The organism is Salibacter halophilus (assembly GCF_008806325.1).
Lineage (GTDB): Bacteria > Bacteroidota > Bacteroidia > Flavobacteriales_G > Salibacteraceae > Salibacter > Salibacter halophilus.
The window spans coordinates 1-44,653 of record NZ_WACR01000014.1; the positions used below are offsets into that span (position 1 = coordinate 1).

General features: G+C 40.0%; 33 protein-coding genes. 21 read left to right on the forward strand and 12 right to left on the reverse strand.

From position 1 onward, the window contains the following. Nucleotides 1-97: 97 nt before the first annotated feature. From F3059_RS13325 to F3059_RS13335, 3 genes are all read left to right on the forward strand, one after another. The gene (locus F3059_RS13325) at nt 98-1,843 is read left to right on the forward strand and encodes a GEVED domain-containing protein (RefSeq protein WP_151170113.1); all 1,746 of its coding nucleotides are present in this window, start codon (nt 98-100) and stop codon (nt 1,841-1,843) included. Nucleotides 1,844-2,005: 162 nt separating this feature from the next. Beyond that, nucleotides 2,006-3,730, forward strand: a complete 1,725-nt coding sequence (locus F3059_RS13330) for a T9SS type A sorting domain-containing protein (RefSeq protein WP_151170115.1) — start codon at nt 2,006-2,008, stop codon at nt 3,728-3,730. Between the two features lie 292 nt (nt 3,731-4,022). Continuing rightward, on the forward strand, nt 4,023-5,651 hold the full coding sequence (locus F3059_RS13335) for a T9SS type A sorting domain-containing protein (RefSeq protein WP_170265187.1): 1,629 nt from the start codon (nt 4,023-4,025) through the stop codon (nt 5,649-5,651). 66 nt (nt 5,652-5,717) lie between these two features. Here the strand turns inward: F3059_RS13335 and F3059_RS13340 are convergent, their stop codons facing one another. After that, nucleotides 5,718-6,710 carry a Gfo/Idh/MocA family protein gene (locus F3059_RS13340; RefSeq protein ID WP_151170119.1) on the reverse strand — a complete coding sequence of 331 codons (993 nt, stop codon included), beginning with the start codon at nt 6,708-6,710 and terminating at the stop codon, nt 5,718-5,720. A 101-nt stretch (nt 6,711-6,811) separates the two neighbouring features. Here F3059_RS13340 and F3059_RS13345 point away from each other — a divergent pair, with 101 nt between their 5' ends. The 7 genes from F3059_RS13345 (at nt 6,812) to F3059_RS13375 (ending at nt 17,317) form a co-directional block, all read left to right on the forward strand. Next, entirely contained in the window at nt 6,812-7,477 is a 666-nt protein-coding gene (locus F3059_RS13345; RefSeq protein WP_151170121.1) for a protein-L-isoaspartate(D-aspartate) O-methyltransferase, read from the forward strand. A gap of 65 nt (nt 7,478-7,542) precedes the next feature. Continuing rightward, nucleotides 7,543-8,316 carry an outer membrane beta-barrel protein gene (locus F3059_RS13350; RefSeq protein WP_151170123.1) on the forward strand — a complete coding sequence of 258 codons (774 nt, stop codon included), beginning with the start codon at nt 7,543-7,545 and terminating at the stop codon, nt 8,314-8,316. Nucleotides 8,317-8,357: 41 nt separating this feature from the next. After that, nucleotides 8,358-8,714 carry a phage holin family protein gene (locus F3059_RS13355; RefSeq protein ID WP_151170125.1) on the forward strand — a complete coding sequence of 119 codons (357 nt, stop codon included), beginning with the start codon at nt 8,358-8,360 and terminating at the stop codon, nt 8,712-8,714. Beyond that, complete coding sequence (locus tag F3059_RS13360) at nt 8,714-9,616, forward strand: histone deacetylase family protein (RefSeq protein ID WP_151170127.1); 903 nt, start codon at nt 8,714-8,716, stop codon at nt 9,614-9,616. The genes F3059_RS13355 and F3059_RS13360 overlap by 1 nt, the downstream gene beginning before the upstream one ends. A 192-nt stretch (nt 9,617-9,808) precedes the next feature. Beyond that, on the forward strand, nt 9,809-12,259 hold the full coding sequence (locus tag F3059_RS13365; RefSeq protein ID WP_151170130.1) for a T9SS type A sorting domain-containing protein: 2,451 nt from the start codon (nt 9,809-9,811) through the stop codon (nt 12,257-12,259). After that, a complete protein-coding gene (locus tag F3059_RS13370; RefSeq protein ID WP_151170132.1) occupies nt 12,256-14,796 on the forward strand; it encodes a T9SS type A sorting domain-containing protein in 2,541 nt (846 codons plus the stop codon). The genes F3059_RS13365 and F3059_RS13370 overlap by 4 nt, the downstream gene beginning before the upstream one ends. A 1-nt stretch (nt 14,797) precedes the next feature. Next, nucleotides 14,798-17,317: a T9SS type A sorting domain-containing protein gene (locus F3059_RS13375; RefSeq protein WP_151170133.1), complete on the forward strand. Its 2,520-nt coding sequence runs from the start codon at nt 14,798-14,800 to the stop codon at nt 17,315-17,317. Nucleotides 17,318-17,327: 10 nt separating this feature from the next. Here the strand turns inward: F3059_RS13375 and rfaD are convergent, their stop codons facing one another. After that, complete coding sequence (gene rfaD / locus F3059_RS13380; RefSeq protein WP_151170135.1) at nt 17,328-18,293, reverse strand: ADP-glyceromanno-heptose 6-epimerase; 966 nt, start codon at nt 18,291-18,293, stop codon at nt 17,328-17,330. A 165-nt stretch (nt 18,294-18,458) separates the two neighbouring features. On the opposite strand from rfaD, the gene fabD reads away from it, so the two are divergent. The 3 genes from fabD to F3059_RS13395 all read left to right on the forward strand — a co-directional run bounded on the left by fabD (nt 18,459) and on the right by F3059_RS13395 (nt 21,470). Next, nucleotides 18,459-19,340 carry an ACP S-malonyltransferase gene (gene fabD / locus F3059_RS13385; RefSeq protein ID WP_151170137.1) on the forward strand — a complete coding sequence of 294 codons (882 nt, stop codon included), beginning with the start codon at nt 18,459-18,461 and terminating at the stop codon, nt 19,338-19,340. A gap of 103 nt (nt 19,341-19,443) precedes the next feature. Further along, complete coding sequence (gene hisC / locus F3059_RS13390; protein WP_223274622.1) at nt 19,444-20,541, forward strand: histidinol-phosphate transaminase; 1,098 nt, start codon at nt 19,444-19,446, stop codon at nt 20,539-20,541. Between the two features lie 11 nt (nt 20,542-20,552). Beyond that, nucleotides 20,553-21,470: a 1-aminocyclopropane-1-carboxylate deaminase/D-cysteine desulfhydrase gene (locus F3059_RS13395; protein ID WP_170265188.1), complete on the forward strand. Its 918-nt coding sequence runs from the start codon at nt 20,553-20,555 to the stop codon at nt 21,468-21,470. Nucleotides 21,471-21,522: 52 nt separating this feature from the next. Here the strand turns inward: F3059_RS13395 and ahcY are convergent, their stop codons facing one another. Then, on the reverse strand, nt 21,523-22,821 hold the full coding sequence (gene ahcY / locus F3059_RS13400; protein WP_151170143.1) for an adenosylhomocysteinase: 1,299 nt from the start codon (nt 22,819-22,821) through the stop codon (nt 21,523-21,525). A 48-nt stretch (nt 22,822-22,869) separates the two neighbouring features. Between ahcY and F3059_RS13405 the strand changes: the two genes are divergently transcribed. Next, the gene (locus F3059_RS13405) at nt 22,870-23,496 is read left to right on the forward strand and encodes a 4'-phosphopantetheinyl transferase family protein (RefSeq protein ID WP_151170145.1); all 627 of its coding nucleotides are present in this window, start codon (nt 22,870-22,872) and stop codon (nt 23,494-23,496) included. Nucleotides 23,497-23,505: 9 nt separating this feature from the next. Next, nucleotides 23,506-24,240 carry a geranylgeranylglyceryl/heptaprenylglyceryl phosphate synthase gene (locus tag F3059_RS13410; protein ID WP_151170147.1) on the forward strand — a complete coding sequence of 245 codons (735 nt, stop codon included), beginning with the start codon at nt 23,506-23,508 and terminating at the stop codon, nt 24,238-24,240. Here the strand turns inward: F3059_RS13410 and F3059_RS13415 are convergent. The 5 genes from F3059_RS13415 to F3059_RS13435 all read right to left on the reverse strand — a co-directional run bounded on the left by F3059_RS13415 (nt 24,215) and on the right by F3059_RS13435 (nt 30,416). Then, nucleotides 24,215-25,222, reverse strand: coding sequence for an NAD-dependent epimerase/dehydratase family protein (locus F3059_RS13415; RefSeq protein WP_151170149.1), 1,008 nt, complete (start codon nt 25,220-25,222; stop codon nt 24,215-24,217). The two genes, F3059_RS13410 and F3059_RS13415, sit on opposite strands and share 26 nt — an antisense overlap. Nucleotides 25,223-25,231: 9 nt before the next feature. Next, entirely contained in the window at nt 25,232-25,957 is a 726-nt protein-coding gene (locus F3059_RS13420; RefSeq protein ID WP_151170151.1) for a CPBP family intramembrane glutamic endopeptidase, read from the reverse strand. A 3-nt stretch (nt 25,958-25,960) separates the two neighbouring features. Continuing rightward, complete coding sequence (locus F3059_RS13425) at nt 25,961-28,009, reverse strand: sensor histidine kinase (protein WP_151170153.1); 2,049 nt, start codon at nt 28,007-28,009, stop codon at nt 25,961-25,963. 131 nt (nt 28,010-28,140) lie between these two features. Continuing rightward, on the reverse strand, nt 28,141-30,156 hold the full coding sequence (locus F3059_RS13430; protein WP_151170155.1) for a urocanate hydratase: 2,016 nt from the start codon (nt 30,154-30,156) through the stop codon (nt 28,141-28,143). A gap of 77 nt (nt 30,157-30,233) precedes the next feature. Further along, nucleotides 30,234-30,416, reverse strand: coding sequence for a DUF5522 domain-containing protein (locus tag F3059_RS13435; RefSeq protein WP_151170176.1), 183 nt, complete (start codon nt 30,414-30,416; stop codon nt 30,234-30,236). A gap of 526 nt (nt 30,417-30,942) precedes the next feature. Here F3059_RS13435 and uvrB point away from each other — a divergent pair. From uvrB to F3059_RS13460, 5 genes are all read left to right on the forward strand, one after another. Continuing rightward, a complete protein-coding gene (gene uvrB, locus F3059_RS13440) occupies nt 30,943-32,985 on the forward strand; it encodes an excinuclease ABC subunit UvrB (RefSeq protein WP_151170157.1) in 2,043 nt (680 codons plus the stop codon). A gap of 102 nt (nt 32,986-33,087) precedes the next feature. Continuing rightward, on the forward strand, nt 33,088-33,927 hold the full coding sequence (locus tag F3059_RS13445; RefSeq protein ID WP_151170159.1) for a PASTA domain-containing protein: 840 nt from the start codon (nt 33,088-33,090) through the stop codon (nt 33,925-33,927). Next, nucleotides 33,924-36,092: a T9SS type A sorting domain-containing protein gene (locus tag F3059_RS13450; protein WP_151170161.1), complete on the forward strand. Its 2,169-nt coding sequence runs from the start codon at nt 33,924-33,926 to the stop codon at nt 36,090-36,092. Before F3059_RS13445 ends, F3059_RS13450 begins: the two co-directional genes overlap by 4 nt. Next, a complete protein-coding gene (locus F3059_RS13455) occupies nt 36,092-37,117 on the forward strand; it encodes an RluA family pseudouridine synthase (protein WP_151170163.1) in 1,026 nt (341 codons plus the stop codon). The genes F3059_RS13450 and F3059_RS13455 overlap by 1 nt, the downstream gene beginning before the upstream one ends. Nucleotides 37,118-37,127: 10 nt before the next feature. Beyond that, nucleotides 37,128-37,454 carry a hypothetical protein gene (locus tag F3059_RS13460; protein WP_170265189.1) on the forward strand — a complete coding sequence of 109 codons (327 nt, stop codon included), beginning with the start codon at nt 37,128-37,130 and terminating at the stop codon, nt 37,452-37,454. A 320-nt stretch (nt 37,455-37,774) separates the two neighbouring features. On the opposite strand, the gene F3059_RS13465 is transcribed toward F3059_RS13460, so the two are convergent. Further along, nucleotides 37,775-38,113, reverse strand: a complete 339-nt coding sequence (locus F3059_RS13465) for a MerR family transcriptional regulator (RefSeq protein WP_151170167.1) — start codon at nt 38,111-38,113, stop codon at nt 37,775-37,777. Then, entirely contained in the window at nt 38,113-39,084 is a 972-nt protein-coding gene (locus tag F3059_RS13470; protein WP_151170168.1) for a M23 family metallopeptidase, read from the reverse strand. Before F3059_RS13470 ends, F3059_RS13465 begins: the two co-directional genes overlap by 1 nt. Before the next feature lie 83 nt (nt 39,085-39,167). On the opposite strand from F3059_RS13470, the gene alaS reads away from it, so the two are divergent. Beyond that, nucleotides 39,168-41,780, forward strand: coding sequence for an alanine--tRNA ligase (gene alaS / locus F3059_RS13475; protein WP_151170170.1), 2,613 nt, complete (start codon nt 39,168-39,170; stop codon nt 41,778-41,780). A 30-nt stretch (nt 41,781-41,810) separates the two neighbouring features. Here alaS and F3059_RS13480 read toward each other — a convergent pair whose 3' ends face one another. Continuing rightward, nucleotides 41,811-43,229: a sugar transferase gene (locus F3059_RS13480; protein ID WP_151170172.1), complete on the reverse strand. Its 1,419-nt coding sequence runs from the start codon at nt 43,227-43,229 to the stop codon at nt 41,811-41,813. Next, complete coding sequence (locus F3059_RS13485; RefSeq protein WP_151170174.1) at nt 43,229-44,113, reverse strand: hypothetical protein; 885 nt, start codon at nt 44,111-44,113, stop codon at nt 43,229-43,231. Before F3059_RS13485 ends, F3059_RS13480 begins: the two co-directional genes overlap by 1 nt. Nucleotides 44,114-44,653: the final 540 nt, after the last annotated feature.

A 44,653-nucleotide genomic window follows, 5' to 3' on the forward strand; every position in this document is an offset into this window, starting at 1 on the left:
TTCAAGACTAGTAGTGAAGTAATTAAGAGGAGTGGATTGTCCACTCCTTTAGTATAAACTTCACACTGATATTTGATACAAACAAAACTTTATTATCATGAATAAACTAATATCAAAAATAATAGCATTGGCTTTTGTGCTCTTTGCATTTCAAGCTAATGCTCAGTACTGCTTGCCAACTTACAGCAGTACCTCAGAGCAAATCACTTCATTTGTCACAACTAATGGTTTGACGAATATTAATTATAACCCACCAAGTTATCCTTCAGGTGGGTTTGAAGACCTCACAGCAACACAAAGCGTGAGTATTATTGTAGGAAATACTTGCAATTTCAATGCTTCTTACACTACACCATGGTCAAACACTTTTAGAATATGGGTGGATTGGGATAACAATGGTGTTTATGATGATCCATCTGAGAGGGTTTACGATTTTGGTTCAACAACTCCAGCTTCAACAGGCTCATTTCCAGTGCCAATGACAACTACTCCTGGAACTTATAATATGCGAGTAAGGGCAGAGTATAGTTCTAGTAGTACTCCAGGTCCATGTACAGCCGAAACTTGGGGTTCTGCTGCGGATTTTTCACTCGTAGTTTTGAGTCCACAAAATGTTGGAGTTGAAAGTATATTGAGTCCTGCAGCTCCGGATTGCTCTAATGATGACCTGTACATTCAGCTTGTTAATGACGGGAGTGATACATTGTACAGTGCAGATATTGATTGGAGTATTAATGGAGTTCAACAAAATACAGTTCCATGGAGTGGTCAGTTGTCACCATTTGGAGATGTTTCAGACTCAATTTTTGTTGGAAATGCATCTTCTTTAAATCAAGGTGAAGAGTTAAAAGTTTGGGCTTCAAACCCTAATGATACGACTGATCAATTCCCTTCAAATGATACAATGAGATATGTACATCCTGTTTATGGAGAGTTAAATGTTCCTGGTCAGTTTTTACTGTGTGAGAATGAAGTTGATACCATAAGCACGGGATTGACCTTTTCAGATCACACATGGAGTGATGGTAGCAAAAAGACATTCTTAGAAATTGTTTCGGCTGGACAATACGCTGTTACAACTGAGGATGTTTCTACTGGATGTGTTCAGGAAGCTAGTTTCAATGTTGTTGAAGAGAGTCCTGTTAATTTACCAGATACAATTATAAAAGGTTGTGTTGTAGACGGAGGAGTTTCTCTCACTGGAAATGTCCCGGGTGATTATGATTGGAGTACCGGTGCCAGTACAAGTTTTATTAATGTTACTGAATCTGGTACGTATTCAGTTTCCGTTACTGACCCAACTGGAAAATGTACCTCAATTGACTCTGTTGAAATAGAAGTATTTGAAGACCCAGTCGCTGGTTTTATTGGTGATAGAGCATTTTTAACTATGACCTTTACTGATACATCCCTTTATTCTGAGACTTACTATTGGGATTTTGGAGATGGATCTACTTCAACAAGTCAAAACCCTGTTCATATTTACTCTAGTGAAGGAGAATATGATGTAATGCAGGCAGTTGATAACTTCTGTGGAACTGATACAATCTATCAGAGCTTTAATATTACTTCAACATCAGTTTATGAAAATGTGAATAATGAAGAGGTTTCCATCTATCCAAACCCTACTTCTAGTAACCTCAATTTATACTCATCACAGTCCTTTGGTACATTAGATGTAACAATGATTGATATAACTGGAAAAGTAGTATACACAGAAACTAAAAATATACAGGCAGGTGATAGAATAATGTTTGATGTGTCAAACTTTTCTCCTGGGATATATACTTTAAAACTAGATAACGCTACATCTTCTTCGAACTATAAGTTCATTGTTAAATAAATATCTTTTAACCATTTTGAAAAGCCATGCTACTTCTTTGTTGCATGGCTTTTTCAGTTATACCACTCTGTAAGTAAGTAAAAGAATTTAATTTTTTTTTGATCTGTTTAGTAAAAAATAATTAAATTGTTGCACTGTTAAATAAATAATAAATTGCTGACTATGAAGAAATTTTTACTTTCAGTAAGTATGAGTGTCTTGGCCTTTTTCGGATACTCACAATCTAACATTGCCCCACAGGCAACGGCTAGCGCTAGTACTTGTAATACTGGCCCATGCTCAACTTTAAATGATCTCAATCTTGGAAATTGCGGTACACAGGAAATGTGGATTAGTACATCATCCCCACCAAGTTCTACACCTGGAGTAGACTGGTTGAGGTTTGATTGGCCAACAGTTCGTGTTTTTGACGAATTTATTATACATCATGCTCAAAATAATGCCAGGTTCTTAACAGGCGGACTTATCCAATATTGGGATGGTTCGAATTGGGTTAATCATACAACTTTTTCGAATTTACCAATGCAATGTGTAAATACTGTTACATTTCCTGCTATTGTATCTGACAGAGTTAGAATTACGGCATTTCAAATGACTGGATCAGGTCAAACTTCAAACCCTAACTTTCGAGAAATTGAAGTTATTGAAGCTATTCCAGATGATGCAGGTGTAACGATGATTGATACACCTAATGTACCTGATTGTTTGAATGAAAAGTTAGTTGTTAGGTTGAATAATCTGGGTTCTGATACTCTATATAATGCTTCGATTGATTGGAGTGTGAATGGTGTTCAACAAAATACTGTATTGTGGAGTGGACAAGTTGAAGAAGCTGGAGGAGTTTCTGATCCTGTATTTATTGGGAACTATAACTGGAACATGGGTGATACTATTAAGATTTGGACTAGTATGCCTAATGGTCAACCAGACTTACTTAGCAATAATGACACCTTAATACATGTTATTCCTACTTATGATGAAATCGATCTCAATACTAATATTGTCCTATGTGAAGGATCTGAAGAGACTATAGATACAGAAGTATACTTTGGTGATCATCAATGGAGTAATGGTAAAACATCGAGATTTATCAACATTGAAACTGCTGGTATTTATGATGTTACTGTTGAAGATGTTGCAACTGGATGCGTTCAGGAAGAGACATTCTTTGTTACAGAAGAAGCAGTAGTAAACTTACCTGATACTACAGTTATTGGTTGTGTTGAAGATGGAGGTGCTGTTTTAACCGGAAATGTACCTGGATCTTATAGTTGGAGTACTGGCGCATCAACTAGTTTCCTTAATGTTACACAGTCAGGAATGTATTCCGTTTCAGTAACTGAACCAACAGGTAAATGTACATCAAGCGATTCAGCTCAAGTTGACATTTTTGATAGTCCGGTTGCTAATTTTGGTGAAACTGTTAATTATATTACTGTAAGTTTTAATGACAGTTCAGAGTTCGCTTCTTCTTATTATTGGGATTTCGGTGACGGTTCTACCTCTACTGATCCAAATCCAGTTCATGTCTACGATTATCCAGGAGGTACTTTTGATATTACAATGGTTGTTTCTAATAACTGTGGAACTGATACTTTGACTAAGACAGTTACTGCTGATGAAACCACGGGTATTACTGATCTTAATGGTGAAGATGAAGTTGCAGTTTTCCCTAATCCAACCTCTAATAACTTCAGCATTAACTCAACTAGTAATAAGAACCTCACATCAGAGATTTATGATGTGACTGGTAAATTGACTAAAACTGTGAGATGGAAGTCTAGAGTTGATGTCAATATATCTGATCTTAACGGTGGTATTTACATCGTTAAAACTTATGACGATGACGGAATTGTTGATGTCACAAAATTATCTGTGACTAAATAGAACTACTTTTATATCTATGTTAAAGGCGCACCATTGGTGCGCCTTTTTTGTTTTCTAATATTTGTGTTAATTTTGAACGTATAATTAATACGTTGAAAATATATGTTTTATGGTTTCAAAGTATAAATTAAGTTTTTTGTCATTTATTCTTTTATGTGTGTTTAGCGGAAGTTTAGTTTCCCAAAATACAGTCTCTACTATACCTCCATTAACAGAGAATAATGGGCAAGATGGGATTAAGTTTAACCTTAAGACCAATCAGGTTATACAAATAACCGCTTTTTTTTCAGCAATGTACTCAGGTACAAATGATATTGAAGTATGGATTTCTCCAACAGATACTTCCGGTACCCCAAATATTACAGCACCCGGTTGGACGCAAATAATGTCTCCACAGCCTGTCGTAACAGCTACAACAGGTGATGTTGATACTGCATACTTCAATTCTCCATATCTACTTCAACCAGGGACCTATGGTGTTTGGATAGGGTCAGCCAGTAATACAGCAATAAGATATCACAATAATACCGCTGCACTTCCTTCATCGTTTACTGATGGAATTGTTACCATAGAGACGGGTACAGGTATAGGTTTTGGTGGAGGATTGCCAACTCCTTCTTTTTCAGATAGAGAATTGGTAGGAGGTTTAATTTATCAACCTGCAGGTGACGATGCCGGTATAGCTGAAATTTTAAGTCCTTCCGCTCCAGACTGCTCAAATGATAACTTATATGTTCAGCTTGTTAATGATGGGGGTGATACATTGACAAGTGCAGATATTGATTGGAGTGTTGATGGTATTCAACAAAATACTATTGTTTGGAATGGTCAACTAGCGCCTTTCGGAGGAACTTCAGACTCAATTTTTATTGGTGATGTGTCATCTTTAAATCAAGGTGAAGAATTAAAGGTTTGGGCATCCAATCCTAATGGATCACAGGACCAATTACCAGGAAATGATACCATGAGGTTTGTACGCCCAAGCTATGGTGATTTAGATATTCCAGGACAATTTGTGTTGTGCCAGGGAGAGCGAGACACGATTAATACAGGTTTGAGCTTTTCAGATCACATGTGGAGTGATGGTTCATCTAAGACATTTCTCGAGATAGAAACTGCAGGACAGTACTCTGTTACAACAGAAGATATTTCGACTGGATGTATTCAGGTAGCAGACTTTAATGTAATCGAGGAAACACCTGTAAACCTTGCTGATTCAGTAAATGGCTGTACAGTAGATGGCGGTACTACGGTTAGTGGAAATGTTCAGGGTAGTTACCAGTGGAGTACCGGAGCTAGTACAAGCTTCCTTAATATCACAGAAACAGGGTCTTATTGGGTGCAAGTAACAGACCCAACAGGGAAGTGTGTTTCGAGTGATACTGTTTACGCTACTATTTACGATGATCCAGAAGCTGGTTTTACTGGTGAAGTAAACTTTGTTACAGTTTCCTTTACTGATACCTCTAATAACGGTACTGATATATTGTGGGAGTTTGGAGATGGATCATCCTCTTCAAATGAGAACCCTATCCATGTCTATCCAGGTGAAGAAGGAACTTACACAGTAACGCAGGTTGTTTCTAATATCTGTGGATCTGATTCAATTACTCAAACATTTACTGTTAGCCCTGATCAGGTGAATAGTGTTGGAAACCTCAAAGAGATAAACGATCTTAAGGTTTATCCTAACCCTGCTTCAAGCCAGGTGAATATAGCACTTGATTTAACAGAAAGGATGAATGTATCCATTGAAATAACGGATATGCAGGGGAGAGTTGTAATGATGGAGAACCTTGGAGATGTAAATGGAAAACAAGTATATAACTTCAATGCTTCAGATCTCAGTAGCGGTGTTTATATACTTAACATTCAGAACCGAAAAGGTTCTATAGGTCACCACACTCTTATCGTAGAATAATACCAAGTGGTTATCAATAAAAAAAGGGAGCAGCTGCTCCCTTTTTTATTTGAAATATTTTAATCTTTATTCCTCAATCAAGTTAGGAGTAACTTTTAACTTATTGAGAATTTGGTGAGCCACCTCAAGCGCTTTGTAACCATCTTCGAGGGTGACCTCTGGTTGCTGGTTCTGACCAATAGCTTTGGCAAAACTTCTCAACTCCTCTTTAATGGCGTTATGAGGCTCAACCTTTGGCTGATTGAATTCGATTTCCTTAGGTTTTTTGCCGTTGCCAGGATCAATTGTGACAGCTAGAGGATCAGGTTCACCCTCTACGGTGTGAAGCTTGACAATTTCAACATCTTTATCGAGGAAATCAACTGAGATGTAAGCATCGCGTTGGAAAATACGTGTTTTACGCATGTTCTTCATCGAAATACGACTCGCTGTAAGATTGGCCACACATCCGTTATCAAATTCGATACGAGCATTGCAGATGTCAGGATTGTCACTGACTACAGCAACCCCACTTGCGCTAATTTTTTTGATCCCAGAATTGACCATGCTCAATACAATATCGAGGTCGTGAATCATAAGATCCAAAATAACCGATACATCAGTTCCGCGAGGGTTAAATTGAGCTAGACGATGAGTTTCAATAAACATGGGTTGTGTAATGGAAGAGCGTGCGGTTTTAAATGCCGGATTGAAGCGCTCAACGTGACCAACCTGTATTTTTACATTGGCCTCGTGATTGAGAGCAATTAACTTCTTGGCTTCTTCTACTGTATTAGTAACCGGCTTTTCAATGAAAATATGCTTTCCGTTGCGAATTGCCATATTAGCACAATCGAAATGTGACAGTGTTGGCGTTACAATATCAACAACATCAACTTTTTCGATTAATCCTTCAATAGTGGAAAAAGCTTCAACACCAAATTCCTTCTCTGCATTTTGGGCATTATCAGCGTTAGGATCGTAAAAACCAACAAGTTCAAACTCATCAGTCAACTCTTTTAACAGCTTGAGGTGGATTTTTCCCAAATGTCCGGCACCTAATACTCCTACTTTTAGCATTACTTTCGTTTTCTACAAAAATAGCGCTGACTTTTGTTGGCTCAATTGTTTTTGTTTATTGTTTTTCAATCCACAGTGTTAATTGTTTAAATCAGATCCAAATGTTGAGGGAAGATTCGTTGAAATTCAAAGGCGCCAGGAAGCGACTCATCGATAAGGTGGGGAAGTTGATGAAGGATCACGGTGTTGAAGATAATCGTGTTTTAACAGCTATGATGGAGGTTCCAAGGCACATCTTTTTTGATAGCGTCTTTGATCAAAAGTTCGCTTATGAAAATACTGCTTTCAAAATTGGAGCTGGTCAAACAATTTCACAACCGTTTACAGTAGCTATACAGAGTGCTTTGTTAGAAGTGAAAAAGCGTGATAAAATTCTCGAAATTGGTACAGGATCTGGTTATCAGGCTGCGGTTTTATTAGCTATGGGCGCTAAAGTATTTACAGTTGAAAGACAAAAACTACTCTATGATAAAGCTAAAGATGTGCTTCCAGCTCTTGGTTATCGACCACGCATGTTTTACGGTGATGGATTTAAGGGACTCCCCTCTTACGCTCCTTTTGATGGAGTAATTGTAACTTGTGGCGCTCCATATGTTCCAGAAGCGTTAATCGATCAATTAAAGCCGGGAGGAAAAGCTGTAATTCCGGTTGGAGATGGAGATACACAAAAAATGCTCCGTATCATCAAGAATAAAGATGGTTCCACAAAAACAGAGGATTATGGCGATTTTAGCTTTGTACCCATGCTTCAAAATACAGCTAAATAAAAAATGTTAAAATAAATTTCGGTCAGAGCCGTTAACAACTCAAACTTTCATTCTTAAAACCTGTCATGAAGAAGAAAATATCAATTGCACTATTACTCCTTTCTCTTATTGGACTCGCTGCTTTTGCACAGGAGAAAAACCAGGAAGAAATCAATTATAAGTATCAACCAAAAGACTGGGGCGTTAGCTTCAATGTATCAGGGCTGATTGATAATATCAGCCTGCAGAGCATGGAAGATATCAATGGTAATCCTGCTATCAGAGTAAGAAAGTTTATTGATGACAGGTGGGCGATATCGGCCGGTTTTGGGTTGAACTCGTTCAATATTGAGAATTCTAGAGTTGACAGTGTTGGCGCTGCAGAGAATCAATTTGATTCAACTTACAAACGAACAGATTTCTTTTTTGCTCCCGGTATTGAATATCACTTCAAAGGAACGAACAGACTTGACCCATATGCCGGTTTAGGTGTTACAATAGGAACGGTAGGTAGTGAAGATATTGAGGTTAACGATCAAATGATCGATACAACCGGTACTGCCTCTTTTCAAAGGACGTACAACAATCCGGGCGGATTTACATTTGGTGCAAACCTAACTATTGGATTTAACTATTTTATTGCCAAGAGACTCTCTTTAGGTGCTGAGTACCAATGGGGCTTTATCGCGAGTAGAACTGGCGGTGATTACGAAGTCGTGACGATTAACGACCCTATTAGCGGAGCCACAACTACTTCGCGTACCACAGGATCTGACCGTGTAACGAATAATGGTTTTAGAATGCGATCCACGATGGGGGTTACCCTGAGCTATTTTTTTAATTTAGAGCGGGAAAAATAAACAGTTGCACAAAATAGCTGTTCAGTCTCTAAATTACCAATATGAAATTTCTATTTAAAATAATCATTTCCTCGCTGGCCGTTATGGTTGCCGGATGGGTTCTTCCAGGTGTTGAAATAGATGACTACTTCACAGGAATTGCAGTGGCATTAATCCTCGCCTTTTTAAATGCTTTCTTACGGCCAATACTAGTGGTACTCACACTTCCTGTAACTGTGTTGTCACTTGGTCTTTTCCTTTTTGTTATCAATGCGCTTCTCATTCTCTTAGTTGATTATTTCCTCAGCGGATTTTATGTCGATAATTTCTGGTGGGCCTTGCTATTCAGTCTTGTATTGTCTATAGTGACATCAGTTTTTGAAGCAATTAATGGCAAGGACGAACGGACAGATCGATAATGCTTAAAATAGCCTGGAGTAAAATTTACAAGCATCCACTCCCTGAAAACCATCGCTTCCCGATGGAAAAATACGAACTCTTACCTCAACAACTTCTCTACGAAGGAACTGTGACAGAGGAGAACTTTTTCCAGCCTGAACCTCTTGATGAGTCTCTTATCTTGTCTACGCACGACAAGGAGTACTGGGACAAACTAAAAAACCTCAAATTATCGAGAAAGGAAGAACGAAAAACGGGATTCCCTCTGTCAAAAGAACTTGTTGACAGAGAATTAATCATTACTGAGGGTACGGTCAGAGCCGCAAAATACGCACTTGAAAATGGCGCGGCAATGAACATAGCGGGAGGCACGCATCATGCCTATACGAACAGAGGTGAAGGTTTTTGCTTACTCAATGATATAGCTGTTAGCTCAAATTATCTTCTCGGTCAGAACCTGGCCAATCAAATACTAGTGGTAGACCTCGATGTGCATCAGGGAAACGGCACAGCTCAAATATTCGAAAATGAAGACCGCGTATTTACATTCAGCATGCACGGTGAAAAGAACTATCCACTCAAGAAAGAACAATCTGATCTCGATATCGAACTACCTGATAATACAGGCGATAAAGAGTATTTAGAAATACTTAGAAATAAATTACCTGAACTAATTGAAGCTGTGAATCCAGATTTCGTATTCTTTCAATCAGGTGTTGATGTACTGGCCGATGATAAATTAGGACGACTGGCTCTGACCATCAACGGTTGCAAGCAGAGAGATGAAATCGTTTTAGATACATGTTATCAAAATAACCTTCCGGTTTGTATGTCGATGGGAGGTGGTTACAGCAAGCAACTCTCAAAAATTATTGAGGCCCATTCTAATACTTATCGCCTAGCTCAAAAAATATTTTTTTAACAGCTATAGCTCCCTGTTGTAGCGTAAAGTGTTTACTGTTAAAAAGAAACGATAACCCTTTTATTTGACATGCGTCTTTTTTTATTCCTATATTTACACTGTTAGTTTATTCGATCGAGTCAGGAGTAGCGTGAAATTTCCTCCAGTCTTATGGAGGTTTCTACTGACTTTTAAACTATTAATACTTATATTATGAAAAAGTTCACGTTACTCACAATCAGTATTTTATTAAGCTCATCATTTCTTTTTTCTCAGTCATTATGGAAGCACCGTTCAGGACCAAATTTCCTTCCTAATGATACAGTGTTGTCTATCGACTCCAAAGGAGACACACTAATGTTAGGTACTATCGATGGTCTTATCATAAAAACTCCCCAACAACAGACTCTCCTCACAACTGCCGATGGACTAGCTTCTGACACCATAGATAAAATTGAAGTTGCTGATGACGGAAGATTCATTGCATATCATTTTGGATCATCACTCATCTCATATTATGATGGTACGAGCTTTAGTGTTATAGAAACTGAAAACTCATTTTCAGGTCCAGCTTTTGATTTAGAAAGTGATGCCGATAATGTTTTTTATGTTTCTTCTTTTAATGAATTATTCAAATTGTCAGGAGATTCGCTTATATCTGTAGGCCCAGCTTTCTATACTTTTAGAGGGATAAACTCTTTAGCAAGGGGAGGAGATAATGTATACAGCTTTTACAATGATACCCTATTTGAGTATAAAAATGGAAGTTTAATAAGTCAATATACAAAACAGGGAATTGAAAAACTGGATGATGGAGATAGGGTTTTAGTTCAAACGACTGTTGGAATAGATGATGACTTTTACAGGTTTGACTCCCAAAATGGTTTTGTGGATATAGACCCAAATGACAATTATTCTATAGGAACTCAGTATCAAACTATCATCTATTCAGATTCATCAATTGTTTTAGTTGAAAGAGGTGGTGCTTTGGAGCAGTTAGATGATTCCCAAAAAACTCTTTCATCCTTGAATACTGGTACGCTGGTATCTCCATCAAATATGACTAAATGGCTAGATCAATACATAATTATAAGTAGTGAAAACGGATATTTAGAAAGCTATGATGAAAGGTTGACTTTAGAAGAGGAAAAAATAAGTTCTATTAACAATATGAACTTAAGACTAAATCCTAATGGTAGTATGGGTGCAATAAGTGATTATAGAAATGGGTATGATCAATTTAAAGGTAAGGCAGTTTTTTATAGTGCCACTAACTGGATGTCTGGAGAAGTTAGTTCTACTCAATCTATTCGGTTTGCAGGTGATTTGCATCCTGGGCTTGACGAAGGGCAGAACATTGAGTCAATGCGGACTAACTCAGGACCTTATTCAAATAATTATGATGTATTTAAAAACCATAAAGCGTGGAAGGTAACTAGTGCTCAAATCGATAGCCATATTGTAAATTATTCAGATCCAGGGTATGTAATACCGGCCGGTATAAATAGCTGGCCAGCTCACGGAGCAGTCGCAAGAGGACAGGCAACCTGTATGGCTCCTTTTGTTGATGTTAATCAAAATGGTATTTACGAACCTGAACAGGGAGAGTATCCTCAAATAAGAGGGGATGAAGCGCTGTATGCAGTTTTTAATGATAATTATCTACGAAGTACTATAGGCGAGCAACCAATGGGAGTTGAAGGACATGTAATGTTGTACAGTTATGAGTCTAACGATCCTGAGTTGAATAATACTGTATTTCTCAATTACAGGATTGTAAACAGAGGGGCTAAGGATTATGTTAATTTTAGATTTGGTCACAATATGGACTCAAATTTAGGAAGCGCAGCTGATGATTATACTGGTTGTGATACTAACAATAACTTCTTTTATTTCTACAATGGAGACAATTATGATGAAGGAATTTACGGATTTGATAGTTTACCAGCTGCATATGGTGTTGCCTACTTAAATCATAATTTAACCTCTTACAGGAGTTATTCTTTCGGTACTAACTGGAGGGGAGCCCCTTTTAATGCGGTAGAATATCACCATCTATTAAATGGACGCTATAAAAATGGCCAGGAACCTGAAGATTTACAGGGTCAGCCAACTTCGTTTATGTATTCAGGAGATCCGGTTACGAATACAGGCTGGACAGAATTGAATCAAGGTAATTCTCCATCTACTAAAAGAGGTGTGGGAGCCATTTCAATACCTCAATTCAACAGCGGTGATACTGTAGAAATCGACATGGCATTGACTTTAGCTGAAAATGATGGAACTGTAGATAACTTTGAAGTGGTTGGAGATTTGCGTTCTCAGGTTCAGGATATTCAGCAGTGGTACAACAACCAACAATTTGATCCCTGGGAGTATGATTGCAATGCCTACAACTCAGTCCCTGATCACGATCTGACCGAAAACAGCTCATTTAAATTGTATCCTAATCCAACTGAGAGCAGGATTAATATTGAATTCCAGGAAGAGTTATCTCAGCCAGCACGTATAGAAATATACAATGCAGTTGGAGCCCTGGTCAGATCCGAATATCGAACAGGTAAAAGAGTTCAGGTTCAATTAAGTTCATTAAATTCGGGGTATTATTTAATTCGAGTTAAAACGGAATCAATAGTAGAATCAAAACCCCTAATCGTAAGATGATCAAGCAACTTGTAACTATAATCGGATTGTTTTTTTGTGTAACTTCTATAATAGCTCAAAGCGGATGGAGGGTTTATCAGGCGCCCAATGATTTACCCGATTCCACTGTTGTTCAATACTCTGTCCAGGGAGATAGCCTTATTATTACAGATGAATTGGGGTTTTATGTGCAAACAAGAGATACACGAGAGTTTTTCAATAGTAATGATGGGTATAAAAATGAATCCTTCAAGAGAGTTACAGCTAACACCAATAATGAATTATGTGTTCTGTATGACCATGCTGATTCTCTCCACATTTATGAGAATCATCAATTAAAAAGAAAAGTAGCAATTGGTGGCTGGTGGAGTAAATGTACTGATGATAATATCACAATAGTTCCGGGTCTCGATGGCTATTTCTATGCCAATTGTGACGGCTATGTTTACGTTCCAAATGGTGATGTCCTTGACTTAATATCTGGTAGCCGCAGAATGAGAAATATGATACAGGGACCTGATAACTCAGTTTATGCTATCAAAAATGATGATTCAGTATTTTACAAGATTCGTAATGGGAATATTATTGACACAACAGAAGTGCCAGATAGTCTAGTGAATAATAGAATATACTATTGGACTTCTAATAATGAGCAAATTATCTTTCAAAGTCGGTTCAATCATCTTTATTCTTTTAAACCAGGGGCTAACCCTGAAATATCTATATCTAGAAAAACTGATAAAGGAATATACAGGTTTGCTATAGATGATCAAAATAGAATTTGGTTTACCGATGATTTTATAATCAATAGGTTGTCACTGGCAGATACATCAAAAGAAGTAGAGCAAATATCAGGGTTTAAAATGTCTCATAACTTAAGTAATACACTCTTTACAAAATCATTTGGAGATGAAGTTTTAGCTGTGTTTGATGGTGGTTATATGACAGCAACAACTGATGTTAAGTTTCATGCGATGGATTACTTAACCCTAAATGATTTTAATATTCCCGTTTACCCTGAAGGGTCTTTTGGAACAAGCTATTATTTACCTGATGATTTCAGAAAAATCACTTACAAAGATAAGAGCATTCTGTATTCAGATAAATTATGGGTCTCGGGCGAGAGTAGGTCTACAGGTATTGATTACTTTTCAGGTTCTGATGTTATAGGGTATAACTACAACAATGATGATTATTTTATCGGGTTTAACCCGGGGCCAAATCAAACAGACTTAAATCACTATAGAAATTACAGAACTTTCAAAGTGACCAGAGCTCAAATTGATGATCATATTGCCAATTATAATTCATCATCTTATGAAGCTCCTGAGGATATAGTTGAATGGCCTGCACATGGCAATCCAAATGCAGGTGAGTCAACCTGTATAGCTCCGTTTATTGATGTGAACAATGATGAAATTTATGATCCAAATGATGGTGATTATCCGCAGATTAGAGGTGATGAAGCTGTTTATACGGTGTTTAATGATTTGAGATATTCTCCTATGCGACCAATAGATCCGGTTGGGATTGAAGGTCACTTAATGATATACGGTTATGACAATCCAGACCCAGTTCTGTCAAACACGTTTTTTGTTAACTATCGACTGATAAATATTGGTTTTAATAGTTATGAAAATTTATTGACAGGGATTAATAATAGAAGTGGAGTTGGAGCTTTTACAGATGATTTTATCGGTTGCGATACATTGAACAACTTCTATTATTATTACAACAATGATGATTTTGATGATACAGCCCTTGATCAGTTAGGTTTTGGAAGTAATCCACCAGCATTAGGTATAATACCATTAAACAAGAAACTTAACTCATTTGTAAGTTGGGATGGAATTGCTAACACTCAAACAGAATTACCTTACAATAAAGAGTTTTCAGTAAACTTTTTAAAAGGGAAGAAAAATCATGGAGCTGCCTTCTATGCTAATAGCTACAGAGCAGTAAACCCAAGTCAGGCTTACGGAGATACTACTAAATTTATTTTCACTGGAGACCCCGTTCAAGATACAGGGTGGACTCATTATCGCGATAGTACTTTTACTTTCATGAATAACTCATATCCTCTTTCTTATGGGAGTGTAGGCGGAATCAACCACGGAGATTTCAACCCCGGAGATACAGTTGAAATCGATTACGCAATTACAATTGCCGAGAATACTGGAAATACGCTTTACAGTGAAGTCGCGGATTTGCGTTCTCAGGTTCTGGATATTCAAAACTGGTACAATAATTATCAGTTTGATGACTGGAAACACAGTTGTATGCTTGTTAATTCTACTATTCCAGGTAGATCAATCGATGATGAATCAGCATTTAAAGTCTACCCTAATCCTAATGCAGGGGTTTTTACCTTAGAAATCAAATCATTAAAAAGAGAGGCTAGTTTTCAATTATTTAATTCTTTGGGAACGTTAATTAAGGATGGAGCTATAGGAAATATAAGAACAGACTTCAATTTCAGCTCACTTTCTTCTGGTGTTTATCTTCTTAAGGTAGATAACGGTTCTCAATCATCTACACAACCTATTCTAATCAAATGATATGCGCTTTATAATCATACTTACATTCATACTATCTTCTGTAATACTCACTGCTCAAAATGGCTGGAGAGTTTTTGAATATCCTGATGAAATGCCTGGAGACATAGTAAGAGACTTTTCAATTTGTGGAGATAGCCTTTTAATAGCAACTAATCAAGGTTTTATTATTCAAACTCCCAACAATCGGGAATTTTATGATACAGCAGATGGACTCAAACAGAATTACATAAATCAGATATGTGCTAAAAGAGATGGAGATATAGCTCTTATTTATAACAGTTTGGACTCTATTTATATTTTAAAGCCAAATGGAGATCAAATTGGAGTTGCCTTTAAAAACAAATGCCTATCCAATTACGCATATTTTTCCCTTGATGACCGGGATAATATTTATGTGAACTGTAAAAATGGAGTTTATCTATTGAATGAAGATGGCCTTGAGTTAGTATTCAATGAAGGAAATCTATATTCCTATTCATCAGGTCCTGATGATGCTATTTGGGGGTTTGAAGATAAAAAACTGTACAAATACAAAAATGGTGAGCAAGATGTTATTATTGGCGTGAATGATGGTTCAACGAGTAAGATTAGAAGAATAGCTGTCAATAAAAATAGAGTTGTATATACAAATGATAAAGGTGAACTTCATTCATATACACCAAATAATGGGTTTGAGTACATACGCGATGGGTTTTCAATTATATCTAACATATTCCTTGATTCAAAAGACAGGGTCTGGTACATTAAGTTTGGAACCAGTCAAAATCCGGCTGAACCCAAATTAACTTTCTTTGATATAAAGAATCCTTCAACAGAACAATCAATTTCAAAATATCAAATGGATTTGGACTACTATCATAATGAATCCATGTTTGAATGGAGAAACCAAATAGTTAGAAGTATTAGAGGAGGCTATATGATGGCCAACCTCGACTCAGAATTTGAAACCATAAAGAAATACGATCTCGGTGATTTTTCAGTACCGGTATTACCAGATGGCACCATAGGTACAATGTCTCGCAATGAACAAGGCAATCAACATTTTTATAAAAATGGCGGATTACCATACAATTTATCAATTGCAGCAAAAGGTACCAACACTGCAAATCAGCAAGAACTCGTTTCAGGAGGGTTTGGCTCTGAGGTACGACTACGTCTTGATAGTACAAATTTTAAATCTGGCGCTTTTCAAAATGATTCAAACTCCAAAAGAAATTTCATCACCTGGAAGGTGACACGTGCTCAAATTGAAGATCACATTCAGAACCACAATAGTGCAGGTTACGAAACACCAACAGATATAGAAAGTTGGCCAGCACACGGATTGGTTAACGAAGGTGAGTCGCAATGTTTAGCTCCATTCATTGATGTTGATAATAATGGAATCTATGAGCCGGATAAGGGAGATTATCCTCAAATAAGAGGAGATCAGGCTGTTTACACAATATTCAATGATCTTAGAAAGTCAAATCAAAGACCCATTGACCCTGTTGGTTTGGAGTGTCACCTCATGATTTATGGATACGACTCAGTGAATAACGCTGCTTTATCAAATACTTATTTCATTTCATACACAATTGTCAACATAGGAAATAACACTTATGAAGATTTCAAAACGAGTCAGTTTATAGATGGCGGAATTGGTGGTTTCAATGATGACTTAATGGGAGTTGATACAGTTGATCAGTATATCTACTCTGTCAATCATGACGATTTTGATGAAGGGCAGGATTTTTCAGATGGATTTGGTCAAAATCCACCGGCTACTGCACTGGTTTCTTTAAGTCATGATTATACCTCGTTTACTGTTACAGATGGAGATACAGCATCAAAATTGAGCTACCCATACAATCCACAAGAAAAAGCTAACTACATGGACGGGTATAAAGCTAATCGAAGCTCATATTTTACCAATAGCTTTAGGGCAACGAATGCTTCTCAGGCATCTGGGGTACCAACAAAATTTGTCTTTAGTGGAAGTCCGTATCTGAGTAACGGCTGGACGCCCATTTCTGACGTAACCATATCAAATGAAAACCATTTGCGTCATAATGCCGGAATTGCATCATCTTATCATGGTACATTTAAACCGGGAGATACAATCTACAAGGATTTTGCATTTACAGTTGCTGAAAACTCTTCAACGGGATTATATCACGAAATGAATGATCTCGATAATCAGGTACAAACGATTAAACAATGGTTCACACAAAAACAATTTGAAAGCTGGAAGAGAGGATGCATCGCCTATAACTCTGTCCCTGATCGCGATCTGACCGAAAACAGCTCGTTTAAATTGTATCCTAATCCGGCTGAGAACTATGTGAAGGTTGAATTTAGTGTTGACCAAAAGAGTACTTCTCGAGTTGAGGTTTTCAATACACTTGGAGCAATGGTTAGATCACAAAAAGTTAGCGATAACCGCGAAATAATTCAGCTCGATAATATGCCAGCCGGAATCTACCTCATTCGCGTTTCAGGAAGTGAAGTAAATGAAACAAAAAGGTTGATTGTAAATTGATATTGATTGACTAAAAGTATTTACCCGGAATCAAATAGTTTTTGACATAATCTTCAATCCCTTCCTCCAATGTGTGGAAGGGTTTGTCGTAACCTTTCTTGCGAGTCTTTTCCATCTTTGCTTCAGTGAAGTACTGGTATTTATCGCGAATATCTTCAGGAGTTGGGATGAATGAAATATCAGGCTCTTTGTCCATCGCTTTAAAAGTGTTGGCAGCGAGATCGTAGAAAGTACGAGCTTTTCCTGACCCCAGGTTGTAAATCCCGCTCTTGATGCGGTTCTCCATGTGGAAAATGAGAACATCTGCTACATCTTTCACATACACAAAATCGCGTTTTTGCTCGCCATCTTTAAAATCGGGGTTGTGAGACTTGAAAAGCTTCATTTTTCCCGTTTTCTGGATCTGATTGAAAGTGTGCCAAACAACTGAGGCCATACGGCTTTTGTGGTATTCATTGGGTCCGTAAACATTGAAAAACTTAATCCCTATCCAGTATGGAGGCCTTTTGTCTTGTTTCAGAACCCATTTATCAAAATCGTTTTTCGATTCACCGTAAGGATTGAGAGGCTCTAGTTTTTCAGCTAACTCATCCTTGTCTTCATAACCGTGTTCTCCTAGACCGTATGTTGCAGCGCTACTGGCGTAAACGAGCGGAATTCCATACTCAATGCATTTTTCCCAAACCATCTTTGAATAGTTCACATTCAAATGGTCAAAAATGCTTTTGTCAAATTCAGCCGTGTCAGTTCTGGCGCCCAGGTGAAAGATAAATTCAACGTGTTCTCCATTGCGCTTGAGCCAGTTGTCAAAATTCTCGCGATCAACACGAGCTGTTATCGACTTGTTTTCGAGGTTTTTGTTCTTTTCATCGTTCGAAAAATCATCGACTACAACGATGTTTTTGTATCCCTGCTCATTGAGTCGGCCAACTAATACGCTGGCAATAAATCCTGCGGCACCTGTAACTACGATCATGGAGTATGAATTTTATCCAACAAATATACAAATGGAGGAGAAGTGCCTGATGTGTTACGATTCATTTATTTTTGGCTCGAATTTTAAGAGCTGGTTGATTTGATTAACTTGCTCCATTCCGGCTTGGCCGGAACTAATTGACAATAAGAAATCAAATATTTAGATATGAAAGCATACGTATTTCCGGGGCAGGGTGCCCAGTTTTCAGGCATGGGGAAAGACATGTACGATGGATCTGACCGTGCAAAAGATCTTTTCAAAAAAGCAGATGAAATTCTCGGTTTCGAGATTTCAAAAGTGATGTTTGAGGGAAGTGCTGAAGAACTCAAAGAAACGAAAGTTACTCAGCCCGCTATCTTTTTACATTCAACTATCCTTGCAGAATTGATGGATGATTTCAATCCTGATATGGTTGCTGGGCATTCACTCGGTGAGTTTTCAGCTTTGGTTGCAAACGGTACACTCAACTTTGAGGACGGATTAAAACTAGTTTCAAAACGTGCTATGGCAATGCAAAAAGCCTGTGAAGCTGAGCCTTCAACTATGGCTGCAATTCTCGGTCTTGAAGATGAGGTTGTAGAAAAAGTGTGCAATGAGATTGATGGTGTTGTTGTTCCGGCAAACTACAATTGCCCAGGTCAGCTCGTGATTTCTGGAAGTGTTAAGGCAGTTGAAGACGCTTGCGAAAAGCTGAAAGAAGCCGGAGCTAAAAGAGCGATGGTTTTACCTGTGGGCGGTGCATTTCACTCTCCGCTGATGGAACCGGCTCGTGTTGAACTCGAAAAAGCGATTAACGAAACAACATTCAACCAACCAAAATGCCCGGTGTATCAAAACGCAGTTGCTAAGGCTGTTTCAAGTCCTGAGGAGATCAAACAAAACCTGATTGATCAACTTACAGCTCCGGTTAAATGGACACAAAGCGTTAAAGCGATGATGGAAGACGGAGCGAGTGAGTTCATCGAAGTTGGACCGGGAAAAGTACTCCAGGGACTCGTGAAGAAAGTAGACCGCAAAATGCCGGTTAGCAGCGGGAGTTTTGAATAATGAATAGTTCACTTGTTGACATTATGCTCATCTTACAAATAGCGTTAAACTAAAAAGCCTCTTTGGAGTTTGAGTGATTAGGAACGATTGAAATTTTTGGATCATGATTGACATACCTTCGCACATCGCCAACCTCAAGTCGTATAATCCGGGTAAATCTGTTGAGGATTACCGGGCCGAGTTTGGATTTACAAAAACGGCAATTCTCTGGAATAATGAGAATAATCTTGGAGTTTCAAAAAAGGCTCAAAAACATGTAAATGAAGCGATAAAAAGAGTCAACACGTATCCTGATCCATTGAGCACTGAGCTTCGTCAAAAACTAGCGAAACTCAATAATGTCAATATGGAAAATGTAGTTGTCGGGAATGGTTCTGAAGCTATTCTCGACAATATTCTAAAAGCTTTTTGCCACGATGGTGAAGAGTTACTCACAAGCGAAGGAACTTTTGTTGCAGTCTATATTTGGGCGTTGAGCAACAACGTTCCGGTTAATAAAGTTCCGTTGACAGCCGATTATCAAATCGACCTCGATGAAATCATCAACAGGATAACGGACAAAACGAAAGTTATCTACCTCCCTAATGCCAATAACCCAACGGGTACAATGGTTTCTGAAAATGATCTCAAGAGCTTTTTTGAAAAAATCCCTGATCATATTTTGGTTGTAGTTGACGAGGCGTACTTCGAGTACTCAAAAGATTTGCGATCTGATTATCCCGATACATCCGGCTGGCAAAAGGAGAATCTGCTCACGCTGCGTACTTTTTCGAAAGCTTACGGTTTGGCCGGTGTCCGTTTGGGATATGCTATCGGTCAGAGCCGAATAATCGATGCCCTCGACAAAGTTCGAAATACATTTGAACCGTCAGATCTCACCCAAGCAGCCGGCATTGGAGCTCTCGAAGATGACGAATTCCTCAAAGCAGGGATTGCATTGAACTCTGAGTGGCTACCAAAATTCAAAAACCTGATGAATGAATTGGGCATCAAACAAACCGATAGCTTCGCTAATTTTATCATGATTGACCTCGAATCGGAGGAACGTGCTGTTGAGGTAAAGGACGAACTCCTCAAACGCGGTGTTTTCGTTCGCCACTTACCGGCTTTTGGATTGCCATCATGTTTGCGAATCAGTACCGGAACAACTGATGAAAACGAATATTTTCTAGAAGTTTTTAGAGAAGTCATTTCAAAATAGAGGAGCTTTTCGTGGAGTGGCCGCATAAAAAATCAACTATCTCGCAGGTAAAGTTACCTGGCGGCTATGAGGTTGATTTACTTCGCGATGATAATCTCCATCCTCAAATTTCAGGGAATAAGTGGCGAAAGCTCAAGTACAATGTGCTAAAAGCTGATCAAAAAGGATACTACCAAATCCTCACATACGGTGGTGCTTTCTCCAATCACATTGCTGCAACTGCTGCAGCGGGAAAAGAATTTGGGTTCAAGACCATTGGCGTTATTCGTGGAGAGTACGATCCCAACAATCCAACTCTTCAATTCGCAGAAAAATGCGGAATGCACCTTCACTTTGTATCGAGATCAGCTTATCGCGAAAAGGACAGCAAGTTTTTTCGGTCAGATCTCAGGAAAGAATTCGGTCCGTTTTTCAATGTTCCGGAAGGGGGAGCTAATTTCGAAGGAATTCAGGGTTGCCAGGAAATATGGAAGGATATCGACAAAGAGTACGATTACGTAATTGTTCCGTGCGGTACTTGCTCAACGATGGCCGGACTCATCCTTGGAAATCCCAATCCCGATAGAACGAAAGTCGTTGGAATTCCGGTTCTGAACGTGAACGATGGGTTGCAGGCAGATTTAAACCAAAAACTATTTCAGGTGCTCTATGATTGGGAGCTAGTTGAAGAGTATAAAGATGATTATTTGATTTTTCCTGATTTTCACCTTGGCGGATACGCCAAAATAACATCTGAATTGAAGGATTTTGTAGAGACATTTAAGAGTGAAAACGCAATTCAGCTCGATTATATCTACAACGGAAAAATGATGTTTGCTTTGAGTGAATTGATCGGGAATGAAATTCCTGAGAATTCAAAAGTGCTGGCTGTTCACACTGGGGGAGTTCAGGGAAATGAAGGACTTCGCTACATGGGAAAGCTTCAATAAAAAAGCCCCAACAGAAATCTGTTGAGGCTTTGAGATCAAAAAGAACCTAATCTTAATATCTGTAGTATTCTGGCTTGTATGGGCCTTCTGGTTTAACACCGATGTATTCTGCCTGATCGTCAGACAATCTCTCCAGTTCAACACCAATTTTGCTGAGGTGTAGTTCAGCAACTTTTTCATCGAGGTGTTTAGGAAGTGTGTAAACCTTGTTTTCGTATTGATCTCCGCGTTCCCAAAGTTCAAGTTGTGCGAGTACCTGGTTGGTGAAACTGTTACTCATTACAAATGATGGGTGACCAGTAGCACAACCTAAGTTTACAAGACGACCTTCAGCGAGTAGGATAATATCTTTACCATCTAAGTTGAAGAGATCAACCTGTGGCTTGATAGTATCTTTCTTCGCATTTTCAGTCAACCACGCTACATCGATTTCATTATCAAAGTGACCGATGTTGCACACGATTGTCTTGTCTTTCATTTTCTTGAAGTACTTTCCGGTAATGATGTCTTTGTTACCTGTAGCAGTAACAACGATATCAGCTTCGAGAACAGCGTTTTCCATTTTCTTCACTTCAAAGCCGTCCATTGCAGCCTGTAGCGCACAAATAGGATCGATTTCTGTAACGATTACGCGGCATCCTGCACCTCTTAAACTCGCTGCAGTACCTTTACCAACGTCACCGTAACCAGCAACAACTGCTACCTTACCTGCAAGCATTACGTCAGTTGCTCTGCGGATAGCATCAACTGCAGATTCTCTACAACCGTATTTATTGTCAAATTTCGACTTTGTAACCGAGTCGTTTACGTTGATAGCCGGCATAGGAAGTGTTCCTTTGCGTTGGCGTTCGTAAAGGCGGTGAACACCAGTAGTCGTTTCTTCAGAAAGACCTTTGATGTCTTTTACTAACTCAGGATACTCATCGAGAACCATGTTGGTAAGATCACCACCATCATCGAGGATCATGTTGAGTTTTTTACCACCTTCAAATGCATTGAGCGTTTGTTCAATGCACCAGTCAAATTCCTCAGCAGTCATTCCTTTCCATGCGAAAACCGGAACTCCCGCTTCAGCGATTGCTGCTGCTGCGTGATCCTGAGTTGAGAAAATATTACATGATGACCAGGTTACATCTGCTCCTAATTCTACTAATGTTTCAATCAATACAGCAGTTTGGATTGTCATGTGAAGACAGCCTGCAATACGCGCACCTTTTAAAGGTTTGTCTGGGCCGTACTCTTCACGTAGCGACATTAAACCTGGCATTTCCGCTTCAGCCAATTCAATTTCTTTTCTTCCCCATGCGGCAAGGGAAATATCTTTTACTTTGTAGTTCAGCGTTTTTTCCATAATGAAATGCTGTTATTTTTAAATTTTGGCAAAAATAAGAACTAATTCATGGGTTTCGAATTTTCCCGGGAGATTAAACCGTCAACAAGCTATTATGTTGCAGTAGTAAGTGTCAATTTTTCAATTGATTATCTTCTCGAACACATTGATATGTGCGATGATGAGCGCATTCGGTTTGAGAATATTACCCACGAAAATCGCAAGCGAGAATTTTTAGGAACTCGTTTTGCGATCAAGCAATTATTGGGAAAAGAACCTTATTTGTTGCGAGATAGTAATGGAAAACCGCATTTTCAAAACCTGGCTATTGAGTTGAGTTTGTCTCATTGTGGTCAGAACCTGGCACTGATCATGCATCCGTACCACGATGTTGGAATCGATTTGCAGGAGGTGAACAATAAGGTTTTGCTCGTTGCCAAAAAGTTCCTGAATGAGGGAGAGCTCGCTAGAGTTGGCTCTGACCGTGAAAAAGCGACTCTTTACTGGAGTGCTAAAGAAGCGTTGTACAAATATTACAGCAGGAGACAGCTCAGTTTGAAAAATGACTTGCAAATCGTGGAAAAGGAGGAAGGGCGCTTTATTGGCGTAATTTCAAACGAAAGCCATTACGAGGAAGTGCCGCTCAATTGGGAGTGGATTGGTAACTTCGCATTAGTTTACACGGTAAAGTCGTAATATTGCAACATGAATGTAACCGAACTCCATAAGATGAAAGAGGCTGGCCAAAAAGGGCTTGTCGTACTCATCGATCCCGATAAATGTGGAGACGGTTATTTAGATGAATTGCTGACTATTGCGGCTGTCAATAAACCTACTTTCTTTTTTGTGGGTGGCAGCTTGATGACAACTCAGCGGTTGAATGAAACGGTTCAGTTTCTCAAAAAAAACACAGATGTTCCGGTTATTCTATTCCCGGGAAGCGGTAACCAAATCGATGAAAATGCTGATGCTATTTTGCTTCTTTCATTAATTTCTGGCAGAAACCCGGAATTGTTGATCGGGGAGCATGTGAAAGCTGCACCGGCTTTGAAAGCGAGCGGATTAGGGATTTGGTCTACCGGTTATATTTTAGTCGATGGTGGTGCTCCAACAACAGCTTCTTACATTTCCGGTTCTCAACCTGTACCTCGCAACAAGCCTGAGATTGCAGCGGTAACGGCAATGGCTGCGGAGATGATTGGCATGCAGTGTATTTACCTGGATGCGGGTAGTGGAGCGCAAAATGAGGTTTCGCCAAAAATGATCAATTCGGTTTCAAAATCGGTTGATTTACCCATCATCGTGGGTGGCGGAATGAAAACACGCGATCAGCTGGAAGCTGCGTGGAATGCTGGCGCAACACTCGTGGTGGTGGGAAATGCAATTGAAAAAGAACCGGCACTTCTAGAATCGCTCAGCGAATCAGGTTCTCAGCTTTAAGCCAATTTACAGTTTCGGTCAGAGCCTTCTTAAACGGTGTTACTTCGTAGCCGATTTCGGTTTTTGCTTTCGATAAATCTGTTCCCCAGTCGTGCATGTATTTCCTTGCAAATCCCGGAGTGATGAGCGGAGGCTTTCCTGTTGTTTCGGCAGCGAGCTCCATACCTCGGGCAACTTTTACCATGAGCCTGATGGGCAATTTCACCATTTTGTGTTTTTTCCCTTTTTGCTCTGCCAAATAGTTGAAAAACTCCCTGTAGCTGATATTCTCTCCACCCAAAATGTAATTGTGTCCGGTTTTTCCTTTTTCCTGAGCTGAAATATGCCCGTCCACAACATCATCGATGAAAGCGTAATTTCCAATTGAATTTCCGTCACCGGGCATGAAGCGGAATTTTCCCTGCCAGTACTGCATGATGAGCCTGGTAACAGCGTTACTGATCGAAAGTGCTCCGGGACCAAAAACACGAGTGGGACTTACAAACTTGATGTCGAGTCCGCGGTCGATGAATTTTAATGACTCTTCAATTGAGCGCTGCTTGGTCGATTCGTATTCTGTGAAGTGACTTGCAGGAGAAAAAGACTCATCAATCAGTTTTTCGTCTTTTTGCGGGCCAAATGTCCCGGCCGATGAAGTGATCACAACATTTTTAACACCATTGTGATAAGCTGCTTCCAGTACGTTTGTGGTTCCTATTACGTTTACCTCAAAATAAGTTGCGCTGTCTTTTGCCCAGGGCCTTGCAAAGGCCGCCAGGTGATAAATGGCATCGACATTTTTCGTGTGTTCTGATAGAGATTTCCTGTTGAGAATGTCTCCCGGGAGAATCTCTATTTTTGGATTAGTCGCAAGATAATCAGGAACTGCTGAACCGGGTCGGTTGAGTAGTTTTACTGATTCTCCACGTTTGGTCAATTCAGTCGCTAATTGACCACCAAGGTAGCCTCTTCCACCTGTAATGAAATTGATTTTTTCTGACATCTAAAAATATTACAAGCTGCAAAAGTAAGTGTTCAATAGCCCAAGATAAAAGTGAAATATGAGCGCGTAGTAAATTGACCCGGTTCTGAATGTGAGTAACCCCATGTAAATGCCGCCTGCCACGGCTCCCCATGTTTCGCCCTCAGGCTTGCCAATATGCATCAATGCGGTGAGTAATGTTTGAAACATGATAGCACCAAATAGGCCCATTTTTTCTTTGAAACCGAATTGAATGAAACCTCTAAAAAAGAATTCCCATCCGATGTAATGAGGCAAATAGGAAACTGCCCACAAGACAAACATCCAGCCCGATTGGGTTGCGAGATCGAGCGGGAAGTGAGAACTGTAAAATTCGCGATGCTCCGGATTTTGGGCGCTGTTGTAAATGATAAAAGGCATGATGATGAAAGTGATGAGTGTCGCCTTTAATCCAACTTTGTAATCGCCAATTTTTAATCCAAAATCTGCGAGTTTTTCTTTTAATACCAGTTTGATGGTCAGAACCGGAATCAGGAAAAACAACAAAAGTGATGCTCCGTGATGCCACAGCCATTTGTACCATAAAAACCACTCAGATCCATCGTTTAAATGTTGAAAGTGCTCCGTGAAAAACTTATGATCGCCCTCGTAGATCTTTAAAATGAGGAGTATCGTTATCGATATCCACAAAATGGCGTTTCTCTTACTTGTTTGAAATAGTGGAGCTGTAAAAGCGGTTTCTCTCAGCCATTTCATTTGTTAGTCGTTATTTAATGGGAGAGTGAAATAAAAAGTTGATCCTTTATCGGGCGAGCTGGAAACGGTTATTTTCCCGTTGTTTTGATCGATAAAATCTTTTACAAGCAGTAAACCAATTCCTGTCCCTTTTTCCTGTTTTGTTCCACGAGTGCTTTTCTTAGCACTGAATTCGAATAGCTTCTCCTGCTTTTCGAGCGGAATTCCTTTTCCCTGATCCTGTACTGCAAATTCTACATACTGTTCATTTTGGTCACAGGTTAGTGTGATTTTTTGACCGGGATATGAGAATTTAATCGCGTTGCTTATGAGGTTCCTGAAAACGGTGCTGATCATATTAGGGTCTCCGTAAACTTCAAGTCCTTGCGGGATATTGTTAACCAGTTCAAGATCTTTTTCTTCTAAACTTTTGTGGAGTAGTGCATCTACATCATTTAAGATTTTACTCACTCTGAATTTTTGTGGTGTGAAACTCATTACGCCCATTTGTGAGCGGGCCCAATCAAAGAGGTTCACGAGCAAGCTGTAAGCCGAATTGGCATTTTGTGTGAGCGCCTTGATTGTATCTGTTAGTTCTTCTCGTTCAATATCTCCTTTTTCCAGATCATCGAGCAATAATTCCAGTGCGACTTTTATTCCGCTCACAGGACCGCGCAGGTCATGACCGATTACTGAAAGGTATTTGTTTTTGGCCTCGTTGGCTTTTGTCAGTTCACCATTTGTTTTTTCCAGCTTTTGCTGTGCCAACTTGAGTTCACGGAGCGAGTTGTGAAGTTCTTCTGTTCGTTCCTCTACCTGACTTTCGAGTTGCTGGTTGACTTCGTTGAGCTTCTCGGTGAGTTTCTCGTTTTTCATTTTGGTTCTGACCGATCGATCAGCGAGCAAAATGATTTGCGAAATCAGGAAAACAAATATTCCAACTCTCGACATCGTATCAGTGGGGATGTAGCTGAGGTTGATAATAACATCGTGCAGAATGGCTCCGGCAAGCACGAAAAAACCCAACAAGAAAACCCATCCGCCTCGGGCTCCGTTTCGTATGGCTCTGACCACTACAAACAATAAATATACAAGTGCTATCAATGAGAAAAACTGGTAGAATGTAATGGTTTGAGCGCTCAGGTGAGTGGGTAAAAAGATCATTATTCCGCTCATGATAAAGGAAACAACAATTATCGTGAACAGCACCCATTTGTGAAAATAGGATTTAAAGAGTTCGTAGAGGTAGAGCGACAACACACCAACACCGGCATAGAATGAAACGATTTCAGACTTGATCAATACTGAGAAGGAGATTCCCGGTATGTAAGAAAGGACGAATTCATCACTTGCTGATACGTTGAGGGCTGCCAAAAGACATGCGAGAGCAAAGTAAACATGCCAGATTGAATCACGCTTGAGGAAGTAGAGTGCGAGGAAGTAGATTGCTGCAATGAAAAGTGCTCCCAACAGGAAAAAATCCCAAAAAATGCTTCGGTTGTGAGATTCTCTCAGCGTTTGTTCAGGTCCAATAATTACTGAATCCCAAATTCCACCAACCGAGAAGTCGTAATTTGAGACTTGTATGATAAATTCAAAATGGTTGGTGTCGTGCGGTAAGTCAATGATTTGTGGAGCGTACATCGCTTCGTAAGCTGATTCAGACTTACCAACTTTACCTATTTCTATCAGCTTTTCACCATTAACATAGAATAGTGCTGAGGTTCCGATTGTGGGTATTTTAATGGATACGCGATTTTCACCTTTCGGAACCGTAACCGAAAACCGGTAAGTTCCGTAGCCTCTCGGGTTAAGCCTTGTGTAGGAATCGAGCTGAAAATCGTTCCAAACATGTGGGATTTTGACAAATCGTTTATTGACATCAGACTTGAGAGGGAAATCCTCTGGTGCTAATAATTGATGCCAGTAGAACTCAGCTTCACCCTGTATTTTGATTGCCTGTTGGAAATCCTGTGATCTAGATAGGTCTAGCTTCCCTTCATCCAGCACCGTTTGGCTCTGAAGAAAAGAAACAGCAAAAAGGCAAATAAGGGATATAAAAAGCTGTTTCATTGAGGTTTGAAATTCGGCATGCGAAGGTAAAAGGCTTTTGAGATGTCTGCAAGGAAATGAATTCTTACTTTAAACTATAAAGCTAAAACTGAGACTGTAAATAGTTCACAGCCTCAGTTTAGCAACAAAAATCATCCCTTTTCAAACGTCTTTTTGATGAGTTCATCATCAGCGATGTTTGGTAGTGTAACCTTTAATTCTGGCGTGCGCTCCATTTCGCGCTTGATGGCGAACAATGCTTCATCGTTTCGTGCCCAGCTTCTACGGGCAATTCCGTTGTTGACATCCCAAAAGAGCATTTGTTTGAGGCGTCTGTCGGCATCGTCAGATCCATCGAGAACCATCCCGAAACCTCCGTTGATAACTTCGCCCCATCCAACGCCACCACCATTGTGGATCGATACCCAGGTAGCTCCTCTAAACGAATCGCCAATCACGTTTTGTATCGCCATGTCAGCTGTGAATTTGGAACCGTCATAAATGTTGGATGTTTCGCGAAATGGTGAATCTGTTCCCGATACATCGTGATGATCGCGACCGAGCACAACCGGACCAATTTTTCCTTCTTTGATGGCTTTGTTGAAAGCTGCCGCGATTTTAGTTCTTCCTTCAGCATCAGCGTAAAGGATACGTGCTTGCGACCCCACAACCAGTTTGTTTTCACGGGCACCTTCAATCCACTGAATGTTATCAGCCATCTGTTGCTGAATTTCTTCAGGAGAATTGGATTTAATTTCAGATAAAACGTCTTGAGCCAACTTATCTGTCATCGCCAAATCTTCTTCCTTGCCGGATGTACAAACCCAACGGAACGGACCAAAACCGTAGTCAAAACACATTGGTCCAAGAATGTCCTGAACGTAAGAAGGATAAATAAATCCGTCTCCGTCCTGGTTCATAATATCAGCTCCGGCACGAGAAGCTTCCAGCAAAAAGGCATTTCCGTAATCGAAGAAATACATACCGTTTTTGCTCAGTGCGTTTACAGCATCTGCATGTTTGCGAAGCGTTTTGCGCACTTCTTCTTTGAACTTCTCAGGCTGTTTTGCCATCATCTCATTCGATTCCTCGTAGCTCAATCCGGCCGGGTAATAACCTCCTGCCCATGGATTGTGAAGAGATGTTTGGTCAGATCCCAAATCAACATGAACATCGCGTTCCACAAAACGCTCCCACAAGTCAACGATATTCCCGAGGAATGCGATTGAGTGGGCTTCGTTTCGGTTCTGATAGTGAAGTGCAGTATCAATGCATTTATCAACATCTTCAATCACTTCATCTACCCAGCCCTGTTCGTGACGTTTGTAAGCTGCTTTTGGGTTGATCTCAGCAGTAATGCTCACAACACCGGCAATATTTCCTGCTTTTGGCTGAGCACCACTCATTCCGCCAAGTCCGGCAGTTACGAAAAGTTTTGTTTCATTTTTTGCCTTTCCTGAGCGGTCGAGCATACGCGCTGCGTTCATAACAGTAATCGTAGTCCCGTGAACGATTCCCTGCGGACCAATATACATGTAAGATCCGGCAGTCATTTGTCCGTATTGCGTAACGCCAAGGGCATTGAAACGTTCCCAATCATCGGGTTTTGAGTAATTCGGAATCATCATTCCATTTGTAACAACCACGCGGGGACCGTCCTTATGAGAGGGGAATAATCCTTGTGGGTGACCTGAATTCATCACGAGTGTTTGCTCATTTGTCATCTCGCTGAGGTATTTCATCGTGAGCCTGTACTGTGCCCAGTTTTGAAATACTGCCCCGTTTCCGCCATACGTGATGAGCTCATCTGGGTGTTGTGCCACGGCCGGATCTAAATTGTTCTGAATCATCACCATAATGGCAGCAGCTTGTTTGCTTTTGCACGGGTATTCATCAATGCTGCGAGCGTAAATAGCGTTTTTGGGTTTGTAACGGTACATATATATGCGGCCGTACTTTTTGAGCTCATCGGCAAATTCTGCAGCCAGTGTTTCGTGTTGCTCTTTTGGGAAATAGCGTAGCGCGTTTTTAAGCGCCAGTGCTTTCTCTTTATCCGTTAAGATTTCCTTTCTTTTGGGAGCGTGGTTGATAGACTCATCGTACACCGGAGCCTCGGGTAGTTGAGCCGGTATTCCTTCTTTGATCTCTTCTTCAAATGATAGTGCCATTTTTAGTATTTTATCATTTACATAACCGCGAACCTGACCGTTAGTTCATGAAAGTTTTTAGTCAGATTTGAAGTTATTCATTCTCTGCGTTTTTTCTTTTTATTGAAGCCGTAAGGGCAATGCAGGCAACCGCTTTGACAACAGTAGCCGCGCTTGAGGTGGTATTTTTCAGTGAAAACAATGTAGCCCTCCTCAGAATAATAGTAATCCTCAGGATCGAGTTTTGGTTTTTGAAAAAAGCTGCTCAGGTTTTCACTCATGATAAGCGCAAAGGTAACGATCAAATTTTTGAATTTGTAGGGGATGTTAGATCACGGATTAGAATTATGATTTTGAGCTAGCGAGTTTGCCACAAAGTCGCTAGGGCACTAAGCCTTTTTATGGACTTAGAGGGCTTCGTGATACCAGCAGAAGTAAAACCAAAACTTAATGAATCTTAACTTCTTCATGGTTCAAAAAGTGAGCGCCAGCGAACTCGCTGCGTCCTCAGCGTTTCCAACATAGCTAACATCAAATCCTCGTTGCGATAGCTTCGTTATCACCTTAAACTCTAAACTCATTAGCAACTTACCATCACAATAATCCCAAAACCAACATTAGAACGCTCTCGACTCTTAGCCTTTGGCACCAGCCAAAGCTTAGATAAACTTAGATCCTCGTTACGCAAGGAACGGGACCTCGCACCTTCACTATTTCGGTTCTGACCAAACCTCCCAAACATTAAATCAAAATAAATCGTGCTCGCGTTCAACCCTTTTCCGAATTTTGCGTTCGTAGATTTTGATTATGGATTTTAAACTCACATCACAATACAAGCCAACGGGAGATCAGCCACAGGCGATTGAACAGCTTACAAAAAGTATTCAGGACGGGGAACGCAGCCAGGTTTTGCTGGGAGTTACGGGTTCCGGAAAAACATTCACTATGGCGAATGTTATTCAGGAAGTTGAAAAACCCACACTCATTCTGAGTCACAACAAGACGCTTGCTGCTCAGCTCTACGGAGAATTTAAGCAGTTCTTCCCTGATAATGCAGTCGAGTACTTTGTTTCGTACTACGATTATTATCAGCCTGAGGCGTATATTCCAACAAGTGATACTTACATAGAAAAAGATCTTTCGATCAACGATGAAATTGAAAAGTTGAGACTATCGGCTACTTCATCGTTGTTATCGGGAAGACGTGATGTGATTGTCGTTTCATCCGTTTCCTGTATTTACGGTATCGGGAATCCTTCAGATTTCAACGAAAGTGTTATTGAGATCAAGCAGGGAATGACGATCAGCAGGAATCAGTTTTTGCACAAACTCGTTGACTCACTCTATTCACGTACAACCGGAGATTTCCAACGGGGCAATTTTCGAGTAAAAGGCGATACGGTAGATGTGTACCTCGCTTATGCTGATCACGCGTTTCGTTTCCACTTTTGGGGTGATGAAATTGAAGAAATAGAATCTATTGATCCTCATTCTGCAGAACGGTTGGATTCTTTTGAGGCTGTGAGGATATATCCTGCTAACATTTTTGTGACCTCAAAAGAAAGTACTCAACGAGCGATTAAAGAAATCGGTTACGACTTGATCGACAGGGTGGAGTATTTTAAAGATATGGGCCAGCCTCTCGAAGCCAAGCGAATCGATGATCGCGTGAATTACGATCTCGAAATGATGCGCGAACTCGGGTATTGTAGCGGTATTGAGAACTACTCGCGCTATTTTGACCGCAGAAATCCGGGTGACAGACCTTTCTGCTTACTCGATTATTTTCCCGATGATTTCTTACTCATCATCGATGAAAGTCACGTGACAGTTCCACAAATCTCGGCTATGTACGGTGGTGACCGCGCTAGAAAAGTAAACCTCGTTGAATACGGGTTCCGACTACCGGCTGCTCTCGACAACAGACCATTGAAATTCGAAGAGTTTCAGGGGCTTATTAATCAGATAATGTATGTGAGTGCAACTCCGGCAGAGTTCGAGTTGCGCGAGACAGAAGGGCTTTATGTGGAACAGGTTATTCGCCCAACAGGCTTGCTCGATCCACAAATAGAAGTGAGACCGAGAGACAACCAGGTCGATGATCTACTAGAAGAGGTAAGGGTCAGAACCGAACGAAAAGAGCGTGTCCTCGTGACAACGCTTACCAAACGGATGTCTGAAGAGTTGGCGAAGTACATGACCAAGAACGGAATCAAATGCCGCTACATCCACAGTGATATCGATACGCTTGAGCGTGTAGAAATACTCAGAGATTTACGTCTCGGAAATTTTGATGTACTGATAGGAATCAACCTATTGCGTGAGGGACTCGACTTACCGGAAGTATCGCTCGTTGCTATACTCGATGCTGATAATGAAGGATTCTTGCGCAGTGAAACCAGCATGACGCAAACGGCAGGTCGCGCAGCCCGAAATGTGAACGGAAAAGTCATCATGTACGCTGATCGTGTCACGAAAAGTATGCAGCGTACAATCGATGAAACGAACAGGCGTAGAGCTAAGCAGCAAGAATACAACGAAAAGCACGGCATTACGCCAACTCCACTCGTAAAATCTGTCGATCGAATTATGGATCAAACAAGTGTGGTTGAAGGCAAAGACGGTGAGCGACAAGTGAAACCTGAAAAAGCTTATGTTGAGCCACAGCAAACATCAGTTGCTGCAGATCCGGTTGTTCAGTACATGAACAAGCAACAACTCGAGAAACAAAAAGACCAAATCAAGAGTCAGATGATGAAAGCATCCAAACAAATGGACTTCATTGAAGCAGCTCGACTCCGCGATGAAATGTACGAGATTCAGAAAATGATTGACGAGAAGGAAGACTGATTGAGTCATTTGAGTTTAATGAACCAGTAATTTCGAAGCCGATTTGATTCGCGTTCAATATCAAATCCACTTCATTATATTTGCGTTCTAAATTGTACACCCTTGAGCTTAATTAAATTTTTAGTTTCAAAAGTATTCTGGCTGCAGGTTCTGATCGCGATTTTATTGACAATCGGGATTATTTACGGAACCATGATTTACCTCGAATCTTATACCCGTCACGGGGTAACAGTTGAGGTGCCTGATTTGAGCGGCTATCACCACACTGAAGCAACACCTTTACTGAAAGAAAAAGATCTCCACTCGATTATTTCAGATTCTGTTTACGTAGCTGAAGAACCTCCGGGAACAATTGTTGATCAAAACCCAAAGGCTTTATCTGAAGTGAAGCCCGGCAGAAAAATATATTTGACCATCAATACTCAAAATCCACCACAGGTTGTGCTTCCGGCTTTGAATGATTTAACATTACGCCAGGCACAGTCGCGCATTATCACTTACGGATTGAAAATTGACACATTGATTTATCGTCCTTCGGAGTGTACGAACTGCATCGTGGGCGTACAGTTGAGAAATAAAGAATTGAAGCCCGGAGACAAAGTTGACAAAGGAACGGCAATTTCGCTTGTGGTGGGTTCTGGAGAGAGTGATCAGGTGATTCCTGTTCCTGCTCTTTACGGTCAGAGCCTGGAGCAAGCCAAGCAATTCCTCAATAGCAAAGGACTCAACATCGGGATTGTTCAATATGATGAAGATGTCGATTCTGAAGAGGATACCATGAATTCTGTGATTTACAATCAGTTCCCCGCATACGACACGAACAGAAACGAAATGATCAACCTCGGTCGTTCGATGGACTTATTTTTGACAACTGATAGTACTAAAGTTCCCGAGTTTGAGTTAATAGAACAGGACAGCATTACAACGCAAACTGATTCATGAAAAACCTGGTTCTGACATTAATAGGCGCCATTGCCTCTACAGGCTTATTTGCGCAGGATTCGCTATTGCCCCTCAAAGAACAACCTCGCGGAGGTTTTCAGGAAAGCGCTGAGCAATCATTTTCGGTAAGAGCCAGCAATAGCCGCATTGTTTACCAATTTGATACCATTGAGCTTCCTTTCATTGACGACTTTTCTAAAAATCTGATCAAAGATTACCGAATTGATTTGGACGATCCATCACTCGTAAAAGAGTTTTGCCCGGATTTTAGAATTGATGGAAACGTAGTGAATGCGGTCGAGTTTATGACGGATACCTCTTACGACTATTCGTTTAATTCAAACTCTGGTCAGTGGGATTCAACTGCGAATGCTCCACAGATTATCGCCTTTTTAGATTCCTTGAATTGTGTTGATACCGTGGCGCTCGACACTGTGTGGCCATTACCAAACGGAAGACTCGTTAACGGAGCCCTCAATCCAGATGTGGTTGCCGATAGCTTTTTAGTGAGCATCAACGATACAACGGTTTTTGTTCCGCCATCAAATAATGTCTTGTGGACTTCTAATGATGTTTACATCAATGAGAGTTACGGACAGGAGCCACCGACAATTGGAGTCGCTACTTTTGACGGGCTCGATTCGCTCGGCATGCCTCACAGTCCTAATCAGGGTCCAGGTGTTGAAGGGTTGGCTGATGTCTTTACTTCAGCTCCAATTCAATTGGGATCTCGTCCATCAGGAGGGAATTACAACAACTCTGATTCAATCATCCTGAGCTTTTATTATCAGCCACAGGGATTTGGAGATATGCCAGAGGAAGACGACTCACTGGCACTTGAGTTTTTAAACCTAAACACAGGTCAATGGGATTATATTTGGAGTGCCCAGGGTGAGGCGAATAAACCATTCGAACAGGTTTTCATCAAAATATCCAACACTGATTATTACCAGGACGGCTTCCGTTTCCGATTTAAAAATCGCGCGACAACCTCAGGGAATTTTGATCACTGGCACATCGATTACGTGAGACTCGATGCTAACAGAACATCTGATGAAAACACAATTGACGATGTCGCTTTTTCAAAACAAGCTCCAAGTATTCTAAAAGATTACAGTCATGTTCCTTGGAGTCATTTCAAAAATGATCCGACAAGCTACATGGCAGATACATCTGGTACGGAGTCGCACAACATGAGTGATATCCAGAAAAACGTCACTTTCAGTGTTCAGGTTGAAGAAAACGGAACTAATATTTTTACGACTCCCGTTTTCCCTATTCCTAACTTTCAACCAGAGACATTTCAGCAACGTGATGTTCCGCTTCAAAACTTTGTGTTCCCCGATACAGATACCAACAAAAGACACACTTTTAAAGTAGCTAACGTCCTCAATACCACGCCAGATTTAAACCGAAATAATGATACTGCTTTTTACTGGCAGGACTTTGGAACGTATTACAGTTACGATGATGGAACGGCTGAGTATGCTTACAAAGTTGTGGGAGCAAATTCAAAAATGTCTGTCGAGTACGACCTCGGTCCGGTGACTGATTCACTCAGAGCCATTAATATTTATTTTCCACGTACACTAGAGGATTATTCTGACAATCTATTCAGGTTGCAGATTTATAAAGATTTAGATCAGAACCCAGTTTACCAATCGGCATATTTCAATCCACAGTACAGTTCGCGAAATATTGTCACACGTTATGAATTGTCAGAACCGCTAGAAGTGACCGGAACGATTTACGTGGGAATTGAGCAACAAAACAGGGATGTTCTTGTAGGTTTTGATCAGAACTTTGAAAAGCGTGATCGTTGTTATTACAATGCAGGAAGTGGATGGTACAACATCAGTTTTGATGGATCTTTGATGATTCATCCTGAGTTTGACTCACTTTACAACCCGTATCCTGTCAATACTCCTGAAATAAGCGAAGAAAAAAACATAAAACTCTATCCAAACCCTGTATCTCACGAGCTTAGGATTGAAGGACTCGATGAACAACACAGGGCTTCAATACTGGATCTGACCGGTAGAGAAGTTTGGAACGGAAGAGTTTACAACAGAATTGATGTGACCCAAATTCCGCGTGGCACGTATATTCTACATATTCAAAACGCGCAAAAGCCTATCATCAAAAAATTCATTAAAGCAGAGTAGTGGAGGAGAACGAAGAACAGGATTTAATTGTCAATCACACAGTTGTGGCTGATGTTGGTCAGTCACTCATCAGGATTGACAAATTTTTGAATGACAGGCTGCCCAATGCATCCAGGAATAAAATTCAGGAAGCGTTGAAAAGTGGCAACATAAAGGTGAATGATGAGGATGTAAAACCGAATTACAAAATTCGCCCTAATGATGTTGTGACGGTGATTATTCCTGCTGACAAAGAACCCATGAAAGCTGAGCCGGAAGAGATTCCGCTCGATGTACTGTTTGAAGATGATGAGGTGATGGTGATCAATAAACCGGCCGGACTCGTTGTTCATCCCGGTGTTGGGAATAGATCGGGAACTTTGGTAAATGGCTTGTTGCATCATATCAAGAACCTGCCCGAGAAAAATGGATCTGACCGTCCCGGAATTGTTCATCGTTTAGATAAACTCACATCCGGCTTGATGGTGATCGGCAAAACGGAACAGGCTCTGAATAAATTGGCTGCTCAGTTTTTTCACCGCACAACAGATAGGCAATATATTGCTTTGGTTTGGGGTGACCTGGAAGAGGACGAAGGGATAATTGAAGGCAATATTGGTCGGAGCCTGAAGAACCGCAAGCTCATGAGTGTATTTCCTGAAGGGGATTTTGGTAAGCCGGCTATTACACATTACAAAGTACTCGAGCGATTTGGTTATGTCTCGGTTGTGAGCTGCAAACTTGAAACAGGACGAACACATCAAATACGCGTTCATTTTAAGCATATTGGTCATCCGCTATTCGCTGATCCTGATTATGGCGGAGATAAGGTTTTGAAGGGAACAGTCTTTAAAAAGTACAAGCAGTTTGTGATGAACTGTTTTGAAATGCTCAATAGACAGGCACTTCACGCTAAAACACTTGCATTTGACCATCCTAAAACCGGAGAGCGAATGTCATTTGATAGCGAATTGCCAGAAGATTTGCAGTCTGTAATCGATAAATGGCGCAGCTACATAGCAAACAGAAATCCCAATGAAGCTTAGTTTTAGTAGCATGAAGAAAAGGCTGGCTTTACTCCCCATTTTTGTGTTGAGTATCGTACTGATTAACGCTTGCGTTTTGACTTTTGGAGGAAACCAACAACCGACTGGCAAAAAGTACCATGTGATCATGCAAACCGAAAAGGAAAACGTTTCATCGCTTGAAAAGGACTATCAACATTTCTTTTTGACTTTTGAAAGAACACTTAGTACTCGAAACGGGATTCAACTTTTTAGTTTTTATCCAGGAGATCAAAACCCCAAAGAAGTAGCTGAAAACTTCAATAAAGACGTCAGAATTCAGTCTGCACATCTCGATACGCCCACACAATTGAGATAAATTTCAATTTTTTTGATAGTTTTTATTAGTTGATATACAGTGTGTTGTAGTTGTTATCTGTAAATAATTCAAACTTTTTATCAACCTTACCCAACCAAATTACAAGAACTCGCGTGTATGCTAGTGAATTTCTCATAGGCAGTTTAGGATTAACTTGTTAACACACACATCGAGGGGCGTTTTTTACGCCCTTCGCTGTTTTTGGACATTTCGTCCACAACTTATCTGCTGATTATTGAAGTTTTCCATTAAGCCGATGTTGTAACATAGCAGCATCGGCTCTTTTGTTTCAGCGTAATTTGAAAAAGGAAATTCGGGGACTATAGAGCTTCTTTGATCTCAACTAAAAACGATCTAATTTCTTTTAATTTGAGAGCGATCTCAGCATTTTTAACTGTTTCGTCTCTGTTTGTCTTCAACTTATTTTTAGCTCCTTCAAGTGTAAAACCCCTCTCTTTTACGAGGTGAAAGATCAAATGAAAGTTTTCGATATCAGCTTTTGTAAATAACCGATTACCCTTGCTGTTCTTCTTTGGCTTAATGACATCAAACTCCTTTTCCCAAAAACGGATGAGCGAAGTTTTTACATCGAACATGTCAGCTACTTCACCTATACTGAAGTAGAGCTTTTTGGAGTTGTGGATATCATCGAGCTTCATTAATCAAAAGATTGATTTGTCTGTGAAGAAATTTCAATCATCCTGTCATACTCATCTGGTGTGAGATCGTTAGAGTAATAATTCACAGGATTCACTTTTTTCTCGTCTTTGATCACTTCGTAGTGAAGGTGAGGTCCGGTTGATCTACCGGTATTACCAATAAATCCAATAACATCACCACGCTTCACTTTTTGGCCAACTCTAATATTGTAGTCGTTGAGGTGTGCGTAAAGCGTCTTATAACCGTATCCGTGATCTACAACAATGTGTTTTCCGTAACCACCAGAACTGTATGACGCTTCTTCAACAACGCCATCACCAGTTACATGAATCTCTGTTCCAGTAGGAGCAGTGAAATCCATCCCCGTGTGCATCAGCCTAATTTTTAATATAGGGTGAAAACGCATACCGTACCCAGATGCAACGTGAGTTAAGTTTTCATTTGCAACAGGCATAATAGCCGGAATAGATGCGAGCAAACGCTCTTTTTTACGAGCCATTTTATAAACATCATCCAGTGACTTTGACTGGATGTACATCTGCTTGGCTAATTTGTCAAGTCTTTTAGTCGTTTCAATAACGAGCTCTGAGTTGTTAAAACCTTCCAAATCCTCGTACCGATTGGCACCACCAAATCCGGCTTCTCTGATGTTATCTGGAATAGGTTCAGCTTCAAAAATCACGCGATAAATATTATCATCACGCTGCTCGATGTTTGCTAAAACATTATCCAATTGCTCAATTCTGTTATTAAGGATCGAATACTGAAGCTTGAGTTGCTCATTTTCGCGCTTGAGCCTTTTTTCCTTAGGTGAATCAAACAAAGTGAAAAATAGCGCGATAAACACAACTGCGAAAACCAGTCCGGTTCCAATATATGAGAAGAATTTAAGTACCTTACCAAAAAACGATAACTCAGCTTTTTCGTAGGTGAGCGTCTTGGGATTATACTTATACTTGGCTTTTGACATATATCCAATGTTACTTCACAAAATTAGGTATAAAAACTATTTTTGCAATCCCTTTAAAACGGGCATTAAAAACAAACAGTTACATGCAGTGGACATCAAACAAGATTAGGAAGGCATTTTTAGATTTCTTTAATGGTCAGAACCACAAGATCGTACCCTCAGCTCCATTGGTGGTAAAGGACGATCCCACGTTGATGTTCACCAATGCCGGGATGAACCAGTTTAAAGAGTTTTTCCTGGGCAATGAAAAGCCTGAGAGTACTAGAGTAACTGATTCTCAAAAGTGTTTGCGCGTAAGTGGTAAACACAACGATCTCGAAGAAGTTGGAGTTGATACCTATCACCACACAATGTTTGAGATGTTGGGGAACTGGTCTTTCAACGATTATTTCAAAGAGGAGACAATCGATTGGGCATGGAAACTGCTCACTGAAGTTTTTGGAATCGATAAGGACAGACTTTACATCACCATTTTTGAAGGTGATAAAGAAGATGGCTTGCCTCGCGATACTGAAGCATTTGAGCTTTGGAATAAACATGTACCGGCAGATAGAATCCTGGATTACGATAAAGCAGATAACTTTTGGGAAATGGGTGATACAGGCCCATGTGGTCCCAGTTCTGAAATTCACGTAGACATCCGTTCAGATGAAGAAAGAAAAAAAGTAGATGCAAAAAAACTCGTCAACCAGGATCATCCTCAGGTCATCGAGATCTGGAACCTCGTATTTATTCAGTATAACCGCCAGGCGAGTGGTGAGCTAAAACCACTTCCCGCAAAACATATCGATACCGGTATGGGGCTGGAAAGACTGGCGATGGTGCTTCAGGAAAAGCAATCGAATTACGACACTGATCTTTTTCAGAATCTGATCCAGGCTACGGAGAAAGTAACCGGAGTTTCGTATTCCGGATCTGACCAAAAAAAGGATATTGCTTTTCGCGTAATCGTAGACCACATTAGAGCCATAAGTTTTTCAATCGCTGATGGGCAGCTACCTTCAAATACAGGAGCAGGTTATGTGATTCGCAGAATTTTGAGACGCGCAGTTCGATACGGTTATTCATTCCTCGATCAAAAGGAGGCATTTTTATACAAGTTGCTACCGGCTCTGATCAAAGAAATGGGTGAAGCATTTCCTGAGCTCAAAAAACAGAGTACGCTTATTGAAAAAGTCATGAAGGAAGAGGAGGAAGCCTTTTTGCGTACGCTTGAAAAAGGAATCCAAAAGTTTAGTGAGTACCGAAAAAAGCACGATAAAGTAGAAGGTGAGTTTGCCTTTGAACTTTACGACACATATGGTTTTCCAATCGACTTAACTGATCTTCTTGCAAGAGAAGAAGGAATGAAACTCGATTTAGAAGGCTTTCAAAAAGCACTTGAAGACCAAAAGAACAGATCGCGAAAAGCAACTTCAATGGAGGCTGGCGATTGGGTTGAAGTGAACTCGGCAGAGTCGACAAATTTTGTAGGCTACGATCAAACTCAAGCAGAGGTTTCCATTGCTCGTTATCGAGAGGTTAAACAAAAGGACAAAAAACACTATCAATTAGTTTTAGATCAAACGCCTTTCTACCCTGAAGGAGGTGGTCAGGTAGGTGATAAGGGAGTTTTGAAAAACGATTCTTCCCAAATCTCAATTTTCGACACCAAAAAGGAAAACAACTTAATAGTACACTTCACAAAAGAACTTCCTAAGGATCTGAATGGGAAGTTTAAAGCTGAAGTTGATGTGGCAAAACGCGAAAACGCAGCACGTAATCACACGGCTACACACCTGTTACATCATGCTCTTCGTGAAATTTTGGGTGAACATGTTGAGCAAAAAGGATCCTTAGTCCGTCCTGATTATTTAAGGTTTGACTTCTCACACTTTCAAAAAGTCACTGATGAAGAGCTACAACAAATTGAAAAACGCGTCAATGAACTTGTTTTAGAAAACACTCCGCTCGTTGAAAAGCGAAATATCCCAATGGATGAAGCCATGCAGATGGGAGCTCTTGCGCTTTTTGGTGAAAAGTACGGAGACGCTGTTCGCGTGATCAAGTTTGGCGATAGTGTTGAGCTTTGCGGAGGTACTCACGTTCCCGCAACTGGCGCACTCGGCTTGTTCAAGTTGACTAATGAAACATCTGTAGCAGCCGGAATTCGAAGGGTTGAAGCAATCACCGGAGCTGAGGCTTACCGCTACATTAGTGAGCGCATCCAACAACTCGATATCATTGCTGAAGAAGTGAAAAACAAAAAAGATCCTGTTAAAGGTGTTCAGCAAGTTATTGGTCAGAATCGGGAGCTGTCAAAGCAAATCGACTCTTTGAAACAAAAAGAAGAAGTAGCCGAAAGAAATGCGCTTTTATCAGAATTGAAAGAATTAAACGGAATTCAATTCCTCGCTAAAACAGTTGATCTGGATGCGGGATCTATCAAAAATCTCGCATTCAAATTGCGAAAAGAACTCAAGAATGCAGTTATCCTTTTGGGAAGCAAAGGCAAAAAAGTGACGCTTTCTCTCATTGTGACTGATGATGTCACACAATCTAAAGGAATAAAAGCCGGAGAAGAAATCCGTGACCTGGCTCAACACATCAAAGGAGGTGGAGGCGGTCAGCCGTTTTTTGCTACTGCTGGAGGAAAAGACGCAAATGGATTGGATGAGGCTTACAAACAGATTGAAGAAAAAGTGAAAAGTCTTTAATGATAACTAATCAGAGTTAGGTTCTGATCATTACTTTCCTCTTCGTTGTAATACTATCAAAACGGTGTAGATCAAAATCTTAATGTCCAAAAAGAGCGACATATTTTCGATATAGATAAGATCGTAATGCAGTCGCCTAACCATTTCTTTTACTGATGACGCGTAGCCAAATTTCACCTGTCCCCAGCTCGTAATGCCGGGTCTCACTTTTAAAAGATGCATGTAATGCGGAGCTTCATCAGTGATGAGGTCAATGTAGTATTGGCGTTCTGGTCTTGGTCCAACTAGGCTCATATCACCAATAATCACATTGTAAAACTGTGGCAGCTCATCGAGTCTTGTTTTGCGCATGAACCTACCAATTGGTGTAATACGAGGATCATCTTCAGATGATAACTGCGGACCATTCTTTTCCGCATTCTGGTACATGGATCTGAACTTGAAAATTTGAAAAGGCCTTCCGTTTTTACCGATTCGTTCCTGAGAGAAGAAAATAGGCCCCTTGGATGAGGTTTTAACCAAAATTGCCAAAACCAGCAATAGGGGGGAAAGAAGGATTAGTGCAATTATGCTAGCCACTACATCCATAATTCGTTTTACTGTAAATTGCCACAACGGCATCAACTCCCTGTTGACCTGTATAAGCGGAGTGCCAAAGATGGAAGTCATATTTACCTGACCAGATAAGATATCGTACATGTCAGGAATAATTTTGATAATCACATTTTCGTACTCGAGCAGCGTGAGGATCTTTTCCATCTTATCATGCTCTGAGGATTCCACAGCGATTATGACTTCTTCTACATTATTACTGCGAATGATTTCATGGATATCTTCGAGTTTTCCTAAAACGGGCAGGTCAGATCCAAACTTATTAGAAGTCTCACCATTCACTTGTATACAGCCAATAAAATTGAAACCGCTCGATTTTTTAGCAGTTTCCATTTCATCAAACAATTCTCGTGCTTTGACACTATTCCCTATTAATAAGGTATTAAAACCGATTATTCGGTTGTGTATTTTGTGAGCCAGGATGGAAGAAAGCACTAACCTCGGAGTTGCGGTGAAAAAGAAATGCAATCCAAAAAGAGTGGCGTATGAGATGTAATACCCCGTGTAATTGTGGATCTCATCATCCAAAACGAAAGCGAAGAACAATATTGTAACGCCAACAAAAGTTTGAACTAAAGTTTTTCCCAACTCACTCAACCTCGATTTGCGAAACGGGTTTTTGTAATATCCTGCCAGGTAATAAAAGTTAACCCAAAAAACAGGGATCAAAACAAGCGCAGCATAAAACTTCTCATTGAAAACAAGATCAACTGATTCGTCAAACTTAAGTGGTTCCAGGTACTTTTTTCTGAACACGTAAAAACTCACCCAGCTTAAACCTGCTGCTAATAAGTCGCTGATGATGTACTTGAGCCGCTCGGCTTTTCTATTGAGCATTAAAGTCTGAGCAGTTTAAAGTTATCAAAATAGAATTCAGCAGGTGGATTTGAAGTGTTGTGAGCTGCAGATATACTGATACCATATCGCTGGGCGTTTCTCGTTGCAAGAACCCTATCTGAAATATCAATATAAATTTTGTTCCATTTTGCTTCTCCGTTTTCAGTACTAGGATTCATATAAATGAGAGGGATTTCATCAATAACACCGTCAGTATCTTGATATCTCAAATTGACATTGAAAGTTGAAGTCGCCTTGTAATCCATTTCAATGAAAACCGGAGCGCTCACAAAAGTGTTAGTCGCAAAGTTATTTGATGTCAAAGCGAAGTGCATGCGAGCACCAGTATCAATTTTGGTGTAAGCAACATAGTTCTCTTTATAAGGAATCGAGTCAACCTGTACTCTTTCTAATTCTACATCACTTGTAGGCATCCTTTTTAATGTTACTGCAGATTGCTCAAAATTCTCTTTCCAAAGGACCTCCGTATTAGGATTGTAGCTAACAGTAGGAATAAAACTTACTGTATCGAGATCATCAATATTAATAGTCGTATCAAATCGGGTATAAAAAGGATAGTCATTTCTAGTAGCTGCAATACCGTTTACCTTAATACCGGCTCTTACCGAAATGTCAACTTTTCCATCTTCTTTTATCGCAATCGTATTCGGCAGGTTGTAAATTCCCTGTTCAGATCCGTCAACATTGAGCCATACATCAGGGATATTTGGTTGGCCAACTCCAAATACAGATGGATTTTTGTAGTCAACCTTTACAGAATCTATTTTAATGTAAGAAGGAAGTTCCTCAGGCTGGTCAATTGCTTCGCAGCTAATAAGACTAATGGTCAGAACCGTAACCAACAATTGTATAAATCTCTTCATATAAGTCATCCCTTAACGAATAATACCCTTAAATATTGCTGCGAAAGTAATTGTTTTCAATTCTTGAGTCATGTATATAAGGTATAAATTGCGTTTCTGCATCTTCAGGTATCTTCCGCTGCTAAATCTTACAGAGATGGTAGATCATATTCTGATTTGTTACCTCTGAATTATATTCAAATTATTATTGAAAATGCTACGATTTGTATCTTTCTGTTTATTAGCGCTATATAAACAGAGCTATTAGCTAGACATGAAAAACTTCAAAAAAAAGCTAGGTAAATGTTGTATGCAATAAAAATACGCTTAGTTTTGCATCCGCATTTTAAGAAAAACGTTCTTACAAATAGCAGAAACTTTTTGAAATCATGATAGCGCTCAGCGCCATGAATAAAGGCAAAGCGAAATATTTTCACTTTTTTACTTGCTAACTTTCAAAACAGTTATATATTTGCAGCCCGCTTTCGAGCTGAGGAAATTTAGCTAGGGAGTTAGGGGTAAAAAAAGCAACAAAAAGAGTTGTTAAAAGCGAAAAAGGTG

Bases quoted from the DNA above. Each gene is read 5' to 3' on its own strand.
- F3059_RS13325 (WP_151170113.1), top strand. From the start codon at position 98: ATGAATAAACTAATATCAAAAATAATAGCATTGGCTTTTGTGCTCTTT.
- F3059_RS13330 (WP_151170115.1), top strand. From the start codon at position 2,006: ATGAAGAAATTTTTACTTTCAGTAAGTATGAGTGTCTTGGCCTTTTTC.
- F3059_RS13335 (WP_170265187.1), top strand. From the start codon at position 4,023: ATGTACTCAGGTACAAATGATATTGAAGTATGGATTTCTCCAACAGAT.
- F3059_RS13340 (WP_151170119.1), bottom strand. From the start codon at position 6,710: ATGCTAAAAGTAGGAGTATTAGGTGCCGGACATTTGGGAAAAATCCAC.
- F3059_RS13345 (WP_151170121.1), top strand. From the start codon at position 6,812: ATGTTGAGGGAAGATTCGTTGAAATTCAAAGGCGCCAGGAAGCGACTC.
- F3059_RS13350 (WP_151170123.1), top strand. From the start codon at position 7,543: ATGAAGAAGAAAATATCAATTGCACTATTACTCCTTTCTCTTATTGGA.
- F3059_RS13355 (WP_151170125.1), top strand. From the start codon at position 8,358: ATGAAATTTCTATTTAAAATAATCATTTCCTCGCTGGCCGTTATGGTT.
- F3059_RS13360 (WP_151170127.1), top strand. From the start codon at position 8,714: ATGCTTAAAATAGCCTGGAGTAAAATTTACAAGCATCCACTCCCTGAA.
- F3059_RS13365 (WP_151170130.1), top strand. From the start codon at position 9,809: ATGAAAAAGTTCACGTTACTCACAATCAGTATTTTATTAAGCTCATCA.
- F3059_RS13370 (WP_151170132.1), top strand. From the start codon at position 12,256: ATGATCAAGCAACTTGTAACTATAATCGGATTGTTTTTTTGTGTAACT.
- F3059_RS13375 (WP_151170133.1), top strand. From the start codon at position 14,798: ATGCGCTTTATAATCATACTTACATTCATACTATCTTCTGTAATACTC.
- rfaD (WP_151170135.1), bottom strand. From the start codon at position 18,293: ATGATCGTAGTTACAGGTGCCGCAGGATTTATTGCCAGCGTATTAGTT.
- fabD (WP_151170137.1), top strand. From the start codon at position 18,459: ATGAAAGCATACGTATTTCCGGGGCAGGGTGCCCAGTTTTCAGGCATG.
- hisC (WP_223274622.1), top strand. From the start codon at position 19,444: ATGATTGACATACCTTCGCACATCGCCAACCTCAAGTCGTATAATCCG.
- ahcY (WP_151170143.1), bottom strand. From the start codon at position 22,821: ATGGAAAAAACGCTGAACTACAAAGTAAAAGATATTTCCCTTGCCGCA.
- F3059_RS13405 (WP_151170145.1), top strand. From the start codon at position 22,870: ATGGGTTTCGAATTTTCCCGGGAGATTAAACCGTCAACAAGCTATTAT.
- F3059_RS13410 (WP_151170147.1), top strand. From the start codon at position 23,506: ATGAATGTAACCGAACTCCATAAGATGAAAGAGGCTGGCCAAAAAGGG.
- F3059_RS13415 (WP_151170149.1), bottom strand. From the start codon at position 25,222: ATGTCAGAAAAAATCAATTTCATTACAGGTGGAAGAGGCTACCTTGGT.
- F3059_RS13420 (WP_151170151.1), bottom strand. From the start codon at position 25,957: ATGAAATGGCTGAGAGAAACCGCTTTTACAGCTCCACTATTTCAAACA.
- F3059_RS13425 (WP_151170153.1), bottom strand. From the start codon at position 28,009: ATGAAACAGCTTTTTATATCCCTTATTTGCCTTTTTGCTGTTTCTTTT.
- F3059_RS13430 (WP_151170155.1), bottom strand. From the start codon at position 30,156: ATGGCACTATCATTTGAAGAAGAGATCAAAGAAGGAATACCGGCTCAA.
- F3059_RS13435 (WP_151170176.1), bottom strand. From the start codon at position 30,416: ATGAGTGAAAACCTGAGCAGCTTTTTTCAAAAACCAAAACTCGATCCT.
- uvrB (WP_151170157.1), top strand. From the start codon at position 30,943: ATGGATTTTAAACTCACATCACAATACAAGCCAACGGGAGATCAGCCA.
- F3059_RS13450 (WP_151170161.1), top strand. From the start codon at position 33,924: ATGAAAAACCTGGTTCTGACATTAATAGGCGCCATTGCCTCTACAGGC.
- F3059_RS13460 (WP_170265189.1), top strand. From the start codon at position 37,128: ATGAAGAAAAGGCTGGCTTTACTCCCCATTTTTGTGTTGAGTATCGTA.
- F3059_RS13465 (WP_151170167.1), bottom strand. From the start codon at position 38,113: ATGAAGCTCGATGATATCCACAACTCCAAAAAGCTCTACTTCAGTATA.
- F3059_RS13470 (WP_151170168.1), bottom strand. From the start codon at position 39,084: ATGTCAAAAGCCAAGTATAAGTATAATCCCAAGACGCTCACCTACGAA.
- alaS (WP_151170170.1), top strand. From the start codon at position 39,168: ATGCAGTGGACATCAAACAAGATTAGGAAGGCATTTTTAGATTTCTTT.
- F3059_RS13480 (WP_151170172.1), bottom strand. From the start codon at position 43,229: ATGCTCAATAGAAAAGCCGAGCGGCTCAAGTACATCATCAGCGACTTA.
- F3059_RS13485 (WP_151170174.1), bottom strand. From the start codon at position 44,113: ATGAAGAGATTTATACAATTGTTGGTTACGGTTCTGACCATTAGTCTT.